The sequence below is a fragment of the Allobosea sp. 05T438 genome (genome assembly GCF_056396025.1).
The window spans coordinates 54253-110807 of the sequence record NZ_JBFTKQ010000003.1; the positions used below are offsets into that span (position 1 = coordinate 54253).

Here is a 56555-nt window from a genome sequence, read left to right on the forward strand (position 1 = left end):
AGTGATCGAGAAATGCGTCGAGCCAGAGCCTGACCGCCGGGTCATGCTGAAACCAGCCCGGCAGGTGCGTATGGCCGAGCTGGGCTCCGGGCATCAGCGTGCGTTCGTGGCCACGCACCGACCAGCGATACATCATCGCCGGCGTCACCTCGGGATGGAACTGGATGCCATAGGCCTTCGAACCCGCGCGAATGGCCTGCACGGGGAAATCCCCGCCCGTGGCGAGACATTCGGCACCGGTCGGGCAATCGAAGCCGTCGCGGTGCCATTGATAGACCGTGCCCGGCCAGACGAATTGCGCGGCGTCGGCATGGGCGGCGCCGGCCTCGGTCACGGCAAGCGGATAATAGCCGACCTCGGCCCGCCCCTGCCCATGGGTATAGACGCGCGCGCCCATCTGCTTCGCCAGCATTTGCGCGCCGAGGCAGATGCCGAGGAAGGGGGCATCCTCGTTCAGGCAGGTGCCGATCCAGTCGATCTCGGCCTTGATGAAGTCTTCGGGATCGTTGGCGCCCATCGGGCCGCCGAAGATCACGGCGCCGGCATGGCCACGCATGGTCTGCGGCAGCGGGTCGCCGAAGCGCGGCTTGCGGATGTCGAGCGCGTGCCCGCGTGCCTGCAGCAGCCGGCCGACGCGGCCGGAGGTCGAATGCTCCTGATGCAGCACGACGAGCACCGGCTTGGGTGCGGGGCGGCTCGGCCGGGTGGCGAGGGGGGAGCGCGTTCTGCGGGCGGCGCGGAGGGCGAAGGCGTGGTCGTTCATCACGGGCTTCAAAATCGCTCGCGCACCGGAAGGCGAGGGGAAGGCGCGCAAAGCCATGACAGATCGCCCTTCAGCATGAGGTTCCAGTCGGGACGAAGCAAGCAATTTGTGAGCCGGAAGCGCTGCAATGATCCGGCAAGCTTCTTCGATCATGCCGGATCAGGCAGGCGACGGTGGTGTCCCGCTTGACGTCGGCCTGCTGATCTGGGATGAGAATGAACGTTCATTCTCATTGTATCGAGTTCTGATGCCACCGCTGGTTTCCGCGTCGCAGTCCGCTTCCGCCCTGTCGGAGCGCCATATCCGCATCCTCGATGCGGCCGAGCGCGTCTTCGCGCGCGCCGGCTTCCATGCGGCGACGATGCAGGATGTCGCGGCCGAGGCGGCCATGAGCCCAGGCAATCTCTACCGCTACTTCAGCTCCAAGGACGCGATCATCGCCGGCATGTCCGAGCGGGACCGCAGCCTGATCGCGGAGGATTTCGGCAGCCTTTGTCCCGATAACGGCTCGCTGCTCGACCAGCTCGAAGAGCTCGGCCGCAAGCATCTGGTCCGCCAGCCGCGGGAGAAAGCCGTGATCGCCGTGCAGATCTGGGCCGAGGCCGCGCGCAATCCCGAGATGGCGCGCATGTGCGCCGATATCGATGGCACCGTGATCGAGGGGCTGGCGGCTGCGATCGGCGAGGCCAAGCGCAATGGCGAATTGCCGCCGCGGCTGGACGAGCACCGCTTCCTCCTGGCGATCTCGATGATGGCCGACGGCTATTTCTGCCGGCGGGCGATGGATCCGAATTTCGACGATGCTGTCGCCGCGGACACGCTCTTCGCCGCCATGCGCCAGCTCGCGCAGACGATGCTCCTGCCTGAAACGGAGACGCAGCCATGACATCTGCTTCTGCCGGGCCCTCTCGCTTTTTCTCTGGCCGCAAGGCCGCAACAGGATCGCTTCCGATGACCGTTCGCATGCCCGTCCCGCGCGTGGCGGCCCCGCTGGCGCTCGCCGCGGCACTGCTGGTGGCGCCGCTGCCGGTCGTCGCGCAGACTCCGGCGCACACGGCGCCGGCCGCCGGGCCGTCGGTCACCGTGACCAAGGCCGAACTGACCGAGATCGTCCAGAGCGTCGTCGTTTCCGGTTCGATGGTCGCGCGCGACGAGGTTCTGGTCGCCCCCGAGGTTGACGGGCTGTCGATCGTCCAGCTTCTGGCGGAAGAAGGCGACAGGGTCGCGCGAGGCCAGGTGCTCGCGCGGCTGAGCCGGACGACGCTCGAGGTACAGAAGGTCCAGAACGACGCACAGATCGCCCGTGCCGAGGCTGCCATCGCGCAAGCCAATGCTCAGATCGCGGAGGCCGACGCCAATCTGGTCCAGGCCAACAACGCCTTCGACCGCACCAAGGCGCTGCGCGAGAGCGGCAATGCCAGCATGGAGACGTTCGACCAGCGTGCCGCCGCCGCGCGCTCCGGCCAGGCGCGCGCCAATGCGGCCCGGCAGCTGCTGGCGATCGCGACGGCCGACCTCGCGCTCGCCCAGGCGCAGGGCAAGGATATCGATGTCAAGCTCGCCCGCACCGAGATCAAGGCGCCGGCTGCCGGCATCGTCAGCCGCCGGAACGCCAAGCTCGGCGCGACGGCGAGCATGCTGCCGACCACCGAGCCGCTGTTCCGCATCATCGCCGACGGCGCGATCGAACTGGAAGCGCAGGTCGCCGAGGTCGAGCTGCCGGGCCTTAAGGTCGGGCAGTCGGTTTCGGTCCTGCCCGCCGGAGCCAAGAACGCGCTCGCCGGCACGATCCGGCTGATCTCGCCGGAGGTGGACAAGGCCTCGCGCCTGGGCCGTGTCCGCGTCGCGCTCGACGGTAATCCGGCGGTCGCGATCGGCGCCTTTGCGCGCGGCACCATCGAGACCGGCCGCAAGCGCGCCGTGACCCTGCCCCTTTCGGCGATCACCTATAGCCGCTCGGGCGCGACGGTGCAGACCGTCAGGGATGGCCGGGTCACGACCAAGCCGGTCACGCTCGGCCTTGCCGGCGGCGGTCGCGCCGAGATCGCCACTGGGCTTTCGGAAGGCGAGACCGCAGTGGCGCGCGCAGGCACCTTCGTGCGCGACGGCGACCTCGTGACGCCCGTCGCGACCAACTGACGGATGCGGCCATGAACGTGAATTTCTCCGCCTGGTCGATCCGACAGCCGGTTCCGGCGATCCTGCTCTTCGTCGTGCTCTGCGTGCTCGGGCTGCTCGCCTTCTCGAAGCTGCCGGTCACGCGCTTTCCGAACATCGACGTACCGCTCGTCTCCGTCACCGTGACCCAGTCCGGAGCGGCGCCGGCCGAGCTCGAGAGCCAGGTCAGCAAGCGTGTCGAGGATTCCGTCGCCAACATCACCGGCGTGAAGCATGTCATGTCGACGCTGACCGACGGGCAGTCCTCGACCATCATCGAGTTCCGGCTCGAAACCAACACCGACCGCGCCGTCAACGACGTCAAGGACGCCATTGCCAAGATCAGGGCCGACCTGCCGCGGACGATCGACGAGCCGATCATCCAGCGCATCGATGTCGAGGGGCAGTCGATCCTGACCTATGGCGCGGCCTCGGCCGGCATGACGCTGGAGCAGCTCTCCTGGCATGTCGACGATATCGTCGCGCGCGAGTTGCAGGGGCTGAAGGGCGTCGGCCGCGTCGAGCGCTATGGCGGCGTCGATCGCGAGATCCGCATTTCGCTCGACCCTGACCGGCTGCTGGCGCTCGGCATCACCGCCGGCGAGGTCAACCGCCAGATCCGTGCCACCAATGTCGATCTGGCCGGTGGTCGCGGCGAGGTCGGCGGGCAGGAGCAGGCGATCCGCACGCTGGCGAGCGCCCGCAGCGTCGCCGATCTGGCCGAGACCAAGATCATGCTGAGCGGCGGGCGCGAGGTGCGCCTGAAGGAGCTCGGCCGCGTCGAGGATTCCAATTCCGAGCCGCGCGCCTTCGGCAGGCTGAACAAGAGCCCGGTCGTGACCTTCGCCGTGTTTCGCTCGAAGGGGTCGAGCGAGCTCTCGGTCAAGGATGTCGTGGCGCAGCGCGTCGCCGAGCTGAACAAGCGCTTCCCCGACATCAAGATCACGCCGATCGACGACGCCGTCGCCTATACCTACGGCAACTACAAGGCGGCGATGGAAACGCTTCTGGAAGGCGCTGCGCTCGCCGTCATCGTCGTCTTCCTGTTCCTGCGCAACTGGCGCGCAACGCTGATCACGGCGGTTGCATTGCCGCTCTCTGCCATACCCACTTTCTGGGCGATGGAGCTGATGGGCTTCTCGCTCAATCTCGTCAGCCTGCTGGGCATCACGCTGGTGACCGGCATCCTGGTCGACGACGCCATCGTCGAGATCGAGAACATCGTCCGGCACATGAAGATGGGCAAATCGCCCTATCGCGCCGCGATGGAAGCTGCCGACGAGATCGGCCTCGCGGTCATCGCGATCACGCTGACCATCGTCGCGATCTTCGCACCGGTCTCTTTCATGGGTGGCGTCGCCGGCCAGTATTTCCGCCAGTTCGGGCTGACGGTCGCGGTCGCCGTGCTGTTCTCGCTGCTCGTCGCGCGGCTGATCACGCCGATGATGGCGGCCTATCTGATGAAGCCGGTCGATCATGCCGATCCGAAGGACGGGCGGATCATGGGCGCCTATGTCGGCCTGCTGAAGGGCACGCTGAAGAAGCGGCGCATCCCGTTCTTCCCGCGCTTCGACGGCACCGGGCGCTGGCGGACCATGCCGTTCAACACGGCCTATGCGACGCTGCTGGTCGGCTTCATGTTCCTGGTCGGCTCGATCCAGGCGACGCAGATGCTGCCGACGGGCTTCATTCCGGACGAGGACACCTCCCGTGTCGTCGCCTCGGTCGAACTGCCGCCGGGGTCGACGCTGGACGACACGCGGGTCACCACCGACAAGCTCGTCGACGCGCTGAAGACGATTCCCGAGGTGCGCGACGTCTTCGTGCTGGGCGGGGCGTCGCCGACCGGCCAGCGCGAGGTGCGCCGCGCCGCGGTCTTCATCCTGCTCAAGCCGAAGGCCGAGCGCGACATCAAGCAGAAGGAGCTGAAGGTCACCATCGCCGAGAAGCTCGCCAGCGTGCCGGATGTTCGCGCCTGGTATGTCAACGAGCGCGGCGAGCGCGAGATGGCCTTCTCGATCCTGTCGAAGAACGGCGAGGCGCTCGACTCCGCCGTCGCGAAGATCGAGGCGCGGATGCGCCAGGTCGACGGCTATCTCAACGTCGCGACCGCGGGTTCGCTCAGCCGCCCCGAGCTGCGCGTCACGCCGAAGCTGGAGGAGGCCGCCAATCTCGGGGTCACGCCCGAAGCGATCTCGGAGGCCGTGCGTGTCGCCACCATCGGCGATGTCGGCGCCAACCTTGCCAAGTTCAATGCCGGCGACCGGCTGGTGCCGATCCGCGTCCAGCTCGACGAAGCCGCGCGCACCGACATGCGCAACATCGCGGCGCTGCGCGTGACCAATACGAACGGCGTCTCGATCCCGCTCACGGCCGTGGCCGATATCGGCTTCGGCGAGGGGCCGAGCTCGATCGACCGCTACGACCGCGTCCGCCGGGCCCAGATCGGCGCCGATCTCAAGCGCGGCTTCGAGCTCGGTACGGCGCAGGACAAATTCCACGACATCGTCGAGGAAGTCGGCCTGCCTGATGGAGTCTGGGTCGCGGCAACCGGCGACGCCGAGATCCAGGGCGAGGTCGTCCAGGGCTTCGTGACCGCGATGACGACGGGCCTGATGCTGGTCCTGGCGGTGCTGATCCTGTTGTTCGGTTCGGTCTTCCAGCCGATCACGATCCTGCTCTCGCTGCCGCTCTCCTTCGGCGGCGTGGTGATCGCGCTGCTCGCCACGAACAACGCCGTCTCGATGCCGGTCTATATCGGCCTGCTGATGCTGATGGGCATCGTCACCAAGAACGCGATCATGCTGGTCGATTTCGCGGTCGAGGAGGTCGGGCGCGGCAAGGACCGGATGACGGCGGTGATCGAGGCCGGGCGCAAGCGGGCGCGGCCGATCCTGATGACGACCATCGCCATGGCGGCGGGCATGCTGCCCTCGGCCTATGGCGTCGGCGACGGCGGCGAGTTCCGCGCCCCGATGGCGATCGCGGTGATCGGCGGGCTGATCGTGTCGACGGTACTGTCGCTCATCTTCGTGCCGTCCTTCTACATGGTGATGGACGATCTCTCGCGGGCGACGGGCTGGCTCTTCGGCCGCTTCTTCGGCAAGGCCGAGGACGAAAGCCAGTGGGAGCCGATCGAGGAACATGCCGCGCCTGCGATCGCGACCGCGGAAGCGATGTCGAAGCCGTCCGCGCCGCGGCTGGCGGCGGAGTGAGGCGTCAGGACTGCGGCTGGAGTTCGAGCGGGAAGGGCGTGCGTTCGTGATGCTCGGACAATCCCCAACGCGCTATCGAGCCGGCTTCCCAGGCGTGCAGCATTGCGGCGACAGCGGCACGGTCGTTGGCCAGAATAAGCGGCCGAAGATCGTCTAGAAGGAGCAGGAGAGGCCCCATTATGCGGTGGTCGCGCGGGAGGTCGGTGAGAAGATCCAGATTGGCAGCGGCCTCATCGAAGTTACCGAGTGCCGTGTGAAGCAAGGCCCTCATATGCCCTGGCCTGAACGATTCCTCGAATGGGAGCTCCGGCCCTTGCACGAGCGGATTCTCTTTGAGAACCAGCGCCTGCAGACTCAAAGGTCGCAGTGACGGCAACGCGTATTCTCGGAGAATGCGTTCGAATTGCTGCCGGAGGTTGGGTTGCGTCCAGCGGGCCAGCCAGTTTTCGTACCGAAAAACCTCTGACACTGCTCGTGGCGAACCTAATTGCGGATCAAAGCTCGTGCCGACGAACAAGCCAATGTCGAAACGATCGGCTTCGCTCGTCCGATAAATTCTGAACCCGCGGACGACGTGATGGATAGGCACGAGGTAAACCTCATGCCCACGGATCCAAAGACCCTCGCATGGCCGATAAGGCCGAAGCAGGTCGTCGACTTGCCGCCTGGTTGTCAAAATCGTGGCCTCATTTCGATCACAAGAAGCCGGTTTACAAGTCCTCGGATGCGAAGACCTGCATCCGCAAGTACATCTGACCGCGATCGGGACAACGGGCGACCGACCTTTATATCATAAAGGCAGCGAGTACCATCGCGCCCTTTTTCCATGACATCGAATCGTGCGGTTCCGAGGGTGCCGTAAACCTGTTCTCCATATTCTCGCAGTTCTTTGAAGTATGATCGTTCCGCTTGGACATCAGGGTTATTCCAGGCATCGACGCGTTTCTTGACTCCAAGATGAACAACCGTGCCGTACGCTTGCATCGAAGGGAAGTTGCTCGGTGGCCCCGCTTCGCGTGCTGCGTCATCGAGCATCTCTTGAATTTTCGGCATGTACGGACAAGCTTTTTCGACCTCGTCGCGTTCGACTGTGCCGACCCATGACGTGGTGAACGAATCGACCTTCCCGGGAGTGTAATCATGGGCGCGAAATCCGAGGATAGGCGGAGGGCCATTCGCCTCGCCTAGACTGTTCAACCAATCGAATAGCTTGCCGGCCGCCTGCAACGGGGAGCCGCCTGTTCCTCGGCCGCGCCGCCATCTGGCCTCGACCAACTCCGCGGTCGACTCAGGTCCGTTTTCTCTCCAGACCGATTGACTGATGACCTCGCCATCCGGCCCACGATCGCGGATCGTCTGGACGTCGGCGGTGGTCTCGAAGCTTGTGGTCTGGCCACTGGGCTCGATGACCGTCTGGCGTTCGTCGAAGCCGGCGGCGCGCGAGGCTGCATATTCCGACTGGATCGTCGTGCCCGCGCCGTCGGTGACGGCCTGCTCGAAGATGGAGCCGTCCTCGTTCCAGCCTTCGCCCAACGAGGACCAGCCGGTATCGGCACCCAGCGAGCTGCCATCGGGAGAAAGGGGATCTGCCGGGCTGGAGCCGCCACCTCCCCCAGCGCCGCTGGTCCATTGTCCGCCGCCGGCATTGCCGGAGGGGACGCGCGGCTGGTTCGGATTGTATTTGCGGTGGAGATGATCGCGGCGGAGCAGGGAAAGTTCGGCGCGCAGCCGCAACAAGCGAAGCCGTGCGGCGCGCAGCTCACGATCCGCGTAAGGATGATGGAGAAACGGCATGAGAGGCTCCTGGACGGGAGCCCCATTGTCATGCCGCTACGGCATGCGGGGATAAGTTGCGGCGGGTATCACCCCTGTCAGAGTTTGTCGCCGCGCCAGCGCATCCCGATAGGCCTGCGTCAGTTCGTCGAGCACGGAGTGCTCCGGCCGGGGGGCGCCGAGGTGGAGGAAGCGGAGTTCCTCCATGAAGCGCTCCCACAGCGGTGCCCCTCCGTCGGCCAGGATCTCGGCGCGGATCGAGAGTTCTTCCGTGACCGGCAGGAAACGGCGGCCCCAGTCGCCCATCGCGGCGAAGACGGGGACGAGGGCGATGCCCATCTCGGTCAGGCTGTAGATCGCCTTCTGCTTGTGGCTGGCGTCGTCGCGTCGGGACAGCAATCCGTTCTGGACCAGACGCTTCAGCCTGTCGGCGAGGATGTTGGAGGCGATGCCCTCGTCGGATTTCGCCATGAGCTCGCGGAAATGCCGGCGATTGCCGAACATCACGTCGCGCAGGACGATCAGGCTCCAGCGATCGCCCAGGATTTCCAGCGTCAGATTGATCGGACAGCCCGAACGGCCGGTCTCGCGCATGCTCGTCTCCAAGACTGCTTGCGATATAAAATCGGTTTGGCTAACCATCAACCGATTGCAATTCAGAACTGGTTTGGCGCGTACATGGCAGGAGAGTGAGATGGCCAAGGTGATCGTCTGGAATCTGATGACGCTGGACGGATTCTTCGAAGGCAAGGAGAAGTGGGACCTCCGCTTTCACAACGACGCCTGGGGCGAGGAGCTGAGCGCGCTCAGCAGCGAGTTCGGACGCAAGGCCGGGCTGCTCGTCTTCGGCCGCGTCACCTATGAGGGGATGAAGGCCTATTGGACGACGACCGAGGAGGAGGAGGGCGAGACCAAGGCCTTCATGAACGCCCTGCCGAAGCTCGTCGCCTCCCGCAGCCTCACCCGCTCGGACTGGAGCAACACCACCGTCACGGCGGACATCGCCGACGAGATCATCAGCCGCAAGGCCGCGTCGGGGAAGGACATCTATGTCTTCGGCAGCGCGGAGCTGACCGAGGCGCTGCTGGCGGCGGGGCTGGTCGACGAGATCATGCTCGCAGTCGCACCGGTCACGATCGGGCAGGGCACGCCCTTGTTCAAGACGGGCGCGGAGAAGCGTAAATTCGCGCTGCTCGCGGCCCGCCCGCTGAAGAACGGGACCGTGATCCTGCATTACGCTGTGAAGGCCGGGCCGGCTGGGGCGTAGCCCTGTGGTTCAGCCACGCCGGACCATCAGCACGGCGGCGAGAATGGCGACGCCGCCGAAGGCCTGCACCGGGGTCGGCTGCTCGCCGAAGAGCGCCCAGGCGGCGAGGACGCTGACCAGCGCCGGCCAGACCATGACGAGCGAAGCGGCGCTGGCGCCATAGCTGCCGAGCGAGAGCGTGATCAGCCCTTGGCCGAGCGCATGGGAGACGAGGCCGAGCGCGGCGACGGCGAGCCAGCCCTGCAGGCTCCCCGGGATGATCCGCTCGCCGAATGCCAGCGCGGCTACGAGGCAGAACACGGCGCAGACCATGCTGGAGATGAGGCTGACATAGCCGGCATCGGCCCGGTCACGGGCGCGGCGCACTGCCAGGATATAGGCGGCATAGGACATCGCGGCCCCGACCGCGAGGCTGTCTCCGAGCAGATTGCCCGAGACCTGCGCCCCGCCGGTGAATTTCGGCAGGACGAGCAGGAGCGCGCCGGCGATCGCCAGCATCAGCGCGCCGAGAATGCGCCGCGAGGGGCGGTCGCCGAGCAGCAGCCAGCCGCCGAGCACGACGCCGACCGGCGCGAGATTGCCGAGCAGCGAGGCGTTGGCGATCGTGGTGTGGCCGAGCGCGGCATTATAGAGCGTGACGTCGATGCCGAAGGTCAGCCCGGCCAGCGCGACCGCACCGAAGGCGCCGCTGCGAACCTTGCCACCTGCCGGCTTGCGCTGCTCCAGCGCCGTCCAGGCGGCGAGGACGGGCAAAGCGAAGAGCATGCGCCAGAAGCCGGCGGCGGCGGGGCCGACATCGGCGAGGCGCACGAAGATGCCGGAGAAGCCGATGAAGGTCGCGCCGGCGAGCAGCGCAATGAACATCGCGAGGGCGGGCGATGCGGGCCGGACGGGTATCGCAGGAGCGGACATGGTGTTTTCTGACGGATGGTGAGGCCAGCTCCGGTCGCGATGGCACGGCGGGCTCAGCCTCGTTCAGGCGCCGATATAGGACGCTTCCTTGCATCGGAAAAACGGATTATTCTGATTTAACCATTCTTAAAATCGATCGATGCTGCGCGTTCCAAGGAGGCACGTCATGACCGTTCATTTCGACCTTGCCGCGCTCGGCATGCTGGTGGCGGTGGCGGAGACCGGGGGCTTCACCGCTGCGAGCGCGCGGCTCGGCCGGACGCAATCGGCGATTTCGGTCCGCATCCAGGATCTGGAGAGCCAGCTCGGCCACAAGCTGCTCGAGCGCTCGCGCCGCGGCGTCACGCCGACCGATGCCGGCGAGCGGCTGATCGCCCATGCGCGGCGCCTGCTCGCGGTCGAGCGTGAGGCGCTCGCCGATCTGGCCGGCGACACGCCATCCGGCCGGCTGCGCATCGGCATTCCCGATGACTACATGGACGCTTATCTGCGGCCGCTGATCGCGCGCTTCGCCGCCGAACATCCGAAGGTGGAGCTCGAAGTGCGCTGCGACCTGTCGAAGCGCATCGAGCCGGCGCTGCTGGCCGGCGAGTTCGACCTCGCCGTGGTCACGCAGGATCCCAACAAGCCGATGGGCGAGGTGCTGCGCCGTGAACCGCTGGTCTGGGTGGCGGCGCGCGGGCATCGGCCGGAGCTGCAGGAGATGCTGCCGCTCGCGCTCTTCGCGGAAGGCTGCCGGGCGCGGCCGCGCATCCTCGCCGCGCTCAACACGGCCGGCAAGGCGCATCGACTGGTCTTCTCCTGCTCGCACACCTCCGGCGTGCTGTCGGCGGTGGAGGCAGGCTTCTGCGTGGCAGCGATCACCGAGAGCGCGGTGCCGCCTACACTGCGCCGGATCGGCCCGGCAGAAGGCCTGCCGCCGCTTTTCGAGCTCACCGTCGGGCTGATCATGGCGCCGCGCCCCGATCTCGCCGCGCGGCGCTTCGCCGACGCCCTTCGCGAGGAAATGAGCCTTTTGAGGCACGCGGCTTAGGAAGGTGCCATTGCCCATCGCAGCACATCGGCCTAAAGCCAAGGCAACCAATTTCCCTCAGGCGTCATCCCGGGCGCAGCGATGCGGAGACCCGGTATCCATGCCAGAGCGTTTCGTTCGATGATGGATACCGGATCGGCGCGGCTTCGCCGCTTGTCCGGGACGACGCCCGTATTTGTTCTGACAAGATCCCGAGTCCCATGAAATTCCTCGACCAGGCCAAGATCTATGTGAAGGCGGGTGACGGCGGCGCGGGCTGCGTCTCCTTCCGCCGCGAAAAGTTCATCGAGTTCGGCGGGCCTAACGGCGGCGACGGCGGGCGCGGCGGCGATATCGTCGTCGAATGCGTGCAGGGGCTGAACACGCTGATCGATTTCCGCTTCCAGCAGCACTTCAAGGCCCGCACCGGCGAGCATGGCATGGGCAAGGATCGCCACGGCGCCAATTCGCCGGCGATCGTGCTGAAGGTGCCGCCGGGCACGGAGATCCTCGACGAGGACGGCGAGACCAAGGTCGCCGACCTGACCGAGCCCGGTCAGCGCTTCGTGCTGTGCAAGGGCGGCAATGGCGGCTTCGGCAACGCCTACTTCAAGACCGCGACCAACCAGGCGCCACGCCATGCCAACCCCGGCCTGCCGGGCGAGGAGCGTTGGGTCTGGCTCCGGCTGAAGCTGATCGCCGATGCCGGGCTCGTCGGCCTGCCCAATGCCGGCAAGTCGACCTTCCTCGCCACCGTCACGGCGGCGAAGCCCAAGATCGCGGATTATCCCTTCACCACGTTGCATCCCGGCCTCGGCGTCGTGCGCGTCGACGGGCGCGAGATGGTGCTGGCCGATATTCCCGGGCTGATCGAGGGCGCGCATGAAGGCCACGGCCTCGGCGACCGCTTCCTCGGCCATATCGAGCGCTGCCGCGTGTTGCTGCATCTGGTCGAGGGCACCAGCGAGCATGCCGGCAAGGCCTACAAGACGGTGCGGGAGGAGCTGGAGGCCTATGGCGAGGGGCTGGCCGACAAGCCGGAGATCGTCGCGCTCTCCAAGGTCGATGCGCTGACGCCGGAAGTCCTGAAGGAACAGGTGGCGCGGCTGAAGCGGGCGGCGAAGCGCATGCCGATCATCCTCTCCTCCGCCTCGGGCGAGGGCGTCGATGCGGCGCTCAGAGCGCTCTTCGCCGTGGTCGAGGAAGCCCGGCGTGAAGAGGAGCGCGAGAACGCTCCGGCGACGGAGACCGGCTGGCGCCCCTGAGGGCCGAATTCTCGCGGAACCGCCTCGTTATCCCGGACAAGCTGCGCTAGCGGCGCCGATCCGGGATCCATCGCGAGGTTCCGGCGCTCCGATGACCGCGTGCTTATGAGGCCATCCTGGGAACGCCTGATGAAGGCGCTGCTCTAGCGGAAGTCCCGCCAGGCGCCGACGTGGTGAATGCTCTCGTGGTTGCGTGCCGCTTCGCCGAAGGGCGCGACCGGCCAGTCCCAGCCCTCGTCCGGCGGGGGCAACTCGACGCCGCGCATCAGGTCGAGCCGGTCGCTGATCGTGCCTCCGCGGTCGCGCTCGATCATCCCGACATCGCTGAGCAGGATCACGCGACCGTGGAAACGGCGGAGATCGTCGAGATGCCAGGCGACGCAGCGTGCCGCGAGATCAGTCGGCAGCTTCGCAGCTTCAGCCGGATTGTCCGCGAGCCAGTCCTCGATCGGCCAGGCGAGCTGCGAGAGCAGGTTGGCTGATACGACCAGATCGACCGCCGGATCGGCGATGAGGTCGGCGAGCGGATCGCCGCGGCCGCCGCTCTCGCCGGCGAGCCAACCCATGACTCCCGTGAGCTCGCGGGTGAGCAATGCGACGTTGCGGCGCAGGCGCATGCGGAGCCGGACCTGCGGGAGGTGTACGGCATCGACCAGCAGCACGCGCTCGAAATTGGCGGCGAGCAGGCGGAGCGGGACGTCGCGCAGCAGCCCGGAGCCCAGAATGATGGCAGTCCGCCGTTCCGGCAGCTCGGTGACGGCCTGCGCGACGATGTTCCGGCAGCGGGCGTGATGCCCGGCCCAGGCCCGGCGCTGGCGCAGGCCGCGCGACCAGAGCGCGACGCTTTCGTCGACAAGGCCGAGCCGGCGGGTCATGCGCGAGGCCGGGGTCGCCAACCGCAGGGCCAGTTCCGCCAGCATGGCTATGCGCTGCCGCTTGGCATCGACTGCTTCCGAAAGCCGGTTTCCTCCTTTCGGGCCGTCAGGTCAGTGCGCCGCGCGCCGCGACTGGCCAGACGGCTTCCACATGCGCGTCTGGCCCGTGCAGACCGCGCACGCAGACATACCAGTCGTGCAGATTGACCGTCGGGTCGCAATGGCCGGGCACCAGCAGCAGGCGGTCGCCGCGATGCGGCAGCGCGATCGGCTCTCCCGTCAGGATGCCGTGCTCGTCGGAGGGCTTGGTATAGATCGCCCCATCGCGTCGGAACGGAACCGGCATGCCGGAATCGATGGCGACCGCCTTGTGGCCGGCATCGACGATGGCGCGATCCGGAACCGGCTTGCTCATCACCCCGGCGAGGACGAAGAGCGCATGCTCGAAGCTGCGGAACGGTGTGCCGTCGGCCTGGCGGTTGCGGGCGTAATCGGCGTCCATGAAGATGTAGGAGCCGGCCTGGATTTCGTTCCAGATGCCGGATTGCGTCTCAAGTTCGTAGGTGCCGGTGCCGGCACCGCTGATGATCTCGCAAGTCAGCCCGGCATGGGCGAGGCGCTCCGCGGTGTTGCGCGCTGCGAGGCCTGCGCGTTCGATCGCCTCGCGCCGCTCGTCGATCGATCGCATGTGCTGGGCAGAGCCGTGATAGGCCTGCAGGCCGGCAAAGCGCAGCGTGTTGGAGCGGGCGATGGCTTCCGCCAGCCTGACCGCGCCCTCTCCGGGCGCCACGCCGCAGCGCCGCCCGCCGACATCGATCTCGACGAGGACGTCGAGGACGACATCGTTGCGCGCGGCAGCCTCGGCAGCGTCGCGCACGCCGTCGGGATGGTCGACGCAGAGGCCGATGCGGGCACTGCGGGCGAGCCGCGCCAGCCGGTCGAGCTTGGCGGGGCTGGCGATCTCGTTGGTCACCAATACGTCGCCGACACCGCCCGCGACCAGGATTTCAGCCTCCGCGACCTTCTGGCAGCACTGGCCCACGGCCCCGTTGGCGATCTGGCGCAGGGCGATCTCCGGACTCTTGTGGGTCTTGGCATGGGGCCGCAACCTGACGCCGTGGGCCTGGGTAAAGGCCGCCATGGCGACGAGGTTACGTTCGAAGGCGTCGAGATCGAGCACCAGAGCAGGAGTCTCGATCTCGGCGAGGCTTTGACCGGGCTGCGCCGGCGGCGATTGCGACATGGAGTCTCCTGAGTCGGTTATGGCTATGGGAGGACAGCTTCGTGTCCTGAGCAAGGCCTGGCATCTGGATGCGGCCATGCGCCAGTGGCGCTTGCCGCCCTGCCGTGATAGGCGCGGCCCATGAAGATCGGCCGCGTCACCGACGATACCCTCGCGCTCTTCGCCCGCGTCTGGCGTGAGCAAATCAAATCCTACCTGCCGCAGATGCTGATGATTCTCGGTCTCGTCGTGGTCATCGCCGCGACGACGAGCTTCTATCCGCTGCTGATCAAGGCGGCCTTCGATGCCTTCGCCGATCCGCTGACGGCCGAATCGACCGGCTTCGTGCGCCGCATGGAGCGGCTGGTCTCGAAGTCGATCGGCTATGAGATCGGGGTCGTCAACGCGGTCGCGACGGTCGTGGTCATCGTCACCGCGATCAAGGGTTTCTCGCTGCTCGCCCAGACGGTGATGACCAACAAGGTCGTCAGCCGGATCGAGGCGGAGATGCAGTCGGCGCTCTATGGGCACCTGATCGATGCCGATCTGGCGCAGCTCCAGAAGGAAAACCCCGCTTCGCTCACCCAGCGCTTCACCACCGACTTCACCTTCGTGAAGGAGGCGCTGACGCGCATCGTCAACATCGCGATCCGCGACGTGGTGACGGCGATCGCGCTCGTCGGCGCGCTGTTCTGGATCGACTGGCAGATGACGCTGGTGGTGGTGCTGATCGCGCCGGTCATCGCCCATCCGATCGGCCGGATCGGCAAGAAGCTCCGGCGCATGGCGAGTTCGCAGCAGGAGCAGACGGGCATCATGGCGAGCCTGGTCACCGAAAGCCTGCAGGGCGCCCGCGTCGCGAAGACGGATTCCCTCGAGCCCTATCTGAAGCAGCGCGCGACCAGCGCCTTCGAGACGATCCGGACGCTGAAGGTCAAGGCGGCCAACGCCCGCGGCCGGCTCGATCCGCTGCTCGAGGTCGGCGGCGGCATCGCGGTCGCCGGCGTCCTGGCTGCCATCGGCGTGCGCATCACCTCGGGCGCCTCCACCGTGGGCGATTTCACCGGCTACGTCTCCGCGCTGCTGCTGGCTGCCCAGCCGATGCGCTCGCTCGGCAATCTCAATGCCATCGTCCAGGAAGCCGGCGCTTCGCTGAAGCGCTACTACGCGCTGATGGACGAGAAGCCGATGATCCTCGACCGGCCGGATGCCAGGCCGTTGGCGATCACGACGGGCGAAGTCGCCTTCCGCCATCTGCGCTTCCGCTATCGTGAGGACCAGCGGGCGCTGGAGGGCATCGATCTCGTCGCGCGCGGGGGAACGACCACTGCGCTGGTCGGCCGTTCCGGTTCAGGCAAGTCGACCCTGCTCGCGCTGGTACCGCGCCTCTACGACCCGGTCGCAGGGCGGATCGAGATCGATGGGCAGGATTTGCGCGGCGTGACGCTCGAAAGCCTGCGCCATCAGATCGGCGTCGTCAGCCAGGACGTGGTTTTGTTCGACGATACGGTGCGTGCCAACATTGCGTTCGGCCGTCCCAGAGCAACGCAGGACGAGATCATCGCGGCCGCCAAGGCCGCGGCGGCGCACGACTTCATCATGGCGATGCCGGGCGGCTACGATGCCCCGGTGGGCGAGCGCGGCCACAAGCTCTCCGGGGGCGAGCGCCAGCGCATTGCCATCGCCCGCGCCATGTTGAAGGACGCGCCGATCCTGCTGCTCGATGAGGCGACCAGCGCCCTCGACACAGAGTCCGAGCGCCTCGTGCAGCAGGCGCTGGCGAAGCTGACGAAGGGCCGCACCACCCTCGTCATCGCGCACCGGCTCTCGACGATCCGCGAGGCCGACCTGATCGTCGTGATGGACGAAGGTAAAATCGTCGAAACCGGCAGCCATGACGAGCTGCTGGCGCGCGACGGCGCTTATGCGCGGCTGCACCGGATGCAGTTCCTCGAAAGCTGACCGCTTTCTCGAACCAGTTATCCTCTACCTGGAGCGTGCCGGGCTTAACGGCGTCATCCCGGACCTGACCCGGGATCCATGCCGCAGCATTTCCGGTCGCGTGCAGCCTCGATCCGGGCTCTCCGCTTCGCTCCGGCGGGGATCACCCGCGGTTCCGCGCGCGATCGGCACACTCTAGCGGCAGAATGCCGCGCAGCCGGCTTCCCAGAATGGTTTGCCGGATTCAAGCGGCGGGATCGATGGCCGCGGCTTGCGGCCGGGCAGATCGTCGGGGATCGGGCTCACCAGCTCCCACCAGCCATGCGCGCATTGCGAGCGGAAGGCCATCTGATCGGAGATCGAGGTGCCTTCCTTCTCAAGGACCGCGTCGAGCGCCGCGCAGGCCTCGCGCAGTCGTGCGTCATGCGTATCGCTCGGTGCATTGGCATAGTCGTGGAAGGCCTCGGTGAAGGCCTCCATCTCGCGGGCGATATGGGGCCAGTCGGAGCGCCCGAGGTTCCAGGCATCCATCCATTCGCGCACGACGGTTTCTACGGCCTCGGCCTTCGGCCTGTCCTTCACCTTGCGGGCGGTGGTCAGCATGTGGCGCATCAGTTCGGCGCGGGCATGGGCGTGGCGGGCGCGCAGCGCCGCCTCCTGCATCTGCGCGATGGCGTCAGTCGCCTCCTGCTGCAGCGCTTCGACGAAATGCGGCATGGGGCGATCCTTCAGGGCAAGGTGGCGAGCCGCTCGATCATCCGTTCGAACAGCTCATGGGCGTTCACGGCCGAGACGACGTGAGCATTGGGCTCGCGCTTCAAGCGGCCGTTCCAGTCGATGGTGGTACGCCCGCGCAAGGGGCCGTCACCGGTCTCAACCGTGACGAAGCAGTCGCGGCTTTCAAAGAGCTCGGGCCAGAGCAGATAGGCGACCACGCAGGGGTCGTGCATCGGGTGCCCGTCGCTGCCGAGCCCGCCGGGGCGCGGGCGGGTCAGCATGCCATGGACGGCCTTGCCGGCTGCGTTGCCGAGCGTGCCCATGCGGGCGATCTGCGCGTGGCTGGCGATGGCGTGCAGCGTGACGCCGAGACCGAACATCACGATCGGCCGGCCGCAGCCGAAGACCACCGCCGCGGCGTGCGGATCGACATAGGCATTGAATTCGGCGGCGGGGGTGATGTTGCCGAGGCCGATGGCGCCGCCCATCAGCACGATGCGCCTGACCTTCGGCAGGATGTCGGGCGCGAGCCGGAAGGCGAGTGCGAGATTGGTCAGCGGTCCCAGCGGACAGAGCGTGATGCCAGCCTCTGGCGCAGCCCGGCAGATATCGATGATCGCCTGGACCGCGTGACCGGGCGCAGCTTCGCTCGCAGCGGCGGGAAGGCCCGCGCCTGCCAGCCCGTCAGGGCCGCAGACGAATTCGGCGGTTTCGAGCGGGAGGACAAGCGGGCCTTCGGCACCGCGATGGACGGGAATGTCGCTGCGGCGGGCGAGATCGCGGATGCGCAGCGCATTTGCCGTGGTTTGCGCGACCGGGACATTGCCCGCGACCGCGGTGATCGCCTTGAGGTCGAGGCGGTCGGCACTGGCGAAGGCAAGCAGAAGGGATACGGCGTCGTCCTGGCCGGGATCGGTGTCGATGATGATCGGCTCGCGCATTTCCGTCTCCGCCAATTCAACCCTCATCCTGCGGAGCCGCGAGGCGGCGTCTCGAAGGATGTTCCAGATGTTTCCCGTACCTCCTGAAGCATCCTTCGAGACGCGGGCTGCGCCCGCTCCTCAGGATGAGGGCTGCGGGCAGGAGGAGGGCCATCTCAGGCGGCCTTGGCATTGCCGGCCATGATCAGATGGGCGATGTCGTCGGCGCTGAGGTCGCCGAGGGGGCGGTCGACGTATTTGCGGCCGGCGCCCATGATGACGACACGGTCGGCCAAGGCCACCACGTCGCGCATGTTGTGGCTGATCAGGATGACGGTGCGCCTGTCGGCCTTGAGCTTGCGGATGAGGTCGAGGACGAGCGCGCTTTCCTTGACGCCGAGCGCGGCTGTCGGCTCGTCCATGATGATGATCTCGGCGTTCCAGCGCAGGGCGCGGGAGATCGCGACCGCCTGACGCTGGCCGCCCGAGAGGCGCTCGACCGGGCGCGTCATGTCGGTTACGGCGGCGGAGAGCTGCGAGAGATAGCGCTGCGATTCCGCGATCATCCGCTTCTTGTCGAGGATGCGCAGGAAGGGCAGGAAGGGCAGCAGCACCGGCTTGGTCAGCTCCGAACCCATGAAGACATTCTGGGCGATGGAGAGGCGTGGAGCGAGTGCAAGGTCCTGGTAGATCGTCGCGACGCCGTTTTCCAGGGCATCGTGCGGCGAAGCGAACGTGACCGGCTTGCCGCGCAGGCTGATGGTTCCGCTCGTCGCCTCCTCGGCGCCCGAGATCACCTTGATCAGGCTCGACTTGCCGGCGCCGTTGTCGCCGCAGAGGGCCACGACCTCGCCCGGGAAGATGTCGAGGTCGACATCGCGCACGGCGACGACCGGACCATAGGCCTTGCCGATGCCGCGTAGCGAGAGGAGGGGGGTATTGGTCGTCCCGGTCATGGCTTCAACGCTTGTCATGAGTCCGAATGGCTGGCGCCGGCGTCATGCTCGCCCTTGTGGCGAGCATCCACGTCTTGAACATCCTAATGAGCCGAAGAAGACGTGGATGGTCGGGACAAACCCGACCATGACGCGGAAAGGGCGCGCGCCCTCACTTCTTCAGGAACTGCTGGACGTTGTTCTTGTCGACCAGCACGGCCTCGGTGAAGAGATACGGGCCGGAGGTGATGCTCTCCTTCGGCTTTTTGTCGACGACGATCGCCTGGATCGCATCGACCGCCTGCTTGCCCATCTCCTCGAAGGGGATCGCGACGGTGGCGACGAAGGTCGAGCTCGGATCGGCGATGCGCTCGTAGCTCTCCTTGCCGCCATCGACCGAGATCAGCGGGATCTGGCCCTTCTTCACGCCTTGAGCCTGCAGCAGGTCGTCGATGATGTAGGCCTGGCCGTCGAACGAGGCCCAGATGCCGTTGATCTTGCCCTGGTTCTGCAGCAGCAGCGCCTGCATGCCGGCGCGGACATCGTCGCGCCAGCTCTGGGTGCGGGCCATCGAGAACTTGCCGAGTTCCTTCACCGCCTGGTTCTCGGCGAGCACGGCATCGAGCAGCCGGCCGCGGATGCGCGAGGCGACGTTGAGATCGAACCGGGCCGAGACGATGTTGCCCTGGTAGCCGAGCTGACCGAGCAAATAGAGCGCGGCGTCGGCGCCGACCTTGTACTCGTTGGTCTGGATATCGAAGAGCGCATGCGGGCTCGCACCGGACTGCACGGTGATGACCGGGATCTTGGCGTCCTTGGCCGCCTTGAACTGGGCGTCGGCCTCGACCGGCTTGCCCATGGCGATGATGATCGCGTCGACCTTCTTGGCGATCAGCGCGTCGAACTGCTCGGCATGCTTCGGCAGCGCGCCTTCGGAGTTCAGCAGCGTGACGTTCCAGCCCTTGGCCTTGGCGGCGGCGGCGGCGGCATTGGCGACCCGCGCATGCGTCTCCGACGAGAACTGGAAGCCGATGATGCCGACCTCGAAGGCATCAGCCGACTGGCCGAGCGCGACGAGCGCGGCGGCGGCCACCAGCATCTTCCTCAAGCCGAACCCATTCTTGCCGAACATGTGAACTCTCCCCTGTTGTTGTTCTGTGTCGCCTAGACCTTGAACGCCGCCTTCTTCATCGCGCTCGCCGAGAAGGCGACCGAGCCGATGATGATCGCGCCGAGCACGATGTCCTGAATGTAGTAGGGCGCGCCGAGCAGCACCAAGCCGTTGCCGAGCACCTTGAGCACCAGCGCCGCAAAGACCGTGCCGGGCACATTGGGTTTGCCGGGATCGAACATGGTCATGCCGAGCAGCACGGCGGCGATGGCATAGAGCAGATAATCGCCCGCCATGTTCGGCGCGGCCGAGGACAGGTTGGCGGCCAGCAGCACGGCCATGATGCTGGCGAAGACCCCGGCCAGCAGCAGGCCGATGCGCTTCATCCGCGCCGTGGCGATGCCGGCGAGCCGGGCCGCCTCGTCCGCCTCTCCGGTCGCGACCATATGGGCGCCGGTCCGGGTCCATTTGACCAGGCCCCAGGCGAAGAGCGTGGCGCCGGCCATCCAGAGCACGAGATTGGGGATGCCGAAGGTGTAGCCGCGCGCAAGCCCGGTGAAGCCGACCGGCCAGCGGCCGACGAAAGCGACGCCCTGGGTGATCATGAAGGCGAGGCCCTTGGCGATGGCCGCGGTGCCGAGCGTCATGATCAGTGACGGAATGCGCAGCACCGTGACGCCGTAGCCGTTGAGCGAGCCGAGCACGACGCCGACGCCGAGCGCTGCCGCCACTGCGACAGCGGGCGGATACTGGAGCTGCACCAACCAGCCGCAGACGACCGCGGCCAAGCTCGCCATCTCGGCGACGGAGAGGTCGAGTTCCGCCACGGTGAAGGCGAGGGCGAAGCCGAGCGCGAGAATCGCGAGGAAGCTCGTATCCTTCAGCACGTTGACGATGTTGGTGGCGCTGGCGAAGTTCGGCGCGAAGATCAGGAAGAACAGGATCAGCGCGAGGCCGGCGATCGCCGTGCCGTAGTGCCCGATCAATTCGCGCGGGTCGATGCGGCCCAACTCAGGCTCCCCTGGCGATGGCGGAGATCGGCTGGAGTATCTCGATGCCGCCGGTGATCGGGATCAGGGCGCCGGTGACGAAGGCGGCGCCGTCCGAAAGCAGGAATGCGATCACGTTGGCGACATCCTCGGGTCGTCCCAATCTCCCCAGCGGCGTGCGCACTGCCGCGCCCTCGACCAGCGCATTGAACTGCTGCGCGAATCCGTTCCTCACCATTGGCGTATCGATGATGCCGGGCGCGACGGCATTGACGCGGATGCCGTGCCGGCCAAGCTGCTGGGCCATGCCGTAGGTCAGGGTCGCGACACCGCCCTTAGCCGAGCCATAGGCAAGATTGGCGCCGCCATTGCTGTAGGCGATGGAGGAAATATGGACGATCGCGCCGCCGTCTCCCTGGGCGATCATCCGGCGCGCGGCAGCCTTGGAGATGCGGAAGACGGCCGAGAGATTGACGTCGACCAGCTTGTCCCACTCCTCGTCCTCCATCTCGACCATGGCCACGGGCCGTGAGGCCCCGGCGCCGGTGACGAGATGGTCGAGCCGGCCGAAGCGTGAAGCGGCCAGATCGACGAGAGACTGGGCGAGGTCGCGGTCGCGGACATCGCCGGCGAGCGTCACCGCTTCGCCGCCGGCTGCCGCGACCTCCGCCGCCACCGCGTCGAGGCCGGGTTGGTCGAGGCCCGAGAGGACCAGCCTGTGACCAGCGCGGGCGAGCATCACCGCAAGCGCGCCGACAATGCCTCCCGATGCTCCGGTCAGGAGCGTGACGGGGCCTCTTTCCTTCGGGTTGTTCATGGTCGGTGGTGTGGGCATGGGGAAGCGTTCTTACGGGGTCGTTTCGGGGTTGGCGAGACCGGGCAACGCAGCCGAGGTCTGCGCCAGCGCCGTTAGGTCAGCCGAGATCGGCGCCAGCGCTTCCTCGCTGCGGCGGTAGAGGGCGTAGAGCGCGTCATAGGCAGGGCGCCTGGCGGGATCCGGTTCATAACGGTGCGCTACCTCGACCAGTGCATCCTGCGCCGCTTCCAGCGAAGCGAAGCGCCCGAGCCCTGTCCAGGCGATGATCGCGGCGCCGAGCAGACCGGGCTCCCTTGCGCTGCCGACCACGATGGGGCGGCCGCAGAGATCGGCCTTGATCTGCGCCCAGGCGGGATTGGCCGCCGCGCCGCCGCCGAAGCGGATCTCTTCGACGCAGCTGCCGAGCGCCGCTTCCGCACGCTCCAGGACCAGGCGATTGAGGCAGGCGACGCCTTCCAGCACGGCATAGGCGAGGTCGGTGGGGCCGTGCCGGCGGCCGAGCCCGACAAAGGCGCCGCGCAGGTTCGGATTCCAGTAGGGCACGCGCTCGCCCTGCAGATAGGGCAGGAAGATCACGGGCTGGGGATGACGCTGGCCGGCGAGCAGGCGCTCGATGGTGCCGCCGACGCCATCCGAACCGCCGAGCAAATCGACCAGCCAGGCGGCTGTGTCGGCGCCGTTCTGGCTGGGACCGCCGAGATGCCAGAGGCCGCGCCAGTCGACGGTGATGAGGCCCTCGGCCTCGGCCTGTTTCGGACCGAGCACGCCGAGCACCTCGGTCGTGCCGGAAATGTTGTAAGCATAGCCCGCGCGCAGAGCGCCCAGTCCGGCCACGGCCGCCCAAGTGTCGTTGCAACCGCAGAAGACCGGAATTCCGGCAAGCCGATCGAATGGCGCGGGCAGCTCGGCCCGCACGGGCTCGACGGCGTCGCAGGGTTCGAGGATCGGCGGGATCACGGCCGGGGACAGGCCGATGGCGGCGAGCGCCGAGACTCCATCATGCGTCTCCGCGCAGGCGATGAGCCGCGCCATCGAGACCGGGTCACTTGCCTGACTGCCGGTCAGGCGGAAATTCAGATAGTCCTTCGGTTCGAGCACGCGGGCGAGAGCGCGAAAATTCTCTGGCTCTGCTTCCGCGAGCCAGGCGAGGCGCGCGAGCGGATGGAAGGCGTTGATGCGCCCGCCTTCCGGATGGCCCCCTAGCCTCTCACGAAGCCCGGCCGCGACCGCGTCGGAGCGCGCATCCTTCCAGGTCAGGGCCGGGCGAAGCTCGCTGCCGTCGTTGCCCAGGAAGATCTGCGTCCGCGTCACGCCGCAGATCGCGATGGCTTCGACCCGCGCGAAAAGGCCGGGTTGCTGCCGCGCCAGATCGCCGACGGTTTCGAGCAGGAGCGCCCACCAGCCTTCGGCCGCGACCTCCGAATGCTCGAGGCGATCGTCGAGGGCGGGGCCCGCGGCGGCGCTTTCGGCCAGCGCCGCGCCATGCGGGGCGATCAGCGCGGCGCGAAAGCTGCTGCCGCCGAGATCGCAGGCTAGGACGACGCTGATCTGCTGCATGAGGATAGAACTACACCCGTCATTCCAGACAAGCCGCGTTGGCGGCGTCGATCCGGAATCCATCGAAGGGCTCCGGTGCTCCACGATGGATTCCGGGTCAAGCCCGGAATGACGATAGCTGGGTCATCGGCAGCGAAATCGCGCTGAAGCCGGGAACGACGGCGCCCTCAGGCCGCACCGCGCGCTGCCTTGAGGATGTCGTCGACGAGGCGTTGCGACGTCAGGGCCTCCTCGCCGGTGACGACCGGGTCGCGGCCTTGCTCGATCGCATCGAAGAAATCGGCGATGACGGCGCGGTGGGCGTCATGCGGGAAATCCATGATGTTGGCGCCGCTACCGGTCGAGCCCTCCGCCTCGACGATTTCCTCGTGGCCATCGAGGAAGGCGAGGCGCAGCCTCCCGCCGATCAGGGCGGCAAAACCCTTGGTGCCAGTGATTTCGATGCGTTCGGGGTAGCCGGGATAGGCGGCGGTTGTCGTCACCAACGTCGCGGGGGCGCCGTTGCCGGTCTCCAGCAACGCGGAGACGTAATCCTCAGTTTCCATGCGATGGAGGGCGGTGGTGCGCGCCTGTGCCGCGACGACCCTGGAGACGCCGACCAGCGAGCGAAACAGGTCGAGCGAGTGGATCGCCTGGGTCAGCAGCACGCCGCCCCCGTCGCGGGCGAGCGTGCCGCGCCCCGGCTCGTCGTAATAGCTCTGCGGGCGCCACCAGGGCACGGAGAGGAAGGCGGCCTCGATGGTGCCGAGCTCGCCTGATTGCAGGGCGGCCTTGAGGCGCAGGCTGGCGGGGCGGAAGCGATGCTGCAGCACGACGCCGAAGGTCCTGCCTGTCCGGCGGGCGGTGTCGACCAGGCGCTGGCCGCGCTCGCTGGTCAGTTCGAGCGGCTTCTCGACGAGGACATGTTTGCCGGCTTCGAGGCAAAGCGCGGAGACATCGAGATGGCTGCTCGGCGGGGTCAGCACGATGACTGCTTCAACCGCAGGATCGGTCAGAACAGCGTCGAGATCGGTGGTCGTCGGGAAGGGAAACTGGTCGGCATAGGCCTTGGCCCGATCGGGCGTCCGGCTCACCGCCCAGCGCACATTCGCACGATCGGCAAGGTCGAGCAGGCTTTTGGAATGCGGCAGGGAGGCGGGGCCGAGCCCGATCACGGCGATACCGAGCTTGCGTCTCATGTCAGGCGATTCCCATTCTCACTCGATAATTCCACCGGGGTCATCCCTGACAAGCGGCGAAGCCGCGCCGATCCGGGATCCATGCCTGAGCTCTGCCGAAAAATGTTCCGGCATTGATCCCGGGTCTCCCTTCGGTCGCCCGGGATGACATCGTTCAGGCTTCCCGCTGCCGGGCAGGCAGCCAGGTCGCCTTCGCCTGTGCCTCCAGCGCCAGCCTGCAGACGGTGAAGGCGTGGCGCTGGCCCATCGCGGTTTCGCTGCGGGCGCCGATGTCGGCAATCAGATCCCGGAAATAGGTCAGCGGCTCTCGCGAAGCGTCGATATGGCTGGTGCCGGATTTGTCGACGAGGAAGACATGGTCGGTGCCGGGGCGCCCGGCGACATCGACATATTTGCGCAGTTCGATCGTGCCTTCGGTGCCGAGGATGGTGAGCCGCCCGTCGCCCCAGGTCGGCAGGCCATCGGCAGTGAACCAGTCGACGCGAATGTAGCCGCCGGCCCTGTCGCTGCGCAGCAGGACTTCGCCGAAATCTTCGAACTCAGGCAGGTCGGGCACGCCGAAATGGCCGACGCCGGAGGCCACGATCTGCGCATCCTCCGAACCCGTAAAATGGAGGAACTGGTCGATCTGGTGCGAGGCGATGTCGGTGAGGATGCCGCCATAGCGGCGCTTGTCGAAGAACCAGCCCGGCCGGATCGCCCGGTTGAGACGGTGCGGCCCCATGCCGAGAGTCTGAACAACTCGGCCGATCGCACCATCGGCAATCAATTTGCCGGCTATGATCGTCGCTGGGACGATGAAGCGCTCGGAGAAGCAGATCGAGAAGATGCGGCCCGTTTCAGTCACGGCCTTCTCGATGGCCGCAAGCTGGTCAAAGCTGGTGACGCCGGGCTTGTCGATCATCACATCCTTGCCGGCTCGCATGGCGCGGATGGCCAGCTCGGCACGCTCTGCCGGAATGGCGGCGCAGACGATCAGGTCGACCGAGGGATCGTCGATCAGGCGGTCGGCCGTACTCTCCGGCAGATCGGGGAAGCGCTCGCGGAAGCCGGTGAGGACACGCTCGTCGCTGGTCGCGGGATCGAAGCCGACGCAGGTCGCGCCGGCTTCGAGGAGACCACCGACCATATGGTAGATATGGCGGTGGTCGAGGCCGATGGCGGCGAACTTCATCACTATTGCGGCGCGCCGTGGCCGACGCCGATCTCCTGGTCCCAGCGCCGGAATGCGGCGACGAGACGCTCGGGCGTCAGCGGCGGGCGGGTCGGCAGGCTGGTGATCAGCCCGTCATATTCGGGCCGGCCGTATTCGGCGAGCACGTCGCGGCTCTCCTGCGGCGCCATGGCGAGCGTCACGCCCTTGATCGCCGGCGCTGGATAGAAATAGCCCTTGTCGTAGGTCACGGCCTGGGCTTCCGGCTTCAGCATATAGGCCATGAGCGCGACCAGAGCGGACATCTTGTCGGCCGGGACGCCCTTGGGGATGCACATGAACTGCGTGTCGGGGATCCAGTGCGTGTTGGCGAGGACGAAGACCTTGGCCTCCTTCGGCACGATGCCGAGGACGCGCGGGTTGATGTCCCAGCCCAGCGTCGAGACGATGACGTCGCGGGTGCCTTCGCCCAGTTCCTTCATCGTCGCAGCGGTGCCGCCCGGATAGTAGTCGATGCCGGTGCCGAGCTCCTTGAGATAGGCCCAGCTCTTGTCCCAGCCCTTCATCGGATCGGAGGGATCGGCGTCGCCGAGGATGTAGGGCAGGCCCTGCAGCCAGGTCCAGCCGGGTCCGGAATTGACCGGCCGTGCATAGGTGAAGCGCTTGGGGTTCTGCTTGACGTAGGCAAGCAGGTCCTCGGCGGTCTTCGGAACGGTCTTGAGGCGCTCGGGCGCGTATTCGAAGAGCGGGCCGGAGGGGGAATAGACGACGGCGACGCCCTCGTTCTGGCCGAAGTTGCGCTGCATCATCAGCGCCTGCTCGTGATAGACCTCTTCCGGCTTCGGCAGGTCCTTGGCATGGGATTTCCAGACATCGACCCAGAGCCCCTGCTGGATGCCGTCCGACATGGCGCCAGGGCCGGTCAGCACGAGGTCGATGTCGACGCGGTTGGCCTGCTGCTGGGCCTTGAGCTTGGCCGGCAGCTCCGGCGAGGGCGCGCGCGAGAAGTTCAGGCGCGAGATCAGCTTCGGGTTGTCTTTGGCGAATTTCTCGATGGCGACCTGCGTCAGCTGCAGATTGCCGGCGACGTCGATGATGTTGAGCGCGACCGGAGCGCTTTGCGCGAGCGCGCCGCCGGCTTTCAACGCGGCGAGGCCGGCCGCTCCGGCCATGACGGTACGGCGTGTCGGATGGTTCATGGTCTCTCCCTGGGTTTGGCTCTCTTTTGTCGTGCCGTGGTCGGCATCAGGAGCTCTTGCCTGGGATACTAGTGCACCACTTTGTGGTGCGCCAGCGCATTCGCTGGCATGACCGGCACCATCTTGGAGCATGCGATGAAGGGGTGGTCAGGCTTGTTCGAGGAGGAGCGACTCCGCCGCGCGGCTGAGCAGTGGCGCGGCGGCGCCATGGATTTCATAGAGATGGCTGGCGGGCACGCCGGAGAGGTCTGGGACGGAGAAGCCGTCCATCGTGCCTTCCGCCCGGAACAGCGTGTTGAACCGGGCCCAGAGCTGCGGATTGGCCGAGAACGGACCGCTTACTGCGATGCGGGCGGGAAACAGCAGGCGACAGGCATTGGCGAGCGCGCGGGCGAGCAGCTGCGCCGCCATGTCGATTTCCGGGAGGGACAGAAGGTCGAGCCCGGCAAGCTGCCGGGCAAGCCGGATCTCGTCCTGGTCGAGATCGGGCCAGTGGCGGCGCAGCGCGGGGAGCAGGGACCAGAGGGCGGCGCCGGTTTCGAGGCAGGCGGTGTTGCCGCAGCCGCAGGGGCGGTCGTGCAGGGCCGCGAGCCGCCAGTGGCCGATTTCGCCGAAGGAGCCGGTGGGCGCGAAGGGTTCGCCATCGACCGCATAGGCCAGCCCTACGCCCCAGCCCCAATGCAGCAGGATCGTCCCGCCCGCGAAATTCTCGGGCTCGCGGGCGGCGCGGGCGCGCAGCTCGGCGTCGAGATTGCGGCAGATCGTGACGGGGCCGGCGACGGGGGCGAGCACGGAGGCGATATCGAGCCCGCGCATGCGCGGCCAGCGCGAGGCCATAAGCCATTGCCCCTGCTTCAGGTCGATCAGGCCGGAGAGCGAGACCGCTGTGCCAGCGTGGCTCATGCCGGGAGGCATCGCATCGAGCAGGTTCCGGGCGAGTTCGGCCATCGCCAGGGCGATGGCGGCATTGTCGGCGTCGCCGGCTATGGGGCGACGGCGCTCGGCCACGAGATGGCCGTTGAGGTCGACCAATGCGCCCGAGAGCGACTGGCTGGAGACATAAATCACGGAGGCGCCGATGCGGCGCGTATGGGCAACGAGGATGGCCGGCGGCCGCCCGCGACCGCTCGCCTCGCCGATGGTCTCGATGACCAGGCGGCGGGCGATGAGCTCGCCGACGACCCGCGAGACACTGGTCGAGCGCAGCTGGAGGATGCGGCCGATATCGGCGCGGGAATGAGCCTCGCCGTTCAGGACCAGCCGGTAGATACGAGCGCAGTCCCGGTCATGGGCAAGCGCGAGGTGGCTTTCGTCGATCGTCAGCAGGGACAAGGCAAACTCTATTCAGAACGGTTGCGTTCAAAATTAATCATTGCGTTTCAGCTGAAGCTTCATAAGCTCGATACCAGAATATCGGAAATTTCCTGACGTAAAAGGTTCAAAAATCGATGATCGAGATGCATGTTGCCTCCGACAAGGAGACGCTCGGCCAGCAGGCGGCGGCGCTCGGCGCGCAGGCGATCCGTGAAGAACTCGCCCGTCACGGCGAAGCGACGATCATCGTGGCGACCGGCGCGAGCCAGTTCGAGATGCTGAAGCATCTCGTGGCGGCCGAGGGCATCGACTGGTCGAAGGTCACGGCCTTCCATCTCGACGAATATGTCGGTTTGAGCGAGAGCCATCCGGCGAGCTTCCGGCGCTATCTGCGCGAGCGCTTCATGGCGCCGCTGAACAGCGCGCCGACCTTCATTCCGGTCGATGGCGAGGGCGATGCCGCAGCGGCGGTAAAGCAGCTCAACCAGCAGATCGCCGGCAAGCGCATCGCCGTCTGCTTCGCCGGGATCGGCGAGAACTGCCATCTCGCCTTCAACGACCCGCCGGCGGATTTCGAGACCGAGGAGCCTTATCTCGTCGTGAACCTGGACGAGGCCTGCCGGCAGCAGCAATTCGGCGAGGGCTGGTTCCCGAGCTTCGACGCCGTGCCGCAGCAGGCGATCTCGATGAGCGTGCGCCAAATCCTCAAGAGCGAGCTGATCGTCCTCTCCGTCTCCGACACGCGCAAGGCCGAGGCCGCCAAGGCCGCTCTGGAAGGGCCGGTCAGCAATCTCAGCCCCGCCTCGATCCTGCAGACACACAAGCGCACCGTGCTGTTCATCGATCCGCCGGCCGCTTCGCTGCTGAGCCGGAAGGGCTGACGATGCGCACGCCCGGTCTCGTCGATCTGCAGGTCAACGGCTTCGCCGGGGTCGATTTCAACTCCGGTACGATCACGGCGGCGGAGCTCGACCGGGCGCTGGAGGCGATGCTGGCGACGGGCGTGACCACCTGCCTGCCGACGATCATCACTGCGCATCCGCATGAGCTGGAAGAGCGATTCCGGGCGCTCGACGCAGCGGTGAGCGGAAGCCGGCTCGGGCCGCTGATGTGTCCGGGCTACCATCTCGAAGGCCCGTTCCTGAACCCGTCCGCCGGCTATTCCGGCTGCCACCCACCGGAGGCGATGACGGCGGCAACGGCCGAGCTCGTCGCGCATCTTGACCAGCTCTTGTCGCGGCCGATCCTGATGGTGACGCTGGCGCCGGAGGTCGAAGGCGGCGTCGTCCTCGCCGGCAAGCTGGCGCAAGCGGGCAAGGTCGTCGCCATCGGCCATTCCGCCGTCGATTTCGAGACCGCCGCCGCCGCTGCGGAGGCGGGCGCGACGCTCTCGACCCATCTCGGCAACGGCCTGCCGCAGCAGCTGCACAAGCTCGTCAACCCGCTCTTCGCCCAGCTCGCCGAAGACCGGCTGATGGCCGGCTTCATCGCGGATGGCATCCATATCCATCCGCAGGCGCTGAAGAGCCTGATCCGGGCAAAGGGCGCGGAGCGCTCGATCCTCGTCACGGACGCCGTGGTCGCTGCTGGCGCGGTGCCGGGCCGTTACAGCTTCGCCGGCATGCCGGTCGATCTCGCCGCCGATGGTTCGGTGCGCCAGCCGGGCGGCGCCTCGCTGGCGGGCTCCGCGCTCAAGCTCGACGACGCCGTTCGGAATGTCGTCGGCTGGGGCATCGCGACGCCGGAGGGGGCAATTGCCATGGCCTCGACCCATGCGCTGGCCTGCATCGCCGACGCGCTGGCGCAGGCTGGCATCACCTTGCCGGAGAGCGCGATCGAGTGGTCGCCGGAACTCCGCATCCGCAGCGTGCGCATCGGCAACGAGCGCCGCGATTTCGCCGCTGTGGCGGCATCCTGAAGACGTTACCAACCAAGCAAGAGGGGAAAACGATGAGCGAATTTTCGAAAGGCGTGGATCGCCGCACCGTGCTGGGCGGCCTCGGCGCGCTGACCATCGGCGCGAACGGCGCCTTCGCCGCCGCGCCGCCGCTGCCTTCGGCGCCGGTCGGCATCAACATCATCGATGTCGGCGGGGCGCTGGCGCTGATGCAGCAGGCCTTCGACGACTACCGCAACGCCAATCCCAAGCTCGTCTCGCGCATCACCTATGTGAAAGCGCCGGCGCCGGAACTGGCGAGCAAGATCAAGGCGCAGCAGGATGCCGGGCGCGCCGATCTCGATCTGGTCCTGACCGGCTCGGATGGCCTGGCTGCCGGCCTCGAGCAGAATCTCTGGCTCAAGATCTTCCCGGATTTCGCCGAGAAATTCCCCAATATCGAGCAGAACTACGAGCCGGCGGCGCTCAACCTGCACAAGGTGCAGGGCGCCGGCTACGGCACGGTGGTGAACTATTACCCGTCCGGGCCGCTGCTCGAATACATGCCGGACCGGGTCAAGCAGGTGCCGACGACGGCCGACGAGCTGCTGGCCTGGGCCAAGGCCAATCCCAACAAGTTCATGTATGCGCGCCCGACCAATTCAGGCCCCGGCCGCACCTTCATGATGGGTCTGCCCTATATCCTCGGCGACAAGGATCCGCAGGACCCGGTCAATGGCTGGGACAAGACCTGGGCCTATCTGCAGGAACTCGGCGAGCACATCGAGTACTACCCGGCCGGCACGGGCGCGACGATGAAGGAGTTCGGCGACGGCTCGCGCGACATCATCATCTCGACCACGGGCTGGGACATCAATCCGCGTGCGCTCGGCATCGTGCCGAAGGAAGCCAAGATCCAGACGCTGAAGGGCTTCCACTGGGTCTCGGACGCCTTCTTCATGTGCGTGCCGAAGGGCATCCCGAACGATCGCCTTGCCGTCGTGCTCGACATCATGGCGCATGTGCTGACGCCGAAGATGCAGGCCTATTCCTATGACGAGGGCTATCTCTATCCGGGCCCGGCGGTGAAGGACGTGCCGCTCTCGCTGGCGCCGAAGCGCAGCCAGGAGGTGATCGCGGAGTTCGGCCGGCCTGAGTATGCCGACCTCATCGCCAAGAACCCGATCGAGCTGCCGCTGAAGCCGGACAAGATGGTCGTCGCCTTCCGCAAGTGGGACGAACTGGTCGGCGCCAAGCGCAAGCGCTGATCGAAGCCATTATTCCTTCGCTCCGCCTTCGACGCGGAGCGAAGAAAAGGCCCGGAAACCATCGCACGGTGCCGCCACCGACGATGGATTCCGGGCCGATTTCGTTCTCGAACTGGAGCATGCTGATTTTACGCGGACTCACGCGGTCATCCCGGGCTTGATCCGGAATGACGGCGAGGCCGCGAAAAGGCCGAGGTGGCGAAGTGTCGACAGACCCTAGCTGACGACCGATGCGTCGTTTTCGGCGCGCCGCCAGAACAGCCTGACGCCGCCATCGCCGGTGCTTTCGAGGCCGGGGACGGCTGCGAGAAGCTTCTGAGTGTAGGCGTGCTGCGGATTGTCGAAGATGTCGTCGCGGGGGCCTTCCTCGACGATGCGGCCGTCCTGCATAACGATGACCCGGTCGGCGACCTGCTCGACCACGCCGAGGTCATGGCTGATGAAGAGGCAGGAGAAGCCGTGCTTCTTCTGCAACTCGTCGAAGAGCTCGAGCACCTGCGCGCGCACGGTCACGTCGAGCGCCGAGACCGGCTCGTCGGCGATGACGAAGCTCGGCCGGCGCACGACCGCCCGGGCGATGGCGATGCGCTGGCGCTGGCCGCCCGAGAGCTCATGCGGGTAACGCTCGGCGAAGCCGTCCTTGAGGCCGACCTCGGCCAGAACCTCGGCGACGCGCGCCTTCTTGTCTCCCGGAGTCATGTCCGGTACCAGCCGCAGCGGCTCGCCGACGAGCTGGCCGATCGTCATGCGCGGATCGAGCGAGGAATAGGGGTCCTGGAACACCATCTGGCAGTTCAGCCGATAGTCCCAGTAAGCCGTCTCGCTCTTCGCGATGGGCTTGCCGTTGAAGCGGATCTCGCCGCCGGCCGGCTTGACGAGCCCGGCGATGGACTGGCCGAGAGTGGTCTTGCCCGAGCCGGAGCCGCCGACCACGGCGACGACCTCGCCGGGCTGCACGTCGAGGCTGATGCCATGCAGCGCGCGCTTGGCTGCCTCCTTGCGGAAGAAGCCCTGCCGGCCGGGATATTCGACGACGAGGTCGCGGACCGAGACGATCGGGGTCTTCGCCTGCGGCAGCAGCCGCGCCGGCAGCCGGTGCGGCATCGCCGAGAGCAGCTTGCGCGTATAGGGGTGCTGCGGTCGGGCGAGGATCTCTTCGCTCGATCCTTGCTCGACCACGTCGCCCTGGCACATCACGACGATGCGGCTGCAATAGCGCGCGACCATGCCGAGATCATGCGAGATCAGCAGCACGGCGGTGTTGTTGGCCTGGGTCAATTCGACCATCAGCTCCATCACGTCGCGCTGGACGACAGCGTCGAGGGCCGTGGTCGGCTCGTCGGCGAGGAGCAGCGCCGGCTTCAGCAGCATCACCGAGGCCAGCATGATGCGCTGGCGCATGCCGCCGGAGAATTGGTGCGGATAGGCGGTGAGCGCGCCTTCCGGGTCGCGCAGGCCGACGCGCCTGAGCATGTCGAGGATGAGCGCGCGGCGCTGGGCTGCGTCGAGCTTGCGGTGCAGCGCCAGACCCTCGTCGAGCTGGCGGCCGATCAACATCGACGGGTTGAGCGAGGTCATCGGCTCCTGGAAGACCATGCCGACGCGCGAGCCGCGCATGGCGCGCAGATCCTTGCCGCTCATCGCCATCACGTCCTGCCCGTCGAAGCGGATCGTGCCGGAGGTGAGCGCGACGGCGGGGGGGATGAAGCCCATCACGGCGCGGGCCGCGAGCGTCTTGCCCGAGCCGGATTCGCCGACGATGCCGACGATCTCGCCGGGGAAGACCTGGAAGGAGACGTCGTTGACGACCGTGCGGCCGGTCGTGCCGATCCTGAGCGTCAGGCCGGCGACGTCTAGGAGAGCGGCGGCGCTCTTGTTGGCCGCGTTTTCTTGACGCGAACCGGTGCCCACTTCGCTTGAAAGCGCTTTGGTCATCGCGAACCCCTCATCCGCGGGTCGAGCCTGTCGCGCACGGCATCGCCGAGCAGGTTGATGCCGAGCAGGGTCAGCGAGATGCACAAGCCCGGGAAGATGCCGAGCCAGACGGCCTGCCCGATATAGGGCCGGGAGCCTGCGAGCATGTTGCCCCAGGTCGGCGCCGGCGGCGGAACGCCCAGGCCCAGGAAGGAGAGCGCGCTTTCCGCCAGCAGCACATAGCCAAACATCGAGGTCGCCAGCACGGTCAGCGGCGCGATGCAGTTCGGCAGGATGTGGCGGGCCATGGTGAAGCTCTCGGAGTTGCCCATCACGCGCGAGGCGGCAATGAACTCGCGCTCGCGCAGGGAGAGCACCGTGCCGCGGACCACGCGGGCGACCGACGGCGTATAGGCGATGCCGAGCGCGACGATGATGCCGTATTTGTTGGCGCCGACCACCGCGAGCAGGCCGAGCGCCAGGAGGATGCCGGGAAAGGCGAGCAGCGCGTCGTTGAAGGCCATGATCACCCGGTCGACCCAGCCGCGCATATAGCCGGAGAACAGGCCGATCGTGGTGCCCATCACGACGGCGAGCGTCACCGTCAGCAGGCTGATCCAGACCGAGGTCGCCGCGCCCGCCATCAGGCGGGACAGCACGTCGCGGCCGAACTCGTCGGTGCCGAGCCAGTGCAGCGCGGAGGGCGCCGCCAGCTTCTCGCGGAAGGAGAGCTTGAGCGGATCGTAGGGTGTCCAGAGGGCGCCGATGCACGCCGTCGCGAGCAGGATGCCGATCAGCGTGCCGCCGACGATCGCATTGGCGGCGGGGAGTTTCATTCGGCTGGCCTTCTTCACGGCGCCGCCACCGCTCATGGTGCTGTTGCTGCTCATTGCGCGGTCACCCTGGGATCGAAGACCGGATAGCAGAGGTCGATGACGAGGTTCACCAGCACATAGGTGAAGGCGACGAAGAGCATGCAGCCCTGGATCACGGGATAGTCGCGCGCGAAGATTGCATCGACGAGCAGGCGCCCGAGGCCGGGGATCGTGAAGACGGTCTCGACCACCGCGATGCCGCCGAGCAGGTTGCCGAGCACCAGGCCGATCAGCGTCCAGGTCGGGCCGAAGGCGTTCTTGAAGGCATGGCGCCAGAGCACCGCGCTTTCCGAGAGGCCCTTGGCGCGGGCATGGGTGATGTAGTCTAGCCGGAGCACCTCGAGCGTCGAGGCGCGCGCCATGCGCAGGATCACGCCGATCTCGTGCAGGAACAGCGTCATGATCGGCATGACGAGATAGAGGATGCCGGCCCAAGGGTTTTCGGCGATCGAGACGTAGCCGACAACCGGCAGCCATTCGAGCTTGAGGCCGAAGAATAGCAGGAGCAACAGGCCGAGCCAGAAAGTGGGGATCGAGAGCAGCAGCGTGGCGGTGGCGACGAGGCCGAGATCGATCGGCGTATCCTGCTTCCAGGCGGCGATCACGCCGGCCGGCACGGCGACGAGGCTCGCCAGCAGCACCGCGACCAGCACGATCTGGGCCGAGACCCAGAAGCGCTGCAGGATCAGCGGCAGCACCGCCTGCTGCGACGAGATCGACTGGCCGAAATCGCCGTGCAGCACGTTGCCGATCCAGATGCCGAACTGCACCGGCAGGCTCTGGTCGAGGCCGAGCCGAGCCCGGAGATCGGCGAGGCTTGCCGGCGTTGCCAGATCACCCAGCATCAGCTGTGCGGGGTCGCCGGGAATCAGGCGGATCAGGACGAAGACCGACACCGCCACGATCAGCAGCGTCGGCAACGCCATCGCGATCCGCGTCAGCGCGAAACGAAACATCGAAGGCCCTCCCAAGCCTCACTGCCGGTCCCGGCCAAAGCCAGGGCCGGAGGCACCGCCTCACTTGGCGAAGCCAACCTCCCAGAGCCGCAGCTGCGACGCCCACGGCGTCACGCCTGTCACGCGCTTGGAATGGGCGATGATGTCGAGGTCGTTATGGGTGAAGATGGTCGGCACCTGCTCGATGAAGCGCTTGTGCAGCTCATCGAAGATCTTCTGGCGCTCGGCTGTATCGGTCACCACCATCGACTTCTGGATCAGCTCGAGCGCTTCCGGGTCCTCCCAGATCTTGCGCGGCTGCTTGTCCTTCGGGCCGGCGATCTGCTCGAATCCGAGCGCGGGATCGAAGCGGCTCGAATAGGAGAAGGCCTGGATCTGGTAGTTGCCCTTGTTGTAGCGGTCGAGCTGCGTCGCCCACTCCAGCACCTCGATCTCGGCATTGATGCCGGCCGCCTGCATCATCGCCTGCGCTATGACGGCGGTGTTGAAGCTCGGCACGGAGGAGCGCTTGTTGGCGAGGATCACGATCTTCTCGCCCTTGTAACCGGCCTTCTGCAGCAAGGCCTTGGCCGCGGCAGGGTCGTATTTGAAGCCCTGTTTCTGCGCCCCGCCGTAGTATTTCGAGGTCGTGTAGACCGGCGAGTTATTGGGCTTGCCGAGGCCGTTGCTGACGTTGCCGACGAGCTCGGGGAAGTCGATCGAGGCGGCGATGGCCTGGCGCAGGGCCTGGTTCTTCAGCAGCGGATCGCGCGTCTGGATGATGAGGCTGTGCCTGACCGGGTTCGGGGCAATCGCGAGCGTGACATTGGGCGCGCCCTTGAGATCGGGCACGTCCGATTCCGGCATCAGCGCCATGTCGAGCGAGCCCGCGAGCAGGCCGGCCTTCACCGTCGCCGCATCGGGGATGACCATGAAGCGCGCCTCCTTCACCAGCGGCCGCTTGCTGCCGATGTAGCCGTCGCGCTTGTCGCCCTTGGGCGAGACGTACTGGTCGAAGGCGAGGAGCTGGACCGACTGGCCGCGCTTCCATTCGCCGAGCATGAAGGGGCCTGTGCCGATCGGCTTGTCCCAGCTGCCGTCGGCCTTCACCGAATCCTTGTGGATCACGGCCGTGCCGCCGCAGTCCGCGCGGGCGAGCGAGTCGAGGAAGAGCCCGTTCGGCTCGTTGATCTCCATGACGAAGGTGTCGGCATCGGGAGCGGTGGCGGAGATGACCTTGAGGCCATTGCGCCCGTCGAAATCGGACAGGCAGCGCCAATCCGTCTTCGGATCCATGTAGCGGTTCCAGCTCCACAGCGCGTCGGCCGAGGTCATCGTGGCGCCGTTGTGGAATTTCACGCCCTTGCGCAGGCGGAAGGTATAGGTCTTGCCGTCCGCGGAGATGTCGACCTTCTCGGCCAGAAGCGGGCCGACCGAGCCGTCCTCGGCATAGCCGACGAGCCCTTCGACGAAGTGCAGAACGACCGCGTCGGTGTTGCCGTCCCGGTTCACGCCGGGGTTGGTCGAACGGATGTCGGCGTTGAGCACGGCGGTCAGCGTCTGGGCCTGCAGGGCGCCGGCCGAGAGGGCGAGCGCAGCGGCGGAGACAAGGAGGCGCTTCATGATGGTTCCCCTGTTGTCGTTATGGTCGTTCAGCCGGCCTTGCGGGCGGCGCGAATCCTGCTGAGTTCGCCGGCGAAGAAGTCCTCGACCACCGGCACGACCTTGACCCCGTCATGCGGCGTGTTCGGCACGAGATCGAAGCGCGCCGCGATGCCATTCTCTGCGAAGGAATCGCGCAAGCTCGCCAGCCGCTCCGGCCGCGTCGCGCCGGCATGGTTGGCGTCCGGCATCCAGTTGCGGCCGCCCGGCTTGTGGGTGATCTCCCAGGTCTCGAGATCGGCGGCGCCGACGACCATCTGCACCGCGACCTGCTGCATCGCGGGGATGTCGAGCTCCTGGCCGAAGAGCTCGGCGAAGTTGCGCGTCCCGACCCACCAGTCGCGCGAGGGATCGAGCAGGGTCACCGAACCCGGCGCGCCGATCGAGACGCCCCAGAGCTTGTGCGGCTGCAGCAGCAGGAAACGGTGGGCGAAATGGCCGCCGCCGGAATAGCCGAACAGGCCGAAGCGCTCGAAGGCGATGCCGTAGCGCTCGGAGACCTCCTCGACGATGGCGAGCAGCACATGGTCGTAACGGAGGTTGCCCTCGCGCATGTATTTGAAGCCGTCGCGGTAGCCGTCGCCCATCACGCCGATCGGGAAGAGCGGCGCCAGAATGATGCAGTTGTTCCAGCGGGCGAAGGCCGAGAAGGCGTCGCGATAGCCAGTGAAGCCGCGGCCCGTGCCGTGCATGGCGACGATGAGCTCTGGCGCCTCGCCGGTCTTGCCGAGGTTCGGCGGGACATAGAGGCAATAGGGGAAGCGTGGATCGTGCTTCGAGGCGTAGATCGAGGTCGGTCCGTATTCGTAGAGCGCCTTGGCGCGCGCGGCTGCCTCGATTTCCGGCTTACCGGTCTTTTCTGCCACGGCGCTCACGGCTTCTCTCCTATGGCGAAATTATTGGCGCCAATTGTGTCGCATGTTATGGTTGGCTTCGCAACCGACTTCTGTCGCGCCGCCCGAATCCTGCTAGAGAGCCCTTCATGACGTCCGAGCGGAAACGCAGAAACACCGGCACGCGGCGGGCCATCCTCGCGAACGAGATCGCGCAGGCGATCAGGCTGCGCATGTTCAGGCCGGGCGAGTGGCTCCGTCAGATCGATCTCGAGGAGCGCTTCCAGGCGACGCGTTTCGACGTGCGCAGCGCCCTCGACGAGCTCGCCGTGCGCAAGACGATCGAGCATGTCCCGAACCGGGGCTATCGCGTCGCCGAGGTCGACATGAAGACCTATGAGGAGATCCAGGCGACACGGGTCATCCTCGAGATGGCGGCGGCGGCGGGTATCGTCGCCCGTATCGACGCGGCGACGATCGCGCGGCTGGACGAGCTCGCGGCGCAGTTCTCCAAGGCGGTGCTGACCGGCAGCCGCACCGAGCAGAGCGAGATCAACCGCATCTTCCATCAGCTGCTGTACTCCTTCTGCGGCAATGCCGTGCTCGAGGAAACGATCTGGGCGCTACGAGACCGGGCGCGCGGTTCGCAGATCACGGTCTGGAGCTCGCATGAATCACTGCTGCGCAGCGACCGCGAGCACTACGCGATGATGGAGGCCCTGAAGGCCCGGGACGGCCGACGCCTCGCCGCCGTGATCGCGGCGCATGTCGTCAAGGGCGGCACGCCAGAGCCGGCCCCGATCGGCGGGCCGGGCTGACCGACGCACCCGGAGGTTACTTGGCGACGCTGACCTCCCAGAGGCGCGGCTTCGAGGCGACCCAGGGCGCGAAGCCCTGCAGACGCCTGGAAACGACAGCCGTGTCGACCTGGTTGTAGAGGAAGATCAGCGGCGCATCGGCCAGCATCATCACATGCAGCTGGTCGAAGATCTTCTTCCGCTCGGCTTCGTCATTGACCAGCGTTGCCCTCTCGATGAGGGCGTTGGCCTCCGCATTGTCCCAGACCTTGGAGGGCAGCTTGTCCTTGGGGCCGGAGAACTGGTTGTAGCTCTGGGCGGGGTCGATGCGGGCGGAATAGCTGAAGGACATCATCTGGTAGTTGCCCTTCGAGAAACGGTCGAGCTGCGTCGCCCATTCCAGGATCTCGATCTCGGCCTTGATGCCGGAGGCCTGCAGCATCGCCTGCGCCATGATCGCGACGGGGTAGCTCGGCACGGTCGAGCGCTTGTTGGCGATCAGCTTGATCGTCTCGCCCTTGTAGCCGGCTTCGGCCAGCAGCTTCTTCGTCTGCGCCGGATCGTGCGTGTAACGCTTCTTCTGGACCTCGTCGTAGAAGGGTGAGGTGATGTAGACCGCCGAATTATTGGTCTTGCCCAGGCCGTTCGAGACGGCGCCGACGATCTCGTCCTGATCGAGCGCCGCCACGATCGCCTGGCGCATGCGGGCATCGCCGAGCAGCGGGTCGCGGCTCTGGAGCAGAATGCCGTGCTTGGTGGCGCTCGGCGCCGTCAACACCTGCAACCCGCTCTTCTTCATCTCCGGCACGTCCTCGTCGGGCACATCCGCGACGTCGAGCGCGCCCGACATCAGGCCGGCCTTCACCGTCGCGCCATCGGCGATGGAGAGGAACTTGACCTCCTGCGCCAGCGGGCGCTTGGAGCCGACATAGCCGTCGCGCTTCTCGCCGGGCGGGGAAGCGTAAGCATCGAAGCGCTTGAGCAGGACGAATTCGCCTCGGCGCCAGTCGGCGAGCTGGAACGGGCCGGTGCCGACCGGCTTGTCCCAGCTGCCGTCGGCCTTGACCGAGTCCCTGTGCAGGATCGCGACCATCGCGCAGTCGGTGCGGGCCATGGTGTCGAGGAAGAGCGCGCTCGGCTTCTCCAGCTTCATCACGAAGGTCGTTGCATCGGGGACGGCCGCTTCAATGACCTTCAGCCCGAGCCGGCCGTCGAATTCCGCCTTGCAGCGCCAGTCGGTCTTCGCATCCATGTAGCGGTTCCAGCTCCACAAAACGTCGGCCGAGGTCATCTCGGCGCCGTTGTGGAACTTCACGCCCTTGCGCAGGTGGAAAGTGTAGGTCCGTCCGTCCGGCGAGATCTCGATCTTCTCGGCGAGCAGCGGCGCGACAGCGCCATTCTCGCGATAGCCGACGAGGCCCTCGACCATGTGCAGCACGACGGCGTCGGTATTGTCGTCGCGGTTGACGCCCGGATTGGTGCTGCGGATGTCGGCGTTGAGCGCGACGTTGATCGTCTGTGCCTGGGCCGCCCCGCCGATAAGTGCGAGCGCGAGAGCAGGCGCTGAAATGCGGATCATTCTCGTTCCCCTTACTGCCATGCCGTCAGGGCACGCCCTGTACGGGCATGCCTCGATGTCGCGGGAGATCCCGAAGATGGGGCGGTTTGAGCGCTATTCGCCGACGGTGACTTCCCAGGCCCGCGGCAGCGAGCTCACGGTCGAGACATAGCCCTTGGTCTTGGCGCCCATCGCACCGCCGACGATGCCGTTATAGAGCATCACCATGGGCACTTCCGCGAGGAAGCGCTTGTGCAGCCCGTCGAAGATCTTCTGACGTTCGGCGCGGTCGGTCACCACCATCGACTTGTCGAGCTCGGCCTGCACCTCCGGATTGTCCCAGAGCTTGCGCGGCTGCTTGTCCTTCGGGCCGGTCATCGACTCGTAGCTCAGCGCGGGGTCCATGCGGCCCGAATAGGGGAAGGCCTGGATCTGGTAGTTGCCCTTGCTGTAGCGGTCGAGCTGCGTCGCCCATTCCAGCACCTCGATCTCGACATTGACGCCGACGGCCTGCAGCATCTGCTGGGCGACGACCGCGGCATCGAAGCTCTCGGGGTAGCGCTTGTTGGCGAGCATCACGATCTTCTCGCCCTTGTAGCCGGCTTCCGTGATGAGCTTCTTGGCGGCGGCCGGGTCGTATTTCCAGCCTTCCTTCTGCACCGGGCCGTAATAGGCCGAAAGAGCCGGGACGATCGAGTTGTTCGGCGTGCCGATGCCGTCGCTGACGGCGGCGACCAGCTCCTTGGAGTCGATCGCGGCGGCGATCGCCTGGCGCAGCTTGAGGTTCTGCAGCAGCGGGTCGCGGGTCTGGATGATCAGGCCGACGAGGCCCATGCTGGTGACGACGGAGGTCTTGACCTTGTCGTTCTTCTTGAGCTCGGCGATGTCGGTATTGGCGATATCCGGGACAACGTCGATATCGCCCTTCAGCAGGGCGGCCTTGGCCGTCGCGTTGTCGGGGATGATCAGGAAGCGCACCTCGTCGACCAGCGGCTTCTTGGCGCCGGTCAGGCCGTCGATCTTGCCGGGCAGCGAGGCGTAGTCGGCGAAGCGCTCCAGCCGGATGTACTCGCCGCGCTTCCACTCCGCGAACTTGAACGGGCCGGTGCCGATCGGCTTGTCGAAGGAGCCGTCCGCCTTGACCGAGTCCTTGTGGAGGATGCCGGTCATCGCGCAATCGGTGCGGGCGAGCGCCGAGAGGAAGAGCGCGCTCGGCTTGTCCAGGTCGAAGACGACGGTCCGGTCGTTCGGCGCGGAGATCTTCTCGACCTTGACCTGGCCGCGGCCGTCGAACTCCGAGAGGCAGCGCCAGTCGGTCTTCGGATCCATGTAGCGGTTCCAGTTCCACAGCACGTCGGCTGCGGTCAGCGGGGCGCCGTTATGGAACTTCACGCCCTGGCGCAGGGTGAAGCTGTAGCTCTTGCCGTCCGGGGAGATGTCGATCTTCTCGGCCAGCAACGGCTTCGGCAAGGCGTCCTCGCCATAGGCGACGAGGCCCTCGACCATCTGCACGACGACGCCGTCGGTATTGGCGTCGCGATTGACGCCCGGATTGATCGAGCGGATATCGGCGCGGAGCTGGATCTTGAGCGTGCTCGCTTCGGCAATTTGGACCAAGCCGCTGCACAGGAGCGCGGCGGCAAGGACGGTGGAGGTGGTTTGGCGCATCATGTTCCCCTGTTTTTTATTCGGTTGTGACGCGGTGCCAGAGCCACCGCGCTTCTCCCGCGCGCGGGGGCTCTGGCTTTGCTGAGGCATTTTCTTCGGGCGAACCGGTGTCCACTTCGCCCGAAAATGCTTTACGGCCGGACTATTCGGCCGCTTCGGCGAGCAGGACGGGATCCTCGGTCAGGCTGTAGCGGGTGAAGACGCGGTTCTCGGCCGGCAGCGGCGCGACTTCCATGATCCCCTTGGCGGGCTGCATGATCACCATTGCGACCGTCGCCGAGAGGTTGCCCTGCTCGTTCGGGCGCGCCGGACGGCAGACCGAATACGGCGTCAGGAAATCGTCGAAGAGGGCCTGCTTGAGATCGTCGACGGTCAGCTTGCGGCCGGCTTCATCGAGCAGCTTCTTGACGCGCCAGTCGCGATAGAAGCTCTCCGGCACGCGCGGGATGCTGGTGTTCTTCACCTTGGTCAAGGCGATCTGGCCGACCCAGTGGTTGGCGTGAACGATCATCCCGTCTTCCGGATAGATCGGGAAGGCCTCGTCCGGAGCGCATTCGAAATCGATGCCGAAGCCCTTCACGGTCGAGAGCATCATGTTGTTGGAGCAGGCCTTCGGCGTCGCCGCCACGGCCTTGATCGCGAAGGCGAGGTGCTCCTGCTCCAGCACCTTGCGGCGAATCAGTGCGAGCGGCACGCCCGACTGGGTGAAGTCGCGCTCGCATTCGAGATAGTTGGCGGTGATCGAGATGCCCGCCGCGTTCATGCCGCAGCGGGCGAGGCCGCCGGCCTCGACGAAGGTCAGGAAATCCGGCCCGTCGTCGCGGCGCACGCGCAGCACGATCGCGGTCTCCGCGCATTCGGCCCGCCAGTCCCAGTTCTGGCCGTGGATCAGCTCGCCGGTGGCGCTGCGCTCGGGCAGGATGATCGCGCCGGTGCAGCCGTCGTCGAGCTCTTCTGTCGCCTCAACGGGCTTGTTCTTGACCATCCGCGCCTTGGCGATGACCTCGGTGCGGGCGTTGACCATGATGATGTCTTCGAGCGCGACGCCAGCGCCGTCGGCGATGCCCCGCATCTCCTCGATGTAATGGGCGCCGAAGGCCTCGATCTCGCTGGCGAACTCGCCGATCAGCGCGGATTTGGCCGTGGCGTCGTAGCCGAGATCGCCGAGCTGGCCGCCATAGAGCTCGATCGAGCGCTTCACGCGCTGCGGCACGGCCGCGCCATGCTGGCGGCCGCGTTCATAGGGCGAGCCCGAAACGTCGACGAAGGGGCAGGGCTGGACCATGGCGCACAACTTTCCGATATGCTGGCGTGACATCGATCTGTAATGTATTTCATCGCAAACTAAAACAGGCAAGGGCTTTCCGATGGCAATGCCGACCCGGCTGCAGCAGGAGATCGTCGGCCGCATCCTGCAACTGGTGCGGGACGATGCGCTCGATGCCGGTGCCTGGCTGAACGAGAACGCGACGGCGCGCCGCCTCGGCGTATCACGGACGCCGGTGCGCGCGGCGCTCGACCATCTCGCCGAGCAGGGCATCGTCCGGCGCCATCTCAACAAGGGCGTCGAGATCCTGAAGCTGCCTGCCGAGAGCGACGGCGCCTTGCCGCCGGACGCGATCGATCTCGCCATTGTCCGGCTGGCGCATGAGCGCGAGAACGGGCTGCTGCCGGACGAGGTTTCCGAGCTCGAGGTGATGCGGCGCTACGATCTCGGTCGGCCCGAGGCGCAGAAACTGCTCGCCCGCCTCGCCGATCTCGACATGGTCGAGCGCAAGCCCGGCTATGGCTGGCGCTTCCTGCACGAGCCGCGCGACAAGCGCCTTCGCGACGAGAGCTATCGCTTCCGCATGGTGATCGAGCCGATGGGGATGCTCGAACCGGGCTTCCGCCTCGAGCCCGGCTGGATCGCGGAGATGCGGGCGCGGCATGTCGACGCCCTGCAACGACCCTGGCGCGAATCCTCCAGCATCGCCTTCTACGAAATGAATGCCGATTTTCACGAAGGCTTGGCCGCGGCGACGGGCAATCGCTATTTCCATTCGGCCGTGCGGCGCCAGAACCAGCTTCGGCGCCTCTCGAACTACGACTGGGGCCTGGGCTTCGAGCGCGTGCAGGTGAATTGCACGGAGCATCTAGCCATGCTCGACCATCTCGAGGCGGGCGAGAACGAGGTCGCCTCGGCGCTGATGCGCAGTCATCTGCTGCGGGCGAGCAAGCTCAGGCTGGGCACGAAGCAGGCTGAAACGACCGCGTGATCGCTCGCCGCCCGGTCACCGGATGGCTGCCTTGCCGCCGGGACGGTTGACCCGGCGGCGATTTGGGCGAGCAATGGCTGATATCCCGAATCCGACAGGTTGAGTGCCATGACTGTTCATCAGCGTCCCCAAGAGACCCGGCAAGCCATCGATGCCGCCAAGCTGGACAAGCTGGCGGAGGTCGCCATCCGCGTCGGCCTCAATCTGCAGCCTGGGCAGGACCTGTTCCTCACCGCGCCGGTCGCGGCGCTGCCGCTGGTGCGGCGCATCGCCGAGCACGCCTACAAGGCTGGCGCCGGCATCGTGACGCCGATGCTGGCGGACGAGGAGATCACGCTCGCGCGCTATCGCTATGCGCCGGATGCGAGCTTCGACAAGGCGCCGGGCTGGCTCTATGAGGGCGTCGCCAAGGCCTTCTCGGCCAACACCGCGCGACTCGCCGTCGTCGGCGACAATCCGATGCTGCTGGCGAATGAGGATCCGGCCAAGGTCGGCCGCGCCAGCAAGGCGAATTCCGTCGCCTACCAGCCGGCGCTGGAGAAGATCGCCGGCTTCGACATCAACTGGAACATCCTGGCCTATCCGAGCGCGGCCTGGGCTCGCCAGGTGTTCCCGGATGACGCCGAGGAGGTGGCGGTCGGCAAGCTGGCCGAGGCGATCTTCGCCGCCTCCCGCATCAACGAGGCCGATCCGGTCGCGGCCTGGGCGGCGCATAACTCCGCGCTGCGGGCGCGCCGCGACTGGCTGAACGGCCAGCGCTTCGCCTCGCTGCACTTCACCGGGCCGGGCACCGATCTCACCGTGGGCCTGGCCGATGGCCATGACTGGCAGGGCGGCGCTTCGCCGGCCAAGAACGGCGTCGTCTGCAACCCGAATATCCCGACCGAGGAAGTCTTCACCACCCCGCATGCGCGCCGGGTCGAGGGTCACGTGTCGAGCACGAAGCCGCTCTCCTATCAGGGTTCGCTAATCGACGGCATCCAGGTGCGCTTCGAGGGGGGCCGGATCGTGGAGGCCAAGGCCGCGCGCGGCGAGGCCGTGCTCAACAAGGTGCTGGACACGGACGAGGGCGCCCGCCGGCTCGGTGAAGTCGCGCTGGTGCCGCATTCCTCGCCGATCTCAAAGAGCGGCATCCTGTTCTACAACACGCTCTTCGACGAGAACGCCTCCTGCCATATCGCGCTTGGGCAGTGCTATTCGAAATGCTTCGTCGACGGCGCCAACCTGACGCCGGAGCAGATCGCGGCGCAGGGCGGCAACAAGAGCCTGATCCATATCGACTGGATGATCGGCTCCGGCGAGGTCGATATCGATGGCGTCCATGCCGATGGGCGCCGCGTGCCGGTGTTCCGCAAGGGCGAGTGGGCCTGAGCGGCCTGGATCGGTTCGCTGTCCGTCATGGTCGGGCTTGTCCCGACCATCCACGTCTTCACCGATGCCGGACGGCGTTCAAGACGTGGATGCTCGCCACAAGGGCGAGCATGACGGGGTGGTTCTGTTTTAGCCGGCGTTCGCCCTGAGCCAGTCCCCGAGCGAGGGGCGATGATGCCCGTCCCGCCCGGTCGTGGCCGGGGCCGTGATCATCGCGTTGAGCACGGCCTCCTGCGTCGCTTCAGTGGCGGCGCGGAAGAGCGTGTCGATGCGGCTCTCGTTGAGGGCGCGCAGCGCGACGAGGTCGTTCGGCTGATCGTGGTCGATCGGATCGGCAGTCGAGAAGGCGACGGCGATGTCGCCGCTGCCATTGCCCCAGAAGGCGCCGAGCCGGGCGAGGCCGGCGCCGCCGCGCCGCGCGACGCGATGTAATTGCCGCGACTCCAGCGGCACGTCGGTCGCGATGACCAGGATGACCGAGCCGCGCTCGCTTTGCGGCCTCCCTTCCGGCGGAACCGGGCGGCGGCCGTCGGGCAGGACGAGGTCGCCTGCATTGCCGAAATTCGCCAGCGCGAGCACGCCAAGCGTGTAGCTCACCGCATCGAGATCGAAGCGCCGCGAGGCGGTGCCGATGCCGCCCTTGAAGCCGAAGGCGCTCATGCCGGTGCCGGCGCCGACCGCGCCCTCCGCGACCGGCCCTGAGGCGACGGCGTCGAGCGCGGCGAAGGCGTGTTCCTGCGTCAGCCCGCGAGCGCGGATGTCGGAGAGATAGCCGTCATTGCATTCGAGCACGACCGGATTGACCGTGCCGGTCTCGCGGCCGATGTCGGGGTTGGCAGCGAGAGCGCGGGCGACCAGAGCGTCGAAGCCGGTTCCGACTGCGAGCGTGTTGCAGAGCAGGAGCGGCGTCTCGATCTGGCCGAGCTCGGCGAGCTGCATCAGCCCCGCGCTTTTGCCGAAGCCGTTGATGATTTCGACCGCCGCGCGCGGCTTGCGGCGGAAGAGGTTGCCGTCATGCGGCAGCAGTGCGGTGAAGCCGGTGAGGGTGTCGCCTTCGCGCAGGGTGCAGTGGCCGAGCTTCACGCCCGGCACGTCGGTGATGGCGTTGAGCAGGCCCGGCTGCATGATGCCGCAGGAGAGGCCGAAATCGCGCAGGCGCTGGGTCATGGTGTCGGGTCTCGCTGGGTCCGTGCGGCGGGAATAGCATGGGCGTGCGCCGGCTCAAGCGCACTGGGCGCAGCCGAATGAACGGCGAGGCGGCTCGTGCGTTGGGGATGGCGAAGCAGGGAGTGCGCCGATGTCCGATCCATTCCGTCTGCAGCGCTTTCTCGATGCGCAAGAACCCGTCTGGGACGATGCGCTCGCCGAGGTGAAGGCCGGGCGCAAGCGCAGCCACTGGATCTGGTTCGTGTTCCCGCAGATGCGGGGTCTGGGTCTGTCCCCGAACTCCGAATTCTACGGCATCGGCTCGCTCGACGAGGCGCGGGCCTATCTGGCGCATCCGGTTCTCGGGCCGCGCCTCCGAACCATCACGGAGGCGGTGTTGGCGCATGAGGGCCGCAGCGCAAACGCAATCTTCGGCTCGCCCGACGACCGGAAGCTGTGCTCCTCGATGACGCTGTTCGATGTCGCGAGCGGGGACGGCGCCAACCCCTATCGTGCGGTGCTGCGCCGCTTCTTCGACGGGATTGCCGATCCGCGCACCTTCGAGCTGCTCGGCAAGAGCTAGCCTCAGCGTGGCAGGACCGTCCCGAGCCCCTGCGCGCGGGCCCGCGCGACGGCAAGATGCGCAAGTGCCAGGTCGGCGAAGGCGACGCCGCGAAAGGCGAAGAGGGAGCGCCCGGCCGCCGCGTTCGGCTGCGGTGCCGCGGCCAGCCCGATCAGGTCATGCTGGAAGGCGACGGTGGTGACGGGGTTGCCGTCGGCACCATAGGGGGCGCGCGATTGTTCGAGGCTGTCGGTGGCCAGAAGGTCGAAGGCCGGCAGCGTCTCCGGCTTCCAGCTACGGCCGGTATCGACTGCGACCGCCAAGGCGTTCGGCTTCAGGCGCTTCGCATCAAGGAAGGGCGTCATGCCCGCCGCGCCCGGCACCATCGAGATCACGATGTCGCTGCGGGCGAGGAGTGCGTCGGCATCATCAACGATGTCCGCAGCAGCAAGGCCGGCTGCGCGCGCCGCTTCGGCGAGGCGCTCGGCTGAGGAGCGGCTCCGGCTCAGCATCAGCGCGTTGGTCAGGCCGGGATAGAGGTCGTGGAAGGCGGCGAGATGGGCGTGAGCCTGCAAGCCGCAGCCGACGAAGCCGATGGTTTGCGGTGCGGTTGGCGCCAGCAGCGATGCCGCGGCGGCGCTGATCGCCGCGGTGCGCATGAGCGTGATCTCGTCGCCGTCKAGGACGGCGAGCGGTTGGCCTGTCTCGTAGTCGCTGACGCAGATCAGCGCACTCACCGCCGGCAGTGGAGAGCCGGCAGCGACGGGCGCCATCGCCACCCATTTTACCGTGGCGATCCCCAGCGGGGAGGACGCCGCCGTCATCGCCTGGAAGCCGTGGCCGTGGCCTAGCGTCAGCGTGCTCTTCGGCAGGCTGCGGTTCAGCCCGGCAGCATGGTGGCGAAAGCCCTGGAGCACGGCTTCCCGCGCCGCGGCGGGCGGGATCGACAGGGCCCGGACGTCCTCGCGCGACAGATAAAGCAGGGTGTCGCTCATCCCGAGAACTCCGTAGCGGCAAGGCGCGGCGGCCGGAGAAAGCCGACCTAAAGGCGGGGATACAGCCGAGCATGGCGGGCGTCGAGACGGCGGAACGCGCAGCGGCCGCGTGCGATCACAGGATTGACATCTTTATTGACCGGCGTATCGTTCCTGATATTGCAACTCAAGTTCCATTTAATGGAACTTCTAAGGTTCATCCCGATGTCCATCCTGTCGTCGGCCGTGGATGTGCTTCGTTGCTTCTCGAGCACCCGTCACGACGTGACAGTGACCGATCTCGTTTCTCTGCTGGGCATGCCGAAGAGCAACGCCTCGCGGCTGCTGCGGGCGATGCGGGACGAGGGGCTTCTCGAAACGGTCGGTGACAGCAAGCGCTATCGCCCCTCGCTGCTGCTCAACCAGGTCGGGCATCTCTATCGCTTTGCGGCCTCGCTGATCGACCGCGCCGATGCGGTGGTCGGCAAGATCTCCGACCAGATCGGGCATACCGGCTATATCAGCGTCCGCCGCGGCAACGAGATCGTCGGCGTCACCGCCCATCCGGGGCGCCATGCGCTGCGCGTCGTCACCGCGATCGGCGACCGCATCCCCGCCTTCGCTTCCAGCACCGGCCGCGCACTGCTCGCCAGGCTCTCGAACGACGAGGTCCGTGCGCTCTATCCGGCGGACTTCACCGCTCCCTCCGAAACCGCGCCGCAGACCATGGACGAGCTGCTGGCCCGCCTCGCCGTGGTCCGGCGCGCCGGCTTCGCCGAATCCCATGACGAGGCGGTGCGCGGCGTGCGCGCCATCTCGGTCGCCGTCGGCGATCCAGCTACCGGCGACGAGGTTGCGATCTGCATCTCCTTCCCGGCTGCCACGGTCGAGCCGGCCGAGCGCCTCGCCATCATCCGTTCGCTGGGGGAGGGCGCCGCCGAGATCGCGGCCCTGACCCAGGACAAGCGCTTCCTTCCCTTGAACCTTCCCATCGCGGAGATCGCTCCATGAGCAATCGTTGGCGTATCGGCTTCGACATCGGCGGCACCTTCACCGATTTCATCCTCTACGACTCGCAGGAGCGCTCGGTTCGGCTGCACAAACGCCTGACGACGCCGCACGACCCGTCCGAGGCCGCGCTGATCGGCCTCGGCGAACTCACCGAGATGGCCGGGATCACGCTGGCTGATGTCGGCGATATCGTCCACGGCACGACGCTGGTCACCAATGCCGTGATCGAGCGCAAGGGCTCCAAGCTCGGCCTGATCACTACGAAGGGCTTTCGCGACATCCTCGAAATGGGGACGGAGCAGCGCTACGACATCTACGACCTGTTCCTGACCTTCCCCGATCCGCTGGTCTCGCGCGAACATCGCCTCGAAGTGGCCGAGCGCATGGATCGCGACGGCCAAGTCGTGACCGCGCTCGACGCGGATGCCGTGCGCAAGGCCGCCCGCGAGCTCGAAGCCGCCGGCTGCGAGGCGATCGCGGTCTGCTTCCTCAACAGCTACCGCAACCCGGCACATGAGCAGGAAGCCGGCCGCATCGTCCGCGAGACCTGCCCGGAGCTCACCGTCTCGCTGTCGAGCGAGGTCGTGGCCGAGATCTGGGAGTACCAACGCTTCGTCACCACGGCGGCCAATGCTTATGTCCAGCCGCTGATGCGGCGCTATCTGCAGCGGCTGGAGCGTGAGCTCGCCGCCCGCTCCTTCCGCGGCTCGCTGACGCTGATGCACTCGGCCGGCGGCCTCGTCTCGCCCGAGACGGCGCGCACCTTCCCGATCCGCCTGCTCGAAAGCGGTCCGGCCGGCGGCGGCCTTGCCACGGCCCTGTTCGGCGAGCTCGCCGGCCATAAGGACGTGATCTCCTTCGACATGGGCGGCACTACCGCCAAGGCCTGCATGATCGAGGATGGCCGCGCCGAGATCGCGCCGATGCTCGAAGCCGGCCGCGTCAACCGCTTCGCCAAGGGCTCCGGCCTGCCGATCAAGGCCCCGGTCATCGACATGATCGAGATCGGCGCCGGCGGCGGCTCGATCGCGGCGATCGACGAGGTCGGCCTGCTCAAGGTCGGCCCGCATTCGGCCGGCTCCGATCCGGGCCCGGCCTGCTACGGCATGGGCGGCACCAAGCCGACCGTGACCGACGCCAATCTCGTGCTCGGCTATTACGATCCGGGCTTCTTCCTGGGCGGGCGCATGGCGCTCGACCTTGAGGCGGCGCGCAAGGCCGTCTCGACGGTCGCCGAGCCGCTCGGCCTCTCGATCGAGGAAGCAGCCTGGGGCATCCACAAGGTCGTGGTCGAGAGCATGGGCGCGGCCGCCCGCGTCCACCTCGTCGAGAAGGGCAAGGACCCCCGCCACTACGCCATGGTCGGGTTCGGCGGCGCCGGCCCGGCCCATGCGGTCGACGTCGCTCGCGTGCTCGGCGTCAGGCAGGTCATCATCCCGCCGGCCTCGGGCGCGGCTTCCGCGCTCGGCTTCCTCGCTGCGCCGCTCTCCTTCGACATGGTGCGCTCGCTGCCGGTCGAGTTTTCCGAGGGCTTCGATGCCGAGGCCGTCAACGCCGTGCTCAGGGACCTCGAGGCCGAGGGCCGCAAGCACCTGATCGAGGCCGGGGTGAAGCCGGAGGACGTCACGGTCGAGCGCTCGGGCGATATGCGCCTCGTCGGCCAGATGCACGATATCGCCGTGCCGCTGCCGGCCGGCACCATCGATGCTTCCAGCCTGGAAGCGATCCGCGCTGCCTTCAGCAAGGCTTATTCCGCCCGCTACACCTCGGTCTATGAGGGCGCGCGGCTGGAGGCGATCAACTTCCGCGTCCGCTGCGCCGGGCCCGTCCCGACCCTGTCGCTCTCTGGAGCAGCCGGCGGCGGCGATGCGACGGCCAAGATAAAGGGCACCCGCAAGGCCTGGTTCGAGGGTGGCTGGAGCGAGGCGACGGTCTATGACCGCTATGCGCTGCGCTCCGGAGACACCGTCAAGGGGCCGGCGATCATCGAGGAGCGCGAGGCGACCACCATCATCCCGCCGGGCGACAGCGTCGCCATCGACGATGTGCTGAACCTGCTCATCCATGTCGGCCAGGCCAATGCGGTCGAGACCTCGATCACAGCCGACATGCCGCTGGCCGAGGCCGCGCGCCGCATCGAGGCCGATCCGATCTCGCTCGAGATCATGTGGAGCCGCATGATCAATGTCGTCGAGGAGATGTGGCTGACGGTCTGCCGCACCGCCTTTTCGCTGGTGATCTCGGAGGCGCAGGACTTCGCCTGCGAGCTCCTCGATCCCGAAGGCGAGACGCTGGCGCACAGTCCACGCGCCATGCCGGTGTTCAACCTGACGCTGCCGCGCGCGGTCAAGGCGCTGCTGGAGCGCTATCCGGCGGATACGCTCGAGCCCGGCGACGTGCTGATCACCAACGATCCCTGGCTCTGCGCCGGCCATCTCTTCGACATCGCGGTGGTCACCCCCGTCTTCCTCGGCGACCGGGTCGTCGGACTGATGGGCACGGTCGGCCACGTCTCCGACATCGGCGGCACCAAGGATTCGCTGCGCGCTCGCGAGATCTACGAGGAAGGCTTCCAGATCCCGCCGATGAAGCTCTACGAGGCCGGCCGGATCAACGAGACGCTGGTGCGCCTGCTCGGCGAGAACGTGCGCAATTCCGAGCAGGTGCTCGGCGATCTCCACTCCTTCGTCGCGGCGAACGCGATCGGCGCCGAGCGGCTGCAGTCCTTCCTCACCGATTACGGCATGCAGGATCTGCGGGCGCTCGCCCATGTCGTGCAGAGCCGTTCGGAGAAGGCGATGCGCGAGGCGATCCGCGCGCTGCCGGACGGCACCTATCACGGCACCGTCTCGAACAACCCGCTGGGTACGCCGATGACCTATCCGCTGGCGCTGACGGTGAAGGGCGACACGATCCATCTCGACTTCGCCGGAGCGCCGCCGCAGCTCTCGCAGGGTGGGCTGAACTGCACGCTCAACTATACGATGGCGCATGCGACCTATCCGCTGAAATGCATGCTGACGCCTAATGTCCGCGGCAATGCCGGCTGCTACCGCGCCTTCACGGTCGAGGCCCCGAAGGGCTCGATCCTGAACTGCGACAAGCCGCTGGCGGTGAACCTGCGCACCCGCACCGGCTGGTATCTGGCGCCGAACATCTTCCGCGCCTTGTCCAAGGCGGCGCCGAAGCAGGTCCAGGCCTTCACCGGCCTGCCGGTGGCGGCGAACGTCTATGGCCGCGATGCGGCCGGCGACACCTATTCCGACATGCTTTTCTGCGGCGGCGGCCAGGGCGGCTCGGCCCAGGGCGACGGCAAGTCGGGTCTGCTTTACCCGACCTCGGCGGCCAACACCTCGATCGAGACCTTCGAATCGCGGGTGCCGGTACTGGTGGTCGAGAAGACCTATCTCACCGATTCCGGCGGCGCCGGCCAGCATCGCGGTGGCCTCGGCCAGCGCGTGCGGTTGCGCAAGCTCTCCGATGACGGGCTGCCGACGCTGGTCTCGCTCTATCCGGAAGGGGTCAACAACCCGATCCCGGGCCTGTTCGGCGGCAAGGCCGGCGGCGGGGCTTCGGGCCGGGTCATCGACGAGCAGGGCCATGTGCTGAAGGACGTCGGCACCGGCGAGCTCGTCCAGGTCAGGCAACCACATGAGATCGTCGAGCTCGTGCTGGCAGGCGGCGCCGGTTACGGCCCGGCCTCGGAGCGCTCGCGGGAGGCGATTGCCCGCGACGTCGCGCTCGGCCTCGTTTCGCCGGAAGCCGCCAAGCGCGATTACGGCGTGCAGGGAACGCATGCCACGCAGGACGTTGGCGAGGCCAAGGCCGGCATCCTGGTTGCCTGACGGGCTGCATCGAAACGCAAACAGCCCGCAAGGGGCGATTATGGGGACTGAGGCATGAACAATCCGACTGGAGGAGTGCCTCAGCGGCACCCGAGCCTATTCGAGCCGGCGACGCTGCTGCTCATTGCCATTCTTTGCGTCTTCGGCGCGATCATCGGCATGCAGCTTCTGGTGTCGCTCGGCATCACCGCGAACACCTCGCTGATCGGCGCGCTCGCCGCCATGGCGCTGGCGCGGGTGCCGCTCACGATCTTCGCCCGCTACCGCTCGATCCATGTGCAGAACCTGGCCCAGAGCGCGATCTCCTCGGCCACCTTCGGCGCGGCGAACAGCCTGCTCCTGCCGGTCGGCATTCCCTGGCTGCTCGGCCGACCGGACCTCGTGCTGCCGATGCTGGCGGGCGCCTTCTTCGCCATGCTGCTCGACGCCTATCTGCTCTACCGGATGTTCGATTCCCGCGTCTTCCCGGCGACCGGTGCCTGGCCGCCGGGCGTCGCCGCAGCCGAGGCGATCAAGGCCGGCGACGAGGGCGGGCGCAAGGCGGTGCTGATGGGCATCGGCTTCGGCACCGGCGTCGTCGCCTCCTTCATCAAGATCCCGCTCGCCTGGATCGGCTTCGCGGGCTCGGCCGCTGTCACCGGAATCCCGATGTCGGCCTTCGGCGTCGCCTTCATCGGCAATATCTGGGCGCTGCTGATGTTCGGCGTCGGCCTGCTGCTGCGCGGCTATTCCGGCCCGCTCTTCGGCGGACCTTTGTTCGAGACCATCATCCCGAAGGGCGACCTGATGGCCGCCTATATCCCGCATGGCTTCATGATCGGCGCCGGCCTCGTCGCGCTCCTGCAGGTTGCGCTGCTGCTGTTCCGGCGCAGCGATGCCGCCAAGGCTGACGAAGCCAGGGCCGGTGTCAGCGATGCGGAGGTGCGCCGCGCGCTCGGCCTCGGCACCGTCGGCTATCTCGCCATCGCCATCTTCATCGCGGCCGTCGGGGGCCTGATGAGTGACATGTCGATCGGTATGCTGATCCTGTTCGTGCTCTACGCCGCCTTCGCGGCCTATGTGCATGAGCTGATCGTCGGCCTCGCCGCGATGCATTCGGGCTGGTTCCCGGCCTTCGCGGTGGCGCTGATCACGCTGATCATCGGCATGCTGATCGGCTTCCCGATGCCGGCGCTGGCGCTGCTCGTCGGCTTCTCGGCCGCAACCGGCCCTGCCTTTGCCGATATGGGCTATGACCTCAAGGCTGGTTATCTGCTGCGCGGCAATGGTGCGGACCCCGCCTTCGAGCTTGATGGTCGCCGCCAGCAGCTCTTTGCCGCGATGTTCGCCTTCGTGGTCGCCGGCGCGGTCGTGCTGTTCTCCTACCAGTCCTTCTTCGATCAGAACCTCGTCGCACCCGTGAACAAGGTCTATGCCGCGACGATCAAGGCGGGCGTGGCTGATGGCGTCGCCTGGCAGCTCTTCCTCTGGGCGATCCCCGGCGCGATCCTGCAGTTCATCGGCGGGCCGAAGCGGCAGATCGGCGTGCTCTTCGCCACCGGCCTCCTGATCAACTTCCCGATGGCGGGCTGGGCGGTGCTGGCCGGCATCCTCTGCCGGGTGGTCTGGGAGAAGCTGCGCGGCAAGAGCGGCGAGGGCGACATGGAGGTCTTCGCCGCTGGCGTCATCGCCGGCGACGCGATCTTCTCCTTCTTCGACTCCGTCTCGAAGAACTTCTGGAAGCGTTGAGGGACCGAGGCCCGGACGGGAGACCGCCCGGGCCTTTCGAACTGGGAAAGCGCGAGACCATGAGCAAGCTCGGAACCCTAACCATCGGCCAGGCGCCGCGGGCCGACATCACGCCGATCCTGGATGCGGTGCTCGATGCGAACCTGCCGCGACGCCATGCCGGCGTACTCGACGGTCTCAGCCGCTCCGAGATCGAACGCGATTTCGCGGCAGAGCCGAGCCGGCCGGTGTTGATCACGAAGCTGCTCGACGGCAGCGCAGTCGTCATCGACCGTGCCCGCACCGAGAAGGCCGCTCAGCGCAAGCTCGCCATGCTGGAGGACGAAGGCTGCAGCACCATCCTGATGCTCTGCACGGGCCATTTCGAGAGCCTGAATACGGAGAAGGCGCGGCTCGTCGAGCCTGACCGCATCCTGCCGCCCGCCCTGGCAGCGCTGACGCAAGGCGCGCAACTCGGGATCATCGTGCCTCTGGCCGAGCAGATCTCCTCGGAGGCCGGCAAATGGGCGCCGCTCGGCCGCGCTCCGCTCTATGCCGCTGCCTCGCCCTATGGCGGCGACGGTGCGTCGGTCACGGAAGCCGCAAGCGGGTTGTCCGGGCGCGGCGCCGAGATTTTGCTGATGGATTGCATGGGCTTCGTCGAGCGGCATCGCCGGGAGGCGGCGGAAGCCGGTCTGCCGGTCATCCTGTCGAACAGCCTGATCGCCAAGCTGGTTTCCGAGATCGTCTGACGACGAGGCTGCGTCGGCCGAAACGCAAAGGCCGCCCCGTGGGGCGGCCGGTGTTTTGCGTGGTCGGTCTTCGCCTTATTTCGTCGCGAAGACGCCGAGGCTGCTCGCGGTGATGTCGAAGGAGAGCGTCGCGACGACGGCGGCACCGCACCAATTGGAACGACCCGTGCCGCTGGCGATGCCGCGCGGATCAGCCGTCAGCAGGAAGCAGTCGTTCTTGGACAGGTCGGTGTCGTGATAGCGCAGGTCGGCGGTGACGTTCTTCCAGGTATAGGAGACGCCGGCGTTCCAGTAGGTGTAGTCGGGCAGGTTGGTCGGCGGCACGGTCGACCAGATCGCGAGGTTGGTGGTGCCGAGCCAGTAGTGACCGAGCTCGCCGGAGACCGACAAGCCTTCGAGGAAGGGCAGGTTGTACTTGGCCGTGAGCGAAGCATAGGTGCCGCTCGCGCCGGTGCCGAGCCAGTCCCAGGCGTAGAAGACGTTGGCGCCGAGCGTCAGGCTCTCGGCGAAGGTGTAGGAGACCTTGCCGTAGACCTCGGTGAAGTCGGTGTTCTTCGGCGTCCAGAACACGCCGGCACCGTCGATCAGCTGCTTTTCGGCGGGGTAGTAATATTGCCATACGCCGAAGTCGAAGGAGAGGTCGCCGAATTTCGGCCGGATGCCGCCGTAGAAGTCGATCTCGGCGTTGGGGCTCGTGGCGAGATCGACGTTCGAGCCGTAGACGCCGAGATAAAACAGATTGTTGTAGATCTGAAGCTCGGCGCCGCCCTGGATGGCCGGCTTGCGATCGGTCTGCGAAATGCCGCGGAAGTTGTAGTCGGTCATGCCCTTCACGCTGAAGGCGACGTCGAACCAGGTGATCGCCGGGACGACCGGGGCGGGCGGCGGCCCCTTTTTGCTCGGCAGGTCCGAGGCTTGGGCTGCGCCCATCGCAGTCGCCAGGCTCAAACCCAGAATCGAGGAACGGAAGAAATCGGACATCTGCAGAAACCCCTCGCCGCGCATTGATTGCGCTGTCGTCGCATCAAGCGGGCGAGGCCGGTTTGCCGGCAAGGCGAGATTTTGGGCGCTTCGCCCACGCAAAAAGCAAAGGCCCTCGAAACAAGGGCCTTCGCGCCTGCGAAGCAGGCAAATTCAATTATAGCGTGTGCTGTGCTGTTTTAGTCACAGTGCGCGACGGCAGCGCTGGGCTCAGCGAGTCGTCGGCTGGCTCGCGTAGCCGGCCATCGACTGGTCGAGGCTCGACGTCTT

48 protein-coding genes (2 of these 48 only partly in view) are annotated in these 56555 nt (G+C 66.9%); 18 read left to right on the plus strand and 30 right to left on the minus strand.

What is annotated here, in order from left to right; all coding sequences use genetic code 11:
* Window positions 1-763, minus strand: the 5' portion of a protein-coding gene (locus AC1DIN_RS08700) for a glutamine amidotransferase (protein WP_476809435.1). It extends 41 nt beyond the left edge of the window; only the first 763 of its 804 coding nucleotides appear in the window; its start codon is at window positions 761-763; the stop codon falls past the left edge of the window.
* A gap of 247 nt (window positions 764-1010) precedes the next feature.
* On the opposite strand from AC1DIN_RS08700, the gene AC1DIN_RS08705 reads away from it, so the two are divergent.
* The 3 genes from AC1DIN_RS08705 to AC1DIN_RS08715 all read left to right on the plus strand — a co-directional run bounded on the left by AC1DIN_RS08705 (window position 1011) and on the right by AC1DIN_RS08715 (window position 6135).
* The gene (locus tag AC1DIN_RS08705; RefSeq protein ID WP_476809436.1) at window positions 1011-1649 is read left to right on the plus strand and encodes a TetR/AcrR family transcriptional regulator; all 639 of its coding nucleotides are present in this window, start codon (window positions 1011-1013) and stop codon (window positions 1647-1649) included.
* Window positions 1650-1714: 65 nt separating this feature from the next.
* The gene (locus AC1DIN_RS08710) at window positions 1715-2902 is read left to right on the plus strand and encodes an efflux RND transporter periplasmic adaptor subunit (RefSeq protein WP_476809437.1); all 1188 of its coding nucleotides are present in this window, start codon (window positions 1715-1717) and stop codon (window positions 2900-2902) included.
* Between the two features lie 11 nt (window positions 2903-2913).
* Window positions 2914-6135 (plus strand): efflux RND transporter permease subunit, encoded by a 3222-nt coding sequence (locus tag AC1DIN_RS08715; protein WP_476809438.1) that lies wholly within the window; start codon window positions 2914-2916, stop codon window positions 6133-6135.
* Between the two features lie 4 nt (window positions 6136-6139).
* Here the strand turns inward: AC1DIN_RS08715 and AC1DIN_RS08720 are convergent, their stop codons facing one another.
* The 3 genes from AC1DIN_RS08720 to AC1DIN_RS08730 all read right to left on the minus strand — a co-directional run bounded on the left by AC1DIN_RS08720 (window position 6140) and on the right by AC1DIN_RS08730 (window position 8502).
* Complete coding sequence (locus AC1DIN_RS08720) at window positions 6140-6724, minus strand: hypothetical protein (RefSeq protein ID WP_476809439.1); 585 nt, start codon at window positions 6722-6724, stop codon at window positions 6140-6142.
* An 83-nt stretch (window positions 6725-6807) separates the two neighbouring features.
* A complete protein-coding gene (locus AC1DIN_RS08725; RefSeq protein WP_476809440.1) occupies window positions 6808-7929 on the minus strand; it encodes a hypothetical protein in 1122 nt (373 codons plus the stop codon).
* A 36-nt stretch (window positions 7930-7965) separates the two neighbouring features.
* The gene (locus AC1DIN_RS08730; protein ID WP_476809441.1) at window positions 7966-8502 is read right to left on the minus strand and encodes a winged helix-turn-helix transcriptional regulator; all 537 of its coding nucleotides are present in this window, start codon (window positions 8500-8502) and stop codon (window positions 7966-7968) included.
* A gap of 100 nt (window positions 8503-8602) precedes the next feature.
* Here AC1DIN_RS08730 and AC1DIN_RS08735 point away from each other — a divergent pair, with 100 nt between their 5' ends.
* Complete coding sequence (locus AC1DIN_RS08735) at window positions 8603-9175, plus strand: dihydrofolate reductase family protein (RefSeq protein WP_476809442.1); 573 nt, start codon at window positions 8603-8605, stop codon at window positions 9173-9175.
* A gap of 9 nt (window positions 9176-9184) precedes the next feature.
* Here the strand turns inward: AC1DIN_RS08735 and AC1DIN_RS08740 are convergent, their stop codons facing one another.
* Entirely contained in the window at window positions 9185-10087 is a 903-nt protein-coding gene (locus AC1DIN_RS08740; protein ID WP_476809443.1) for a DMT family transporter, read from the minus strand.
* A gap of 166 nt (window positions 10088-10253) precedes the next feature.
* Here AC1DIN_RS08740 and AC1DIN_RS08745 point away from each other — a divergent pair, with 166 nt between their 5' ends.
* Window positions 10254-11120, plus strand: coding sequence for a LysR family transcriptional regulator (locus AC1DIN_RS08745; RefSeq protein ID WP_476809444.1), 867 nt, complete (start codon window positions 10254-10256; stop codon window positions 11118-11120).
* A gap of 200 nt (window positions 11121-11320) precedes the next feature.
* Window positions 11321-12364 carry a GTPase ObgE gene (gene obgE, locus AC1DIN_RS08750; protein WP_441469435.1) on the plus strand — a complete coding sequence of 348 codons (1044 nt, stop codon included), beginning with the start codon at window positions 11321-11323 and terminating at the stop codon, window positions 12362-12364.
* A gap of 143 nt (window positions 12365-12507) precedes the next feature.
* On the opposite strand, the gene AC1DIN_RS08755 is transcribed toward obgE, so the two are convergent.
* Together AC1DIN_RS08755 and AC1DIN_RS08760 are read right to left on the minus strand one after the other, a co-directional pair.
* A complete protein-coding gene (locus AC1DIN_RS08755) occupies window positions 12508-13284 on the minus strand; it encodes a hypothetical protein (protein ID WP_476809445.1) in 777 nt (258 codons plus the stop codon).
* Between the two features lie 61 nt (window positions 13285-13345).
* Window positions 13346-14482, minus strand: coding sequence for a DSD1 family PLP-dependent enzyme (locus AC1DIN_RS08760; protein WP_476809446.1), 1137 nt, complete (start codon window positions 14480-14482; stop codon window positions 13346-13348).
* 120 nt (window positions 14483-14602) lie between these two features.
* Here AC1DIN_RS08760 and AC1DIN_RS08765 point away from each other — a divergent pair, with 120 nt between their 5' ends.
* Entirely contained in the window at window positions 14603-16423 is a 1821-nt protein-coding gene (locus AC1DIN_RS08765; protein WP_476809447.1) for an ABC transporter ATP-binding protein, read from the plus strand.
* 174 nt (window positions 16424-16597) lie between these two features.
* On the opposite strand, the gene AC1DIN_RS08770 is transcribed toward AC1DIN_RS08765, so the two are convergent.
* From AC1DIN_RS08770 to AC1DIN_RS08820, 11 genes are all read right to left on the minus strand, one after another.
* Window positions 16598-17119, minus strand: a complete 522-nt coding sequence (locus AC1DIN_RS08770; RefSeq protein ID WP_476809448.1) for a hypothetical protein — start codon at window positions 17117-17119, stop codon at window positions 16598-16600.
* Between the two features lie 11 nt (window positions 17120-17130).
* Window positions 17131-18060: a nucleoside hydrolase gene (locus AC1DIN_RS08775; protein ID WP_476809449.1), complete on the minus strand. Its 930-nt coding sequence runs from the start codon at window positions 18058-18060 to the stop codon at window positions 17131-17133.
* A 155-nt stretch (window positions 18061-18215) separates the two neighbouring features.
* Window positions 18216-18995, minus strand: coding sequence for an ATP-binding cassette domain-containing protein (locus tag AC1DIN_RS08780; RefSeq protein ID WP_476809450.1), 780 nt, complete (start codon window positions 18993-18995; stop codon window positions 18216-18218).
* Between the two features lie 151 nt (window positions 18996-19146).
* Window positions 19147-20106 carry a sugar ABC transporter substrate-binding protein gene (locus AC1DIN_RS08785; RefSeq protein ID WP_476809451.1) on the minus strand — a complete coding sequence of 320 codons (960 nt, stop codon included), beginning with the start codon at window positions 20104-20106 and terminating at the stop codon, window positions 19147-19149.
* A 32-nt stretch (window positions 20107-20138) separates the two neighbouring features.
* Entirely contained in the window at window positions 20139-21095 is a 957-nt protein-coding gene (locus tag AC1DIN_RS08790) for an ABC transporter permease (RefSeq protein ID WP_476809452.1), read from the minus strand.
* Window position 21096: 1 nt separating this feature from the next.
* On the minus strand, window positions 21097-21909 hold the full coding sequence (locus AC1DIN_RS08795; RefSeq protein ID WP_476809453.1) for an SDR family NAD(P)-dependent oxidoreductase: 813 nt from the start codon (window positions 21907-21909) through the stop codon (window positions 21097-21099).
* 12 nt (window positions 21910-21921) lie between these two features.
* Window positions 21922-23448: a xylulokinase gene (locus tag AC1DIN_RS08800; RefSeq protein WP_476809454.1), complete on the minus strand. Its 1527-nt coding sequence runs from the start codon at window positions 23446-23448 to the stop codon at window positions 21922-21924.
* A gap of 167 nt (window positions 23449-23615) precedes the next feature.
* The gene (locus AC1DIN_RS08805) at window positions 23616-24626 is read right to left on the minus strand and encodes a Gfo/Idh/MocA family protein (RefSeq protein ID WP_441469424.1); all 1011 of its coding nucleotides are present in this window, start codon (window positions 24624-24626) and stop codon (window positions 23616-23618) included.
* A gap of 154 nt (window positions 24627-24780) precedes the next feature.
* On the minus strand, window positions 24781-25803 hold the full coding sequence (locus tag AC1DIN_RS08810; protein ID WP_476809455.1) for a Gfo/Idh/MocA family protein: 1023 nt from the start codon (window positions 25801-25803) through the stop codon (window positions 24781-24783).
* Complete coding sequence (locus AC1DIN_RS08815; protein ID WP_476809456.1) at window positions 25803-26978, minus strand: extracellular solute-binding protein; 1176 nt, start codon at window positions 26976-26978, stop codon at window positions 25803-25805. The genes AC1DIN_RS08810 and AC1DIN_RS08815 overlap by 1 nt, the downstream gene beginning before the upstream one ends.
* 147 nt (window positions 26979-27125) lie before the next feature.
* Window positions 27126-28310 carry an ROK family protein gene (locus AC1DIN_RS08820; RefSeq protein ID WP_476809457.1) on the minus strand — a complete coding sequence of 395 codons (1185 nt, stop codon included), beginning with the start codon at window positions 28308-28310 and terminating at the stop codon, window positions 27126-27128.
* Window positions 28311-28426: 116 nt separating this feature from the next.
* Between AC1DIN_RS08820 and AC1DIN_RS08825 the strand changes: the two genes are divergently transcribed.
* The 3 genes from AC1DIN_RS08825 to AC1DIN_RS08835 are packed head-to-tail and all read left to right on the plus strand — an operon-like array spanning window position 28427 to window position 31436.
* On the plus strand, window positions 28427-29173 hold the full coding sequence (locus AC1DIN_RS08825) for a 6-phosphogluconolactonase (protein WP_441469420.1): 747 nt from the start codon (window positions 28427-28429) through the stop codon (window positions 29171-29173).
* A gap of 2 nt (window positions 29174-29175) precedes the next feature.
* A complete protein-coding gene (locus AC1DIN_RS08830) occupies window positions 29176-30210 on the plus strand; it encodes an N-acetylglucosamine-6-phosphate deacetylase (RefSeq protein WP_476809458.1) in 1035 nt (344 codons plus the stop codon).
* A 32-nt stretch (window positions 30211-30242) separates the two neighbouring features.
* Window positions 30243-31436 carry an ABC transporter substrate-binding protein gene (locus AC1DIN_RS08835; RefSeq protein WP_476809459.1) on the plus strand — a complete coding sequence of 398 codons (1194 nt, stop codon included), beginning with the start codon at window positions 30243-30245 and terminating at the stop codon, window positions 31434-31436.
* 216 nt (window positions 31437-31652) lie between these two features.
* On the opposite strand, the gene AC1DIN_RS08840 is transcribed toward AC1DIN_RS08835, so the two are convergent.
* From AC1DIN_RS08840 to AC1DIN_RS08860, 5 genes are read right to left on the minus strand one after another with little or no spacing between them, the layout of a single operon-like run.
* Window positions 31653-33371 carry an ABC transporter ATP-binding protein gene (locus tag AC1DIN_RS08840; RefSeq protein ID WP_476809460.1) on the minus strand — a complete coding sequence of 573 codons (1719 nt, stop codon included), beginning with the start codon at window positions 33369-33371 and terminating at the stop codon, window positions 31653-31655.
* Window positions 33368-34186, minus strand: a complete 819-nt coding sequence (locus tag AC1DIN_RS08845; protein ID WP_476809741.1) for an ABC transporter permease — start codon at window positions 34184-34186, stop codon at window positions 33368-33370. Before AC1DIN_RS08845 ends, AC1DIN_RS08840 begins: the two co-directional genes overlap by 4 nt.
* 50 nt (window positions 34187-34236) lie before the next feature.
* On the minus strand, window positions 34237-35181 hold the full coding sequence (locus tag AC1DIN_RS08850; protein WP_476809461.1) for an ABC transporter permease: 945 nt from the start codon (window positions 35179-35181) through the stop codon (window positions 34237-34239).
* Between the two features lie 60 nt (window positions 35182-35241).
* Window positions 35242-36783 (minus strand): ABC transporter substrate-binding protein, encoded by a 1542-nt coding sequence (locus tag AC1DIN_RS08855; RefSeq protein WP_476809462.1) that lies wholly within the window; start codon window positions 36781-36783, stop codon window positions 35242-35244.
* Between the two features lie 29 nt (window positions 36784-36812).
* The gene (locus AC1DIN_RS08860) at window positions 36813-37697 is read right to left on the minus strand and encodes an alpha/beta hydrolase family protein (protein ID WP_476809463.1); all 885 of its coding nucleotides are present in this window, start codon (window positions 37695-37697) and stop codon (window positions 36813-36815) included.
* Window positions 37698-37804: 107 nt separating this feature from the next.
* On the opposite strand from AC1DIN_RS08860, the gene AC1DIN_RS08865 reads away from it, so the two are divergent.
* On the plus strand, window positions 37805-38473 hold the full coding sequence (locus tag AC1DIN_RS08865; protein ID WP_476809464.1) for a GntR family transcriptional regulator: 669 nt from the start codon (window positions 37805-37807) through the stop codon (window positions 38471-38473).
* A gap of 16 nt (window positions 38474-38489) precedes the next feature.
* Here the strand turns inward: AC1DIN_RS08865 and AC1DIN_RS08870 are convergent, their stop codons facing one another.
* The 3 genes from AC1DIN_RS08870 to AC1DIN_RS08880 form a co-directional block, all read right to left on the minus strand.
* Window positions 38490-40031: an ABC transporter substrate-binding protein gene (locus tag AC1DIN_RS08870; RefSeq protein ID WP_476809465.1), complete on the minus strand. Its 1542-nt coding sequence runs from the start codon at window positions 40029-40031 to the stop codon at window positions 38490-38492.
* A 93-nt stretch (window positions 40032-40124) separates the two neighbouring features.
* A complete protein-coding gene (locus AC1DIN_RS08875) occupies window positions 40125-41678 on the minus strand; it encodes an ABC transporter substrate-binding protein (protein ID WP_476809466.1) in 1554 nt (517 codons plus the stop codon).
* A 142-nt stretch (window positions 41679-41820) separates the two neighbouring features.
* Window positions 41821-42963 (minus strand): C45 family autoproteolytic acyltransferase/hydolase, encoded by a 1143-nt coding sequence (locus AC1DIN_RS08880; RefSeq protein ID WP_476809467.1) that lies wholly within the window; start codon window positions 42961-42963, stop codon window positions 41821-41823.
* 82 nt (window positions 42964-43045) lie between these two features.
* On the opposite strand from AC1DIN_RS08880, the gene AC1DIN_RS08885 reads away from it, so the two are divergent.
* Together AC1DIN_RS08885 and AC1DIN_RS08890 are read left to right on the plus strand one after the other, a co-directional pair.
* A complete protein-coding gene (locus tag AC1DIN_RS08885) occupies window positions 43046-43936 on the plus strand; it encodes a GntR family transcriptional regulator (protein WP_476809468.1) in 891 nt (296 codons plus the stop codon).
* Between the two features lie 108 nt (window positions 43937-44044).
* Window positions 44045-45307: an aminopeptidase gene (locus AC1DIN_RS08890; RefSeq protein ID WP_476809469.1), complete on the plus strand. Its 1263-nt coding sequence runs from the start codon at window positions 44045-44047 to the stop codon at window positions 45305-45307.
* A gap of 129 nt (window positions 45308-45436) precedes the next feature.
* Here AC1DIN_RS08890 and AC1DIN_RS08895 read toward each other — a convergent pair whose 3' ends face one another.
* Entirely contained in the window at window positions 45437-46474 is a 1038-nt protein-coding gene (locus AC1DIN_RS08895; protein WP_476809470.1) for a DmpA family aminopeptidase, read from the minus strand.
* Between the two features lie 130 nt (window positions 46475-46604).
* On the opposite strand from AC1DIN_RS08895, the gene AC1DIN_RS08900 reads away from it, so the two are divergent.
* Window positions 46605-47036 carry a DUF1810 domain-containing protein gene (locus AC1DIN_RS08900; RefSeq protein ID WP_476809471.1) on the plus strand — a complete coding sequence of 144 codons (432 nt, stop codon included), beginning with the start codon at window positions 46605-46607 and terminating at the stop codon, window positions 47034-47036.
* A gap of 2 nt (window positions 47037-47038) precedes the next feature.
* Here the strand turns inward: AC1DIN_RS08900 and AC1DIN_RS08905 are convergent, their stop codons facing one another.
* Window positions 47039-48010 carry an ornithine cyclodeaminase family protein gene (locus tag AC1DIN_RS08905; RefSeq protein WP_476809472.1) on the minus strand — a complete coding sequence of 324 codons (972 nt, stop codon included), beginning with the start codon at window positions 48008-48010 and terminating at the stop codon, window positions 47039-47041.
* Window positions 48011-48214: 204 nt separating this feature from the next.
* On the opposite strand from AC1DIN_RS08905, the gene AC1DIN_RS08910 reads away from it, so the two are divergent.
* Genes AC1DIN_RS08910 through AC1DIN_RS08925 form a run of 4 tightly spaced genes read left to right on the plus strand, consistent with a single transcriptional unit; the run spans window position 48215 to window position 55304 of the window.
* Window positions 48215-49000, plus strand: a complete 786-nt coding sequence (locus AC1DIN_RS08910) for an IclR family transcriptional regulator (RefSeq protein WP_476809473.1) — start codon at window positions 48215-48217, stop codon at window positions 48998-49000.
* Entirely contained in the window at window positions 48997-52845 is a 3849-nt protein-coding gene (locus AC1DIN_RS08915) for a hydantoinase B/oxoprolinase family protein (protein WP_476809474.1), read from the plus strand. Before AC1DIN_RS08910 ends, AC1DIN_RS08915 begins: the two co-directional genes overlap by 4 nt.
* Window positions 52846-52899: 54 nt before the next feature.
* The gene (locus AC1DIN_RS08920; RefSeq protein WP_476809475.1) at window positions 52900-54573 is read left to right on the plus strand and encodes an OPT/YSL family transporter; all 1674 of its coding nucleotides are present in this window, start codon (window positions 52900-52902) and stop codon (window positions 54571-54573) included.
* A 59-nt stretch (window positions 54574-54632) separates the two neighbouring features.
* On the plus strand, window positions 54633-55304 hold the full coding sequence (locus AC1DIN_RS08925; RefSeq protein WP_476809476.1) for an AroM family protein: 672 nt from the start codon (window positions 54633-54635) through the stop codon (window positions 55302-55304).
* Between the two features lie 75 nt (window positions 55305-55379).
* On the opposite strand, the gene AC1DIN_RS08930 is transcribed toward AC1DIN_RS08925, so the two are convergent.
* Window positions 55380-56285: a TorF family putative porin gene (locus tag AC1DIN_RS08930; RefSeq protein WP_476809477.1), complete on the minus strand. Its 906-nt coding sequence runs from the start codon at window positions 56283-56285 to the stop codon at window positions 55380-55382.
* 210 nt (window positions 56286-56495) lie between these two features.
* Window positions 56496-56555, minus strand: partial view of a L,D-transpeptidase family protein gene (locus AC1DIN_RS08935; protein WP_476809478.1) — the final stretch only. The gene runs 1359 nt beyond the window's last position; only the last 60 of its 1419 coding nucleotides appear in the window; the start codon falls outside the window, past its right edge; the stop codon is at window positions 56496-56498.

What these genes read in the sequence shown, in the direction of transcription:
- AC1DIN_RS08705 (WP_476809436.1), top strand. Translation starts at nt 1,011, where the DNA reads ATGCCACCGCTGGTTTCCGCGTCGCAGTCCGCTTCCGCCCTGTCGGAG.
- AC1DIN_RS08710 (WP_476809437.1), top strand. Translation starts at nt 1,715, where the DNA reads ATGACCGTTCGCATGCCCGTCCCGCGCGTGGCGGCCCCGCTGGCGCTC.
- AC1DIN_RS08715 (WP_476809438.1), top strand. Translation starts at nt 2,914, where the DNA reads ATGAACGTGAATTTCTCCGCCTGGTCGATCCGACAGCCGGTTCCGGCG.
- AC1DIN_RS08725 (WP_476809440.1), bottom strand. Translation starts at nt 7,929, where the DNA reads ATGCCGTTTCTCCATCATCCTTACGCGGATCGTGAGCTGCGCGCCGCA.
- AC1DIN_RS08730 (WP_476809441.1), bottom strand. Translation starts at nt 8,502, where the DNA reads ATGCGCGAGACCGGCCGTTCGGGCTGTCCGATCAATCTGACGCTGGAA.
- AC1DIN_RS08735 (WP_476809442.1), top strand. Translation starts at nt 8,603, where the DNA reads ATGGCCAAGGTGATCGTCTGGAATCTGATGACGCTGGACGGATTCTTC.
- AC1DIN_RS08740 (WP_476809443.1), bottom strand. Translation starts at nt 10,087, where the DNA reads ATGTCCGCTCCTGCGATACCCGTCCGGCCCGCATCGCCCGCCCTCGCG.
- AC1DIN_RS08745 (WP_476809444.1), top strand. Translation starts at nt 10,254, where the DNA reads ATGACCGTTCATTTCGACCTTGCCGCGCTCGGCATGCTGGTGGCGGTG.
- obgE (WP_441469435.1), top strand. Translation starts at nt 11,321, where the DNA reads ATGAAATTCCTCGACCAGGCCAAGATCTATGTGAAGGCGGGTGACGGC.
- AC1DIN_RS08755 (WP_476809445.1), bottom strand. Translation starts at nt 13,284, where the DNA reads ATGCTGGCGGAACTGGCCCTGCGGTTGGCGACCCCGGCCTCGCGCATG.
- AC1DIN_RS08760 (WP_476809446.1), bottom strand. Translation starts at nt 14,482, where the DNA reads ATGTCGCAATCGCCGCCGGCGCAGCCCGGTCAAAGCCTCGCCGAGATC.
- AC1DIN_RS08765 (WP_476809447.1), top strand. Translation starts at nt 14,603, where the DNA reads ATGAAGATCGGCCGCGTCACCGACGATACCCTCGCGCTCTTCGCCCGC.
- AC1DIN_RS08770 (WP_476809448.1), bottom strand. Translation starts at nt 17,119, where the DNA reads ATGCCGCATTTCGTCGAAGCGCTGCAGCAGGAGGCGACTGACGCCATC.
- AC1DIN_RS08775 (WP_476809449.1), bottom strand. Translation starts at nt 18,060, where the DNA reads ATGCGCGAGCCGATCATCATCGACACCGATCCCGGCCAGGACGACGCC.
- AC1DIN_RS08780 (WP_476809450.1), bottom strand. Translation starts at nt 18,995, where the DNA reads ATGACCGGGACGACCAATACCCCCCTCCTCTCGCTACGCGGCATCGGC.
- AC1DIN_RS08785 (WP_476809451.1), bottom strand. Translation starts at nt 20,106, where the DNA reads ATGTTCGGCAAGAATGGGTTCGGCTTGAGGAAGATGCTGGTGGCCGCC.
- AC1DIN_RS08795 (WP_476809453.1), bottom strand. Translation starts at nt 21,909, where the DNA reads ATGCCCACACCACCGACCATGAACAACCCGAAGGAAAGAGGCCCCGTC.
- AC1DIN_RS08800 (WP_476809454.1), bottom strand. Translation starts at nt 23,448, where the DNA reads ATGCAGCAGATCAGCGTCGTCCTAGCCTGCGATCTCGGCGGCAGCAGC.
- AC1DIN_RS08805 (WP_441469424.1), bottom strand. Translation starts at nt 24,626, where the DNA reads ATGAGACGCAAGCTCGGTATCGCCGTGATCGGGCTCGGCCCCGCCTCC.
- AC1DIN_RS08815 (WP_476809456.1), bottom strand. Translation starts at nt 26,978, where the DNA reads ATGAACCATCCGACACGCCGTACCGTCATGGCCGGAGCGGCCGGCCTC.
- AC1DIN_RS08825 (WP_441469420.1), top strand. Translation starts at nt 28,427, where the DNA reads ATGATCGAGATGCATGTTGCCTCCGACAAGGAGACGCTCGGCCAGCAG.
- AC1DIN_RS08830 (WP_476809458.1), top strand. Translation starts at nt 29,176, where the DNA reads ATGCGCACGCCCGGTCTCGTCGATCTGCAGGTCAACGGCTTCGCCGGG.
- AC1DIN_RS08835 (WP_476809459.1), top strand. Translation starts at nt 30,243, where the DNA reads ATGAGCGAATTTTCGAAAGGCGTGGATCGCCGCACCGTGCTGGGCGGC.
- AC1DIN_RS08840 (WP_476809460.1), bottom strand. Translation starts at nt 33,371, where the DNA reads ATGACCAAAGCGCTTTCAAGCGAAGTGGGCACCGGTTCGCGTCAAGAA.
- AC1DIN_RS08845 (WP_476809741.1), bottom strand. Translation starts at nt 34,186, where the DNA reads ATGAAACTCCCCGCCGCCAATGCGATCGTCGGCGGCACGCTGATCGGC.
- AC1DIN_RS08850 (WP_476809461.1), bottom strand. Translation starts at nt 35,181, where the DNA reads ATGTTTCGTTTCGCGCTGACGCGGATCGCGATGGCGTTGCCGACGCTG.
- AC1DIN_RS08855 (WP_476809462.1), bottom strand. Translation starts at nt 36,783, where the DNA reads ATGAAGCGCCTCCTTGTCTCCGCCGCTGCGCTCGCCCTCTCGGCCGGC.
- AC1DIN_RS08865 (WP_476809464.1), top strand. Translation starts at nt 37,805, where the DNA reads ATGACGTCCGAGCGGAAACGCAGAAACACCGGCACGCGGCGGGCCATC.
- AC1DIN_RS08870 (WP_476809465.1), bottom strand. Translation starts at nt 40,031, where the DNA reads ATGATCCGCATTTCAGCGCCTGCTCTCGCGCTCGCACTTATCGGCGGG.
- AC1DIN_RS08875 (WP_476809466.1), bottom strand. Translation starts at nt 41,678, where the DNA reads ATGCGCCAAACCACCTCCACCGTCCTTGCCGCCGCGCTCCTGTGCAGC.
- AC1DIN_RS08880 (WP_476809467.1), bottom strand. Translation starts at nt 42,963, where the DNA reads ATGGTCCAGCCCTGCCCCTTCGTCGACGTTTCGGGCTCGCCCTATGAA.
- AC1DIN_RS08885 (WP_476809468.1), top strand. Translation starts at nt 43,046, where the DNA reads ATGGCAATGCCGACCCGGCTGCAGCAGGAGATCGTCGGCCGCATCCTG.
- AC1DIN_RS08890 (WP_476809469.1), top strand. Translation starts at nt 44,045, where the DNA reads ATGACTGTTCATCAGCGTCCCCAAGAGACCCGGCAAGCCATCGATGCC.
- AC1DIN_RS08895 (WP_476809470.1), bottom strand. Translation starts at nt 46,474, where the DNA reads ATGACCCAGCGCCTGCGCGATTTCGGCCTCTCCTGCGGCATCATGCAG.
- AC1DIN_RS08900 (WP_476809471.1), top strand. Translation starts at nt 46,605, where the DNA reads ATGTCCGATCCATTCCGTCTGCAGCGCTTTCTCGATGCGCAAGAACCC.
- AC1DIN_RS08910 (WP_476809473.1), top strand. Translation starts at nt 48,215, where the DNA reads ATGTCCATCCTGTCGTCGGCCGTGGATGTGCTTCGTTGCTTCTCGAGC.
- AC1DIN_RS08915 (WP_476809474.1), top strand. Translation starts at nt 48,997, where the DNA reads ATGAGCAATCGTTGGCGTATCGGCTTCGACATCGGCGGCACCTTCACC.
- AC1DIN_RS08920 (WP_476809475.1), top strand. Translation starts at nt 52,900, where the DNA reads ATGAACAATCCGACTGGAGGAGTGCCTCAGCGGCACCCGAGCCTATTC.
- AC1DIN_RS08925 (WP_476809476.1), top strand. Translation starts at nt 54,633, where the DNA reads ATGAGCAAGCTCGGAACCCTAACCATCGGCCAGGCGCCGCGGGCCGAC.
- AC1DIN_RS08930 (WP_476809477.1), bottom strand. Translation starts at nt 56,285, where the DNA reads ATGTCCGATTTCTTCCGTTCCTCGATTCTGGGTTTGAGCCTGGCGACT.